Raw genomic sequence first — 55,820 nt, 5'->3', positions numbered from 1 at the left:
GGCGGCGTCCTGCGGCCGGTCTACCCGGCGCAGCGCGTAGCCGAGCAGATCCTGATAACAGCTGCGATAGAGGTCTTCGAACTGGGCGGCGCTGGAGGGTGCTCGTGCCAAAGCGTGGCTCCCGGGATCTCACGGTGGGTGGTTGTCACCAGATACGTGTCCACCCACGGCCGATCATTTCAACGCTCGTTTCGCCGGCGCCGTGCCTGCGCACGCCCCGTCCGTCCCGCCACACCGGAAAGCCTCGAGCGCTGTCCGCCTTCGCCGATCCGTTGGCACGCCAGCCCCCGTGCCGGCGGTGGTGATCAGAGCTTCGAACTGCAGATGACCAAGGCCGAGGTTAGGCGACTCCGCGGGCACCCGTCGGCCGGTGGACGTAGTCGGCCGGCGAGTGGGGCGGCCATGCATCACCGTGCGTCACCGGCGAGGATGAACGCCGCCACGCCCGCAGCGGCATGTGAGGATGGCCGCAGCGCACGCAAACTGCGGATCCGAAAACCCTTCAGGAAGCTTCGGACGGGGCTTGAGACGTCATTGGAGCTCACCGCACCGGCCGATCATGCGGACCCGCGGCGGGGCGGCCGGATTCCTCGGTCTCGCCACCTGGGCCGCCGGCGACCTTTCCACCGCGATCATCCTGTTCACCGACGCCTGGCGCAGCCTGTACGCCGCTGGCAATCTCGCCGACGAGCTCGGCACCACCGTCGTGCTGGCCGGCATGTGGCTTGCCCGCGGCCGGCCCGATGCGGCCAGGCGACTGTACGAGCGGGCGTTGCGCGATGCTCAGCACGGGCCCGGCGTCCTGCCCATCACCGGCGACCTGCACGTGGGACTTGCCGACGATGTGTTCCACTCCCCCGCACCGCTTATCGCCCACATCGCCGGCGCTACCGTCTATGCGCTGGGCGGCGCCTTCCAGTTCGTCCCGCGCCTGCAGCGCAACTACCCGAGCTGGCACCGCCGCACCGGTCGCGTCCTAGCGGCCGCGGGCCTGCTCGTCGCCGGCTCGGCGCTGTGGATGACCCTGGCGTACAGCCCGAAGCCGGGCACTGGCGACCTGTTGTAGGTCACCCGGTCGTGCCGCCCCGGCTCGCGCGCAGCGCGGTAGTGGGCCGGCGGTGTGACCTCCTGCGGCTGGCCTTCGCCGGCGCGATGGCCGCCAGCCTGATCCTCGGCCTCGCCGCCGTCCGCCGCCACGACACCGCCGACCACCGCGCCTGGATGATCCGCGCCTACGCCATCGGCCTCGCCGCCGGCACCCAGGCGCTCACCGAAGGCATCACCACGGCCCTCCTCGGGCCCGGCGAACTCACCGGCGACCTCGCTAAAGGCGCCGGCTGGCTCATCAACCTCGCCGTGGCCGAGTACGTCATCCGCCGCCGGCGCACGCCGTGACCACGAGCTACGACATCCGCGTCGCCGGGCACTTCGACGCCAAGTGGTCCAGCCGGCTCGGCGGCCCGCGCATCGTCCACCAACACGACGGCACCAGCCTCCTCACCGGCCCCATCGCCGACCAGACCCAGCTGTACGGCATCCTCGCCGGACTGCGCGACATCGGCGCCACGCTCCTCAGCGTTGATACCACCGAACCCCCATCCGACCCGATATGTCATCACCGTGCTGCTCGATGCTGCCGCCGTTCGACGGATGAGTCGTCCAGTAACCGCTGCGCTTGCCCTTCTGCTTGTATCTCACCCTGCCATCGCGATCCCGCGCAGCGGCGGCCGCAGCGAGGCCGAAGCTCAGCACGGCAACCGACTTTGAGACGCTCGCTGACAGCGGTCTCCCGAGCGTTCGTCCGGGTGGCACACGCCGGCTGCGTTGCCCGCCGCGCGGATCGGGCGGCCCGGTCCGCTGCCGCGCATGGCGCGTGGTCGGCTGTTATCACCCGACGCGGGTGATGGTTCGCATGTCGCGGCGGGCGAACCGTCGGCATGTGGGAGTAGGCCACGCGTACCAGTGCAGGCCGCGAGCGGATGTTGTTCAGCGTTCGCCGGGTCGCCAAGGCCTGGGAGGACCCACAATCGCTCACCGGGTGGCCTCTTGGCTGTTGCCGGAGACGCCGCCCCCCGACGGTGGTCGGGGCGATCGTCGCCGTCGTGATCGTCGTGGTGGAAACGGCCGTGGTGCTTCTGCTGCAGGCCATGTCGCTACGGAACCCTCCCGGGGCGTCGGTGTACATGCTCGGGGTGCTGGCGATCACGATCGTGTGGGGCGGCCGGCTCGGCATCGTTACCGCGCTGGTCAGTACCGCCGTCTTCAACTATTTCTTCGTCCCGCCGGCCGGTCTCCATCTGACTTCTCCCCACGATGCCGTCCGCCTTCTGCTCTTCGCCGTGACGGTGCTGGTGGGCGGCGGGCTGGCCAGCGTGGCCCGGACCTACGCCAGGGATGCGCGGCGACGCGCGCTCGAGGCCGAGACGGTGGCGAGACTGACGCGCGTCTTTCTCGGCAACGACCTGGAGGACGGGCTGCGGGCCGCATCGCAGTGCGTCGCGGACCGATTCGGGCTGCGCTCGGCAGCGCTCGACCTCAGCGAGACCGGCCACGCCGACCGCACGCCCGGCGACATCGTGATCAGCACTGGTGATGAGGCCCAGCCGAAGGCGCGGCTCATCGTGCCCGATGGGACCCCGGCACCCGTGCGCCAGCGCATCCGCGACGGCGTCGGCGACCCGCTGGCGTCGATGCTGTGTGCCGCGCTGGAACGCGATCGGCTTCTCAGCTCCCTGCGCAGCAGCCGTGCGCGGACCGAGGCGCTGCTCGCCGAGCAGACGGCACTGCGGCGGGTCGCGACACTGGTCGCCCGGGGCGGGTCGCAGGATCGGGTGTTCGCAGCCGTGACTGGAGAGTTGCACCAGCTGTTCACGGGGTGTCGCACGGCTCTGGTGCGCTACGAGCCCGCCGGCGACGTGTTCGTCGCCTCGGAACGCGACGAGCAGGGTGACCTGCTGCCGAGACGCCCGAACCAGCCGATCAGCGACGACGGCATCATGGGCACCATGGTGCGCACCGAGTGCGCCGTCCAGGTGGACTACGACGCTGTACAGGGACCGGTTGCCGAGCAGATGCGGCAGCTCGGGGTGCACCGTGGTATCGGCGTGCCGATCGTCGTCGACGGCGACCTGTGGGGTGCGGCGTTGGTGGTCTCCTACCAGCGGGATCCGGTGCCGCCGGATGCCGAGGCGCGCTTGCGGGCCTTCACCGAGCTGGTGGGCACGGCCATCGCCACCGCCGAGAGCCGGGCCTCGCTGGCTGCGTCCCGCTCGCGGTTGGTCACCGCTGCTGATGACGCCCGGCGCCGCATCGAGCGTGATCTGCACGATGGGGCGCAGCAGCGCATCATCGCATTGGCTCTGCAGCTGCGGCTCGCCACGGATACGGTGCAGGACCTGGCCGCCGCACGACGCCTGCTCTCCGGCGCTGTCCAGGCGCTCACGGAGATCCACCAGAGCCTCTCCGACCTCGCTAGGGGCATCCATCCGGTGCTGCTGGCTCAAGGCGGAGTCGCGCCGACGCTGCGGACGCTGGCCCGGCGCAGCGTCGTGCCGTGCGACCTCGACCTGTGCGTACCACGGCGGCTGCCGGAGCCCGTCGAGGTTGCCGTGTACTACGTGGTTGCCGAGGCGCTGACGAACATCGCCAAGCATGCCCGGGCGACGCTCGCCTGCGTCGCGGTGAAGGCTGACGAGCGCCGCGTGCGGGTGACGGTCTCCGATGACGGTGTCGGCGGAGCCGACCCGGCCGCCGGCACCGGCCTCGTCGGCCTGCGCGACCGCCTCGAGGCGCTGGGCGGACAGCTCAGCGTGATGAGCGCCCCGGGACGGGGCACAACGCTGCAGGTCGAGCTGCCACTCGACAAGCCCGGGGGGATACCGGCGCGGGAGGCTGCGGATGACGAGGCTGCGGTGGCCAGCGGGGACTCAGTTGGGTATCGCGCTTGAGGATGCATCGAGCCACGACATGTCGAGGACCCACGACGCATGCTGCTAGCCCGATCGCCGATACCTTTCGATGATCTCGATGTGCGCCGGGTCGGCCACGGCGACGAGCCTGAAGCCCGCCCGTCGGCGGGCAAATTCCGCGAGCTGGTCTCGCGTGCACTGCCACCACCGCCTGCGGGGCTCGTCGATCGCCAGGACGTGTCGGTAATCGTCGAACACGAGGTCGACAAACTCGCCCGGCGGGAAGCCGGCGTTACGCAGGTGCACCGGCACGAACTCCACCAGCAGAAGGCGGCGGGACCCTATCCGATGGTCGGCCCACTGCTGCGCTCCGAACCCGTCCGGGGCGGACCCGACCGGCAGCCGGTTGTCCGAACCGGGGAACCGATGACACGGTTGTCGTTGGATTCGCTGACGGTTCATGCGTCGGCGTGGTTCGCCGTAAGTCGGCTCGACCTCATCTTCGAGCGCGCCTGAGCCGGACTGGTGATCTATGCCCTGCCGACTTCGCCGGTGTGCCCGGGGTGGTGGCGGGCGGACTCGGCGATCGGCTCGGTCCGGGTTTCCGGCTCGGGCAGTCGGGCGGCCGGCAGGACGGGGTCGCGGTGCCTAGCTTTGCCGACGTGGGCGTTGCCGGGCTCGGCGACGCGGTGGTGGTGCGGTCCTCGGCGAACGTGGGCTGCGTGAACCGGTACGCGTTCTTGTCCAGTTTCAGTGCGGCGGTGGCGTCGAGCATGAACTGCCGCCAGATCGCCCCAGGGTAGGTGGCGCCGTAGACGTCATACTTTCCGTCCTTGGTGACGAGGGCTTTGCCGTCGGTGGTGCCGAGCCAGACGGCCGCGGCCAGCGCCCGGGTGTAGCCGACCATCCACGTGTGCGCGTTCTCCTCGAGGCTGTTGCCGCGTTGCCAGGTGCCGGTCTTGCCGGCCGAGTCCCAGCCGTTGGGCAGCTTCGCCGCCTCCACCTGACGCAGCGTCCAGTTCAGCTCGTTGATCCGCTCCTGGTCCAGCCCGACGTCGCGTTGCGCGAGCTTCTCGGTGTACACCGGATCGCCACGCTTGGACACCGACCGCACGAAATGCGCATCGGCCCGCTTGCCTGACGCTGCGAAGGTTGCCATGCCGTTGGCGTGGTCGAGCACCGTGACCGGGTACTGGCCGATGCCGACCTCGTTGGAGAACCGCGGGCCGGCGTCACGACCGGACGCGCCGCGCAGATCCACGCGGACCGCATCGGCCTGGCCCGGCTGGCTGGCCCACATCGAGTCGATGCCGGCCCTGCTCGCCATGTCGATGACGTTCGCCGCCCCCAGCTTCTCCGTCAGCCCGAAGAACGTGACGTTCAGCGATGCGATCGTGGCCTCCCAGAGGGTGCAGTCCGGTTGGCACCTGGCGCTGGCGGCGTTGCGGATCGGTCCGGCGGGGCTGCCGTCGACGCGGCCGCTGGCGGGGAACTCCTTGCTCGCCGGAGAGTCCCAATGCGACTTCATCGACACGTTCTGGTGCAGAGCCTCGGCGAGGTCGTACACCTTGAACGAGGAGCCCGGCGGGTGGGCGCCGAAGCCGTGCGGCTTGCCCGCTTCGTCGACGTACCAGCCCGCGTAGTCGGCGCCTGTCCCGCTGGTGCCGCCGTAGTACCCCAGCACCCGTCCAGTGCCCGGTTCCACGGCGACGAGCGCGGCCTGCCAGTTCGGCGGCTGTCCCCGCACGATCTGCGGTGCGCTCGGCCGCCTGATGTCGGCGGCCGCCTCGGCGACGTCCTGTACCCGCTTGTCGATCGTGGTGACGATCCGGAAGCCGCCGTTGCCCAGGTAGTCCTCGGGCTTGTCGCGGAATTCGTCGGTGCGGCGCAGTTCGGCCATGGCCTGGCTCACCACCAGGCCTGTCGGCCGGTCCAGGCCGGTCTGCCGGGCACCCGGGTCGGGCCGCCTGACGGTGTCCGGGTAGCTGAGCGCGTCCGCCTGCGCGCGGCTGAGGTATCCGAGGGCGACCATGTTGTCGCGGACGTAGGCCCACCGGCTCTTGGAGTTCTCCAGCGCCTGGGCGCCCCGGCTCGGGTCGTAGCCCGGACTGCCCTGCGGATCGTCGGGGTCGGCCTCGGGCTGCTTGACCATCGCCACCAGCACCATGGCCTCGGCGACCGTGACCTGGTTGTCCGGCGGCGCGTTGCGGTTGGCCGTCTTGCCGAAGTAGGTCTGCGCGGCGGCCTCGATGCCGTAGGCGCCCCGGCCGAAGGGAACCGTGTTGAGATAGAACTCCAGGATCTGCTGCTTGGAGTAGCGGTCGTCGAGCTTCCACGCCATGACCGCCTCGCGCAGCTTCCTGGAGTACGTCACGCCCTTGAGATCGGCCGCGATCCGCGCGTACTGCTGGGTGATGGTGGACGCGCCCTGCGTTGGACCGCCGGTCACGTTGTTCCACGCCGCGCGCAGGATGCCGCCGAAGTCCACCCCCCTGTTGGTCCAGAACGTCTGGTCCTCCGCGGCGACTACGCTATGCCGCACCGCGTCGTTCATCTCGCCGTACCGCAGGATCGTCCGGTTCTCCGTGCCGAGCTTGGCCATCGGCGTCGTACCGTCGGCGTAGTACACGGTCGTCGACTCCGGCAGCGCAAGCTCCTCGGGCGTCGGCACGCTCTCGAAGTACAACGCGCCGACGACCGCGCCGACGCCGGATAGCATCAGCACGACCACCACAGCGACGACCAGCCACGGCCGCCGGTACCATCTCCGCGCCCGCGGCGGCCTCCGCCCGACGCCCCGGCGGAACCTCCGGGCGGGCTGCGGCAGGTCAGCCGGGGGTGTCAACGGCACCCGCGCGACGGGCTCGACCATCGGCTCGGTCTCCTCCACACCCTAGGCAGTTCCCGAGGTCGATGAGGCGGAAACACCGATGGTGTGCAGCGCGCGGTGGCCGACGAAGCCGGCTTTGCACAGAGCCCAGGCGTCGTGGCGCGGCCGGGTCAGGCGGAGGTGAACAGATCGCGGTGGCGGTCCGCTGTTTCCAGCGTCCGGAGCTGCCGAACCGAGTGAGGTTATGCGGGCCGCTGACACGGGCCAGCGGCGCTGTCGCCGTGCAGGTGCCTCGCGCAGCCGGAGCTGCTGCAGCACCGTAGCCACCACCGGTCTACCGCGAGCGGGCGGGCTCTGCTCGACGGACTCTGCCTCGCCGCCGCCGCCGCCACCGCGAGCGCCAGCACACCATCCGGCGCGAAGGCCAGCGCGGACCGCGATTCCGCGGACCTGCGCGGCGCACCCCGCGGCCCGGTGACGCGGGGTCGCCGTCACTGGCCGGGCAGCGCGTAGTAGTCCTCGGTGATCACCGGCTGGAAGCCGAGGGACGTGTAGAGGTTCAGGGCTCGGTCGTTGCCGGTGGCCACCTCGAGGTGGACGGCGGTGGCGCCGTCGGCGCGGGCCGTTCGGCACAAGCGGTGCAGCACGTCCCGCCCGATGCCGCGTCCTTGGTGGCCGGGGTGGATGACGAAGCCGTAGACGCCGGCCCGATCCCCTTCCCGGATCAACCGGACGGTACCGATCGGCTGGCCGTCCCGTTCGACCACGAGGGTGTTGGGGTCGCGGAGGGCGTCCTCGGGCGGCTCCCAACCGAATCCCAGGCGCAGGAGTTCTCGTACTGCCTGCTGATCAGCGTGGACGGCGGTGCGGACGGTGACACGGGGATCGGCGGGGACCTCGGCGGGTTCGCCGAGCAACTGGAGGGCATGCTCGCTGTGGTCGAGGCTACCGCCCCGCCGCTGCGCGAGTGATCCTCCCGCAACCGAGGTGCGCTCTCCACGAACGGTCGTTTCGGTGCGCCTACGGGCGCCGTGGCCGTGGGACATGCCCGTCGGATGTGATCGTTTCCAGCGCGTCGCGGAGGGCCGCGCGTGTGGTGATGCCCAGCTTGGGGAACAGCCTGTGCAGGTGGGCGCTCACGGTGCGGTGGGACAGGAACAGTCGCTGGCCGATCTGTTTGTTGGTCAGCCCGGTGGCGGCCAGCGTGGCGATCTGCCGTTCCTGCGTGGTCAGTGCGGCGCCGCGGGCGTCGGGTCGGGCGGTGGTCGGGATCCCGGTGGCACGCAGTTCGTTGCGGGCGCGCTGTGCCCATGGCCGGGCGCCCAGCCGGTCCAGGGTTTCCAGGGCGGCGCGCAGGTGGAGGCGTGCCTGAGTGGTGTCGCGGGTGCGGCGCAGCCATTCGCCGTAGGCGAGGTGGATCCGCGCCTGTTCGAACGGCTGCCGGTCGGTCTCGGGCAGCGACAGGGCGGCCTCGAACAGTCCGCCGGCGTCGTCGTCGTGGGCGGCCAGGGCTGCCGCGCCGGCGGTGATGAGGGCCGTCCTGGCAGAGATGCGGTCTTCGCCCGCCTGCTGGGCGGCGGCGACCCAAGCGCGGGCCTCGTCGCTGTGCCCGGTCCGGACGGCTGCCTCGACGAGGTCCAGCACCATCCAGGAGCTGCCGAGGCCGGGGCTGGTCCTGCCACGCGAGCTGAGATGTGACGACTGGACGTAGGCCGCCTCGTAGTCGCCCTCGCCCATGGCCGCGAAGGCTCGAGCGTATCGGGCGAACGTCTGCGTCGTCCCGACACCGCGCGGTGCCGCCCACGTCGTGATCTCGTCGCTGAGGGTGCGGGCGAGTTCCGCGTCTCCGCGGAGGGCCGCGATGATGGCAAGGTGGCCGCGCAGCTGACCGGCAAGAAGGTGGTAGCCGTGGGTGGTGGCCAGGTCCAGTCCCTGCCGTGCCAGGTCCTCGACCTCGTCCCAATGCCCGTGGTTGTAGGAGTCGCCACTGAGCAGCAGCAATCCGGAAATGACCAGGCCGGTCCCGCCGCTGTCGCGCTCCCGTTCGATCATGCGCCGCAGCAGCTGCCGGAGTGGCGCCAGCATGTCCAGCATCAGCGCCGCATAGGCCATGGGGATCAGCTGCCAGGGCGGCGGGTCGGCGGGCAGGGCGACCAGGGCGTCGGCGAGCCTCTTGCGCACCGAGTACGTGACGCGGCCAGGGTCGGTGAGCGCGTCGTAGCACAGTCGCAGGTGCGTGGTCCCCTCCGAACTGAACCGGGCCAACGCGCGCCCGAGGTGCTGCCACGGCTCCGGCTGATCGGCATAGACGCACACGAACAGCAGCGCGTCCAGCATGGCGTTGACCCAGTCGCTGCCGGTCTCGGCCGTGTCCGCGTCGTCGAGCGCCCGGGCCAGGAGACGGTGTGCGGCATCGACATCGCCCTCGCCATGCATGAGGTAGGTCGCCGTCGCGGCGGCGAACGCCGATCCGGTCCGCGGGTCCGGCGCCTGCCCGGCGTCGCCGCCTGCCTGTTTGGCGTCGGTCAACAGGCGGGTCACCTGGTCGAGCTGTTCGGTCGAGTTGGCGAGGTAGGCGGCCTCGATGAGTCTGCGGGACCGGTCGGCCGGTTGCGGGCTGAGTTCGGCGGCGCGCACCAGCCGGGTCACCGTCGCGGACCCGTTGCAGCCCAGCTGGGGGCAAAGCGCCGCGTCCTCGAGCGCCCGGGCCACCGATTCGTCCGGTCCTGTCGCGGCTTCGGCCAGATGCCACGCCCGGCGCCCCGGGTCGTCGGTCAGCGCTGCGGCTAATGCCAGGTGCGCCGATCGGCGCTCATCCGGCGGTGTCGCCTGCACGATCGCCGAGCGGATCAACGGATGCCGAAACGACATCCGGCCGGGGCATGCGTCGGCGTGGACGAGGTCGGCCCGTCGCGCCGGGGCGAGGTCACCGACATCCGCGGGATCTGGTGCGATGGACTGGAGGGCCGCCCGGATCGTGCCTGGGCCGGCATCGGCGTCCAGTGCGGCCAGCAGGAGCAGCTGCCGGGTCGGTGCGGGCAGGGCCGGTGCCCCGGCGGCGAAGACCGCCTCCAGCCGGCGGGAGAGCGGCAGGAACGTCGGCAGCGGTTCCTTCCCGGATCGTTGAGCGTCGGTCAGCGATGCGGGCAGCTCCCGCAGTGCGAGCGGGTTGCCGGCGGCCTCGGCCACCAGGCGGCGCCGGGACGCCGGCGCGAGGCCTGGGTGCCACGCGTCCAGCAGAGCGGCCGCGGGTTGGTCGGCCAGCGGCCCGATCTCCCGCTCGGGCAGTCCGACCTGGTGCAGGAGGCTGGAGGCGCCGCTGCGGGCGGCGGCCAGCAGCATGATCGGGTCGGAGCCGATCCGCCGGGCGGCGAACCCGAGCACGGTCGCGCTGCCCCGGTCGATCCACTGCACGTCGTCGACCACCAGCAGCAGCGGGCGCCCGGCGGCGACCTCGCCCAGCAGGGCAAGCACCGCTGTGGAGACGAGCACAGGATCAAGGGCAGTGCGCTGCGGCAGATCGAGGACCTGTCGCAGGACGTCGCCATGGCCGGCTGCGAGCCGATCGATCCACGCCCGGATCGGGTAGATCAGTTGATGCACCACCGACAAGCCGATCCCGGCCTCGAACTCCACCCCGGACGCGCGCAGTACCCGCATGCCGGCCGTCTCCGCCCGCGCCGCCGCGACGTCCAGCAACGCGGACTTTCCGATCCCCGGGTCGCCATACAGCAACAGACCGGCTCCGACCCGGCTGCAGCCAATGAGCGACGCGTCGATCAGTTCCAGCTCCTCCGCGCGCCCCAGCAGCTCAACTACTGGCAGTGACAATCGTGGCTGTCTGCTTTGATGTCGTTCGCCGGAAACATTCGGACGGATTGACGAGGAGGATTTCGCATCGACCACCGGGAGAATCTCCATACTGCTGCCAGCCATAGCATCCATGAGCAGCGGACTATGCGTTCCGCCGACGCCCAGTCCAGCGTAGCCCGCGCCCCCGGCCGGACCGCGATGCATTCTGCGCCCAATCACGCTGAGTAGCCGGGCGGGCTGTGCTTGCCGCACGCCGGTTCGATGCAGTCATCTGACACGTGCCGGCGACTGACCACCGTCACACCATCGACCGAGGAACCGAGTCGATACGAGGAGACGAAGCATGCGTGTCGTCATGATCGCCCCGCCGGGCGCGGGCAAGGGAACGCAAGGTGGCCTGATCGCGGCCCATTTCGGGATCCCGCACGTTGCGACGGGTGAGCTGCTGCGCGACCACGTGACCCAGCGCACCGACCTCGGCCGCTCCATTGAGGGACACCTCGACCGCGGCGAGCTGGTGCCGGACGACGTCATGATGGACATCGTCCGCATGGCGTTCCTCGATGCCAAGGCGGGCAGCGGCGGCTACGTGCTCGACGGGGCGCCGCGCACCATGGACCAGGCACGGGCGGGATACGCGATCGCTCGCGAGCTCGGGATGCTCGCGGACGTCGCGTTGCACCTGCGGGCCGACGATCACGAACTGACGCGGCGCCTGCTGGCCCGCGCGGACCTCGAGCACCGCTCCGACGACACCGAGAGGGTCATCCGGAAGCGGCTGAAGGTGTACCACCGGACGACCCACCCGATCGTGGCCTGGTATGCGCAGCGCGGCATCCTCGTCTCGGTGGACGCGATGCGTCCGGCCGAGCAGGTGAGCCGGGACATTCTCGCAGCGCTCGACGCGAGGCGCCCACTCGTCGGCGATGTCCGCGAATAGTGCGCCGCCTCGATGCACGTTGTCCGATGCGGTCGACTGACCACGTACCCCGGGCCGCCCGCCGGCACAGGACTACTTGCGGGGCCGCCACGACAGATTGAACGCCATGACATCCTCGCCGGAGCGCAACGCCAACGACCTCACCCGATTCGTTGAGGGGCAGGCGGCGTTGCGGCGCGTCGCCATGCTCGTCGGACGGGGTGCTCCCCAGGCCGAGGTCTTCGACGCCGTCGCCACAGAACTGGGACGGCTCGCCGGCGCCGACAGGGCGAGCATCGTCCGCTACGAGTCCGACGGCACCGCGACCGTGGTAGCGGGCTGGGGCCGGTCCGGCACGGTGATCCCGGTCGGCGCGAACGTGTCACTGGAGGGCCGCAGCGTGACGGCTCTGGTGTCGCGCACCGGCCGCTCCGCTCGGATGGACAGCTACGCGGACGCTCCAGGCCCGCTCGCCGCGCTCCTGCGCGAGCAGGGCATCCGTTCGACGGTTGGCGCCCCGATCGTTGTCGAGGGACGCGTCTGGGGAGTCGTGACCGCCTCCATGTCACGGGACGAGCCGCTGGCCCCGGACGCCGAGGTGCGTCTTGCGTACTCCACCGACCTGATCGCCGCCGTCATCGCCAACGCTCAGGCCCGCGCTGATCTGGCTGCCTCCGGGTGCGGGTGGCGGCTGTCGCCGACCAGGCCCGGCGGCGCATCGAACGCAACCTGCACGACGGCGTCCAGCAGCAGCTCGTCGCGCTCATCCTCGAAGTAGGAGATGCCGAGGCGAACATCCCGTCCGAGATGCCGGAGCTGGCGCAGTCGCTGTCCACGGTGAAGCAGGGGCTGACCGGCGTGCTGGACGACCTGCGGGACATCTCGCGCGGCTTGCACCCGGCGATCCTGTCCGAGATCGGGCTGCAGCCCGCGCTCAACGGGCTCGTCCGGCGTTCCCCCGTCCCGGTCGAGCTCAACGCGCACCTCGACGGCCGGCTTCCCGAACCGGCCGAGGTGGCGGCCTACTACATCGTCTCCGAATCGTTGACCAACGCAGCCAAGCATGCACACGCCTCGCGCGTCCACATCGACGTGGCGGTCCGGGACGGCTGGCTGCACCTGTCCGTCGCGGACGACGGCGCCGGCGGCGCCGACCCGGCACGTGGCTCCGGCCTCGTCGGACTGACCGACCGGGTCGACGCCATGGGCTGATCGATCACGATCAATAGTCCTGCCGGTCAGGGCACCCATCTGCAGGTACACCTGCCGCTCTGAGCACTTTGAACATGTGACATGCGCCAGGTGACGGGAGGGCGGTATGCCTGTACTGTGCCAAAACTCATCGCACCCGGTGTGAGCTGCTGTTTCGCGACCCTGGTGCAGGATGGCGAGCGTGTTCGTTCGGTTGCTGTACTTGAGTGCGGTACGCGTGTTCGGCTGGCTGCCGCAGGCTACATGAAGCGAGTCCGCGATGGCCGCGGAGCTGCTGGTGCTGCGCCACGAGGTTGCTGTACTGAGACGCCAGATCGGGCGGCCGCAGCTGTCGTGGCCGGAACGGGCGGTGTTGTCCGCGCTGGTCCGAGCATTGCCGCGAGAACTGTGGAAACACCGGATCGTCACCCCGCCGACCCTGCTGGCCTGGCACCGCCGGCTGGTTCGCCGACGCTGGACCTATCCGAACCAGCAGGGACGGCCACCGATCAGCGACGAGATCCGTGACCTGGTTCTGCGCCTGGCCAGGCAGAACCCTGGGGGCATCGGCGCATCCAGGGTGAGCTCGTCGGGCTCGGCCACCGGGTCGGCGCCGGCACCATCCGCCGCATCCTCGCCCGATCGAGGGTCGGGCCTGCCCCGCGTGAGATCGACACCAGTTGGCGCGGACATTCCTGCGCGCGCAGGCGTCCGGGCTGCTGGCGACCGACTTCTTCCACATCGACACCATCGCGCTGCGGCGGTTGTATGTGCTGTTCACCATGGAGACCACGACCCGGCGGGTGCACATTCTCGGTGTCACCGCCCACCCGACCGCGGCGTGGACCACCCAGCAGGCCCGCAACCTGGTGATGGACCTCGGCGATCGGATCACGGCGTTTCGGTTCCTGATCCGCGACCGCGACGCCAAGTTCACCGCGTCCTTCGACGCCGTGTTCGCCGCCGAAGGCATCGACGTCGTGAAGATCCCTCCGCGCACACCTCGGGCAAACGCGTTCGCGGAGCGCTTCGTGCGCAGTATCAGGGCCGAGTGCACCGACCGGGTCCTGATCTACAGCGAGCAGCACGCCCGGACGGTGCTACACGACTACGAGGAACACTTCAACCGGCGCCAGCCGCACCAGAGCCTGGACCAGCATCCACCCGACCACGACCCCGGCACGGTCGTCGCGATCGACAAACCGATCCAGCGACGTCGCATCCTGAGCGGTGTCATCAACGAGTATCACCGAGCTGCCTGATCCACCTGCAAATCCCCAGCTCACAGCCCGAAATACACTTTTGGCACCGTACAGGCTTCGTTCGTGGAGAACGGGCCAGATGTTCGTCACTTCCGATCCCTACCTTGCCGACCGGCCTAGCGCCCGTGTTCGTGAGAGCGGGCGCCCGTTGTTGACCAAGGCGCGAGGCACCCGACGGGCCAGAACTAGGGGGTCAGGCCACACTGTCCGTAGCCGTTGACCATCATCACGAGTGGTTGCGACTCGCGCACATCTGGCCGATGAGCGCGTGCCGGTCCGAGCCCACGGAAATCAGCAGTTTTCTCTCCACGATCTGGGGTCGGCGGTGCCTACCGTGTCGATCGACTCCTTTGCGAGGCGCCCGAGGTGCAGCCGGCGCCGACGGCGAGGTGCAACGCGGCGAGATATTGACTCATAAAGATGCTTGTGCGCGGGAACCACGAGTGCTTCTATCTGTTAATCAGTCTGACTAACAGATGGATGGAGGCCGCCGACCCATGTCACCGACCCGTACGCGCCTCGCCGTGGCAGCCGCCGCGGTTCTCGCGCTCGCCATCCCGCTTGCCATCAGGAACGCCGACGCTGCCACGACGCCCACCACTGTGAAGGCAGGCCCCGCTGCCGCCACCTCGTTCACGCCCGCCCAGGTGCTGGCCGGCGTCCAGGCGAACATGACGACCGCGAAGAAGGTCAACTCCAAGCCCCACATCAACACCATGACGCGGGCCCAGAACGTGAACGTGTACCAGGTCGCGCCGGGCGTCTACGCCTACACCTCCGGCCTGGCCATCGACACCGACGGCAGCGACCCCGACCCCGACCCCGACCACCAGGGCGAGACGACGTGGGAAGACAGCAACGGCAAGGCCTTGGGCGCACACCACGTGCCGTTCTACGTGCTGGGCGACGACTGCTGGGACCGCACGTCCCCGTGCCCGCACTTCTTCTACCAGGACCACAACATGACGGGCCGGCAGTTCGCGCTGATGTTCTACAACGGCAAGGTCATCGGCGCGATCTTCGGCGACACGCAGACCGCGAACAACCAGACCACCTCGGACAACGACTCCCGCGAACTGGGCGAGGGGTCCGTGAAGGCGGCCCAACTGCTCGGCATCCCCAGCAGCGGCACCACCGGTGGTGTTGACAACGGCGTGACCCTGGTGATGTTCTCCGGCCCGTCCTGGGTCGTGAACGGCACCAACGCCACCCTGAACGACAACATCCAGGCCAAGGTCCAGACGGCCCTGGACAGCCTCGGCGCAAGCATGGGGGGCACACCGCCCACGACTCCGCCGCCGACCGGTGGCACGTTCGAGGCGGAGACCGGCACGCTGTCAGCCGGTGGCACATTCGACTCCAACCACCTCGGCTTCACCGGTACCGGCTTCGCCAACACGGCCAACGCAGTTGGCGCGTACGTCGACATCCCGGTCACCGCGGCCACCGCCGGCACCAAGACCCTGACCTTCCGGTACTCCGACGGCACCAGCGCTGCGCGGCCCGCGACCATCTCGGTCAACGGCACCTCACGCGGCACGCTGAACTTCCCGATCACCGCCAACTGGGACACCTGGGCCACCGCGTCCATCTCGGTGCCCCTGACCGCAGGTACCAACACCATCCGGGTCACCGGCACCACCGCAGGCGGCGCCGCCAACATCGACTCGGTGACCATCTCCTAGTCAGTCCACCGCTCACATACGTCCGGTGCCGGCCGGCGGGCCACCTCCCGTCGTCCGGCGCCGGTGCCGTCTCGCCGGCCGGCTTGACCAGCAGGACCCGCGCCGATCATCTGTCGCGGTCCGGACAGCCCGGCCGGCACCGTGGCGCTGGACGCCCTGATGCTCTCGGTAGCCGTCCACGACGAGACCGCGGCCCGTCGGCACCTACGCTATGCCGCCGACCGGGCGCGCTAGCCGCCCGCGGCCGTCACAGTCCGTGCCGCCGCCCGAGGCTCACTTCCGGACGCGGCCGCCCGCCGTCACCAGATGGTGCCCCGTTCCGAGCAGCCCGGCGGATGGCTGTGACCGCCGGATCTGGCTATCGACCGTCATGCGGTCGGGGGCCTTCCAGGCGCCGGGCGATCTGTTCGATGGCGGCGAGGTCGTCCGGCGTGAGCCGGTCGATGAAGTGGCGTCGTACCGACTCGACGTGGGCCGGTGCGGCGGTGGTGAGGGCGTCCAGGCCCTGTTCGGTGAGCACGAGGAAGCAGCCCCGGCCATCGGCCGGGTCGGGAGTGCGCCGGAGGAGGCCGCGCGCCTCCATCCGAGTGGCATGCCGGGACAGCCGGCTGCGTGACCAGCCCATCTTGTCGGCCTGCGCGTGCAGGGTGCTGGTTTGGCCGGGCCGTTCCGACAGCGTGCTCAGCACCTCGTAGTCGGGCTCAGAGAGTCCGACCGCCACCAGGTCACGCGCGATGCCGGCCTGGACGGCGAACATCACCCGGAGAAACGCGCGCCACGCCCGCTCCTCGTCCGGGTTCAACCAGCGCACCGGCGGCGGCGACGGTTTCGTTGACATGTAAACAACCTACCATCTACACTTCGTTTCCATGTTAATGAAATCGCTCCGAGTCCTCGCGCTGGTCTGCAGCACCCGCCCGGGCGCCCTCGGCCCCGTGGTGGGGCAGTGGCTCATCGACACAATCACGCCCCGCGCCGCCGAACTCGGCGTCGAACTCGTGCCGGTGGTCCTCGCCGACCTGGACCTGCCGTTCCTCGACGAGGAGGAACACCCGTCATCGGGCATCTACCGGCACGAACACACCCGTCGGTGGAGCGAAATCGTGGACACGGCGGACGGGTTCATCGCGGTGACGCCGGAGTACAACTACGGGATGCCAGCGACCCTGAAGAACGCGCTGGACTACCTCGGCCGCGAGTGGGCGTGGAAGCCGATCGGCTTCGTCAGCTACGGCAACACCTCGGCCGGCACGCGGTCGGTCCAGCACGCCAAACAGGTGGTGACCACGCTGCGACTGGTCCCGTTGGGCGCCACGGTTGCGATCCGCATCGGTGACGCGGTGGACGACGGGCGGCTACGCCCCGACGCCGCCCGCGACGCGGCGGGCCTCGGCCTCCTCGACGAACTGGTCCGGGTCTCCCACGCCCTCCGACCGATGCGCGAGCGGGCCCGGGCCGGGACGGTCCCCGGCCCGGTGCCGGGGTCGTACGTGCGGCGGCTGACCCCCGACGACGCACCCGAGGTCACCGTGCTGCAGCGGTGCTGCTGGGTGGACGAAGCCGTCGTCAACGACACCCTGTCCATACCCGCCCTGCACGAATCGCTGGAGCAGGTCCGCGAGTGGCTAGCGGACCAGCACACCACGGGCGTCTGGCTGGACGGTCGACTCCTGGGCATGGTTCGCACCCGCCGCACCGACACCGACTGGCACGTGGGCCGCCTTGCTGTCGTGCCGGATCTGCAGGGTCACGGGCTGGGCAGGTGGCTCCTGCGTACCGCCGAAGCCGCCGCCGCCCCAGACATCCGTCGCGTCATCCTGTCCACGGGCGCCAACAGCCAGCGGAACATCAACCTCTACCAGAGCGAGGGATACGACCTGGTGCCATCCACCAGCGCGGACGGAACCGCACGCCTCACCAAGAACGTTCCCGTCGATCGGATTGACGCTGCCACGGTCGGGGCGGCGCACTGATCTGCTTGCTATGCAGGCCTCGTTCAACTTCAGCGTGTCGACGCTGGTAGGTCGGGCAGAAATGTGCCTGTATGGCCTGCAGTGATCTGCGCGCTCGCTCGGCGTGGTCCGCGGCCAGCGATCCGGTCGTGCCGACCACAAGCGCGAACTGGCGATCTTGGTTTCCGGACATGCCGCGATCCGGTCGCTACGGAACGTCACGGCGAGTTGGGTCGTCCAGCTTCCGCACATGCCGATGAGCGCGCGTCGGGCGCCTGGGCTTCACTGATCGGGAATGACGTGTGATCGGTCGGCTCGGCCGTGGCGCGCAACTCGCGGCTCGACCTGCGTGTGACTGTCCCGGCGCGCGCCGGCGCGGATGCTGATGCGCCCGGGTGAGCATGGAATCCCCGCTCACGTCCCAGGTGATCAGCCCGAGCGCGTCGGCCCGGCCCTGTAACCCGACCAGCACCCGCGCGCGCCGTCGGTTACCGCTACGACCTCTGGAAGCTGAAGCGCCTTGCCGACGCATGTTGAAAAGATCTCCTTGCACATCCGGCAGGAAGATCGTTTGATGTCCCGATGACCATCCGGGGGCACGGCGTCGCGCTCGCACTCGCCGCATTGTTGTCGACCGCCGGCTGCGCGCAGTCTGGCTCCTCTCCGGCCGCCCCGGCGACGTCCCCCTCGCCGTCGGCGGCGCCCGTGGTGCCCGTCGCCGGGCAGTGCTACGACCGCCCGTTCGGCGGCGAAATCATGACGCCGACGGTGACCGACTGTGCCAAGGACCACCAGATCGAGATCGCCTATGTCGGCGACCTCGACCGGAACCGGGCCGACCCCCCGGCGCTCGGCTCGCCCGACCTCGCGCCGGCCGACGCCACGTGCCGCACGAAGGTCGCCGCCTATCTCGGCACCCCGCTGGGTCGGCGTGGCATGACGTACGAGGTCGCGGTGCCCGCTGCGCCCGAGTGGAGCGCGCAGGCGCGCTGGTTCGCCTGCCAGGTCGTCGCGATCGACTCCTCGCCCGGCGACCCGAAGCTGGCGTCCGTGCAGGGCAGCTACGCGGCCGGGAAGACCACCGCCGCGCCACGCTGCTTCACGGTGCTCAAGGCCTCCGACGACCTGCTCCCGGCCGACTGCGCCCAGCCACACGGCGCCGAGTACATCGGAGTGGCGAGCGCGCCCTACGGCAGCGTCATGCCGAGGAACAACGACGACGCGGCGATGACGCCGTTCCAGGTCGCCTGCCGCGATGAGATCGCCGCCGAGATGGGCGTCACCGCGAAGAAGCTCGACGACACCTGGGGCTACAATTTCTGGGCTGCCAGGAACCTGTCGAAGGACGGCATCGCCGTGGCGCAGTGCTACTTCGTGATGTGGAGCGGCAAGACCGTCACCGGCTCGGTCTTTGGCACCAGGGGACAGAACATCCCGAAGGGCTGATGAGGCGCTCCTGCAGCGCCCGGCCGAGCTCGGCGCCGGCCGTCGGCGTGAGGCCCTGGCGCTCGTCCCAGGCGGCCCGGCCAGCCGGGCACTCCACCCGCAGAAGCGCCAGGTCGCGCCGTACGGCCAGGGCACGGGCGTGATCGAGGAGCGCCTGCCGCGACATGCCGCGCGCGGGCAGCTCGAGATGCGACCAGCAAGCCGATCTTGGCATCCGCACATGCCGCTGTCACGGCGCGGACGCCGGCCTGCCGCTCGTCACTGACCGTAACAACGCGCCGAGGGCGTGAGTGGTCGGACATGCCGATGAGCGGATAATCCGTGCCGTCACCGCGCCGGCTGTGGTGCTGGCCCTTCGCCTCTGCACGGACACAGCGACCAAAGACCGCTGGACGTCGACAATGAGGGACAGTGTCCGGTGTGACGCCCCCAAGGAACAGCGAGTCGCCATGCCCGGGCCGGAACGAGCGGGAGTGTTAACGACGGACTCAGTCGTGTGGCATCAACATGCCGTACTTCTCGGCGTGGCCGGAGAACCCGCCGTACACGCGGTTGGGGCCAGTGACAAGCGGACCCACGCTGGCCTTGGTCAATTTGCGGACGGTCGTACCGTCGTCGAAGCCGTTCTGCACGCAGCCGGCGTAGCGCATCGCGACTTCCGCGGTACCGGTCGCGGACCGCACCAGAAGCACGATGATCTGGTCGCCGTGCGCTACCTCCGGTGCGCAGTCCGCCGGGTTGTCCGGGCCGCCACCAACCGGTGCCGCCGCGATTTGCCGGATCTCGTCCGCGGCCGCCGCGCCGTCCAGGCGCAGGCTGGACAGCAGACGCGGGGAGGACGCCTGGGCGGAACTCCCATCCGGCAGGGGGTACTTGCACACCGTTACCGAGGTCACGTGAGGCAGGGTCGTGACGTCTACCGGCGGTGTGGGGCGCAGGTCCGGACCGGTACTGATCCGGTGGCTGGTCGGGCAGCCGGCGTCGTCGACCCGCACCCGATGGATGGTGGCGGCGATCCGGTCCCGCCACTCCTTCGGCGCCTGGATGATCACCTCGACACCGTCCCGCCGCACCGTCGTACGGTCACCCTCGTGGTCGGTGCCATCGCCATTGTCCGTGCGGTCGAAGCCGACCGTCCAACCGGTGTTTGCGATCAGGAACCCGGCCGGCGGACCGCTCCCGTCAGTGCCGCAACCGATGGCTGGGACCGGAGCACCGGGCCGGGCGACCGCGGGCGGATGATCGCCCGGCTTTATGCACCACGCGTCCAGCCGGAGCGCCTGACTGTCCCACCCCCAGTCGCCAGGCACGCCGACCTGGACACCGCCGAACGACTCCCAACGCCAGCCGTCCGGCAGGTCCGGCTGGTTGCCGATCGGTTCCGCCAGCGATGCCACGTGCACCGCCTCAGACCCCGTCGGATCAGGTCCCGCCGGGCGGCCACACGCACCCACCAGACCCACTGCCGTCACGACCGTCAGTAGCCTGATCACGGCCCGCATTGCACTCCCCGAGGTCGAGCTGACGATTCAAGCGATCAGACGCACGCGAGCCATCCCGGGTTCCCGCTCGGAAGCCCCGATGGTTCGAAACGAGGGCGAAGTAACGCCGTCTGTCCGTAGCGGACGGCCGCATCACGGGCTGGATGATGATATCTGCGGCCCGACATACCCTGGCGCGCTCTCATGCAGCTGCCGGCGCGCTCTGGGTCAGGAGGCGGTGTTGTAAGACCACAGATGATGGTGAGGTCCGGCGTCATCCGCAACCAGAGCGTCGAGGCTGGCGAGTCTTCCGGGAAATCCACACGCAGCAGCTCGCGGTCGTCCATGCGCTCGACCGCGACCGTACGCACGCCCTGAAGGTCCAGATCGCGCAGCTTGACGCCGGAAGCTGTACGCAACCGCAGGCGGACGAGCCGATACCCCGGTTGGATCTCCATCTCGATGTCATAGCCGACTCGCGTAGCCCGGAACGTTGCCGACGTGTAAGGCCACGACTCATCGAGGGGTCACTGTACCCGCCAGAGGGTCGGTCTCAGGCCGCCGTCGACATGGCACGCCGGGTGCGGGAAGCGGCCCGAAGAAACGGACCGGTCGAAAGACCAGAACCCGCGCTTCGGGCCGACTTTCACACCCACATCAGCGTGCGGATGCGGACGCTGACCGCCGCCCGGCACTGGCTGACCGTGATACGTCTGCCGGCCCTCCGCCCCGACCTCAACCCGACCGAGGACGTCTGGTCCTGGACCAAACGGGGCATCACCAATATCGTCGTTCACGGCGTCGACCACCTCGCCGACGTCGTCAAACAGCGGCTACGCGCCTGCCAGCAGCAGACCGACCTCATCGCCGGCTTCCTCGCCCAGACCGGCATGACCCTCGAACCGGAACTGTCATAACGACGCAGACGTCAGCCTTTTGACCTCTGTAGCGCCACTAGCCGCAGCGGCGACGCGGTTCCCGTCCCCCTCAATCGCCGATCAGCGGAGATGGCCTGTTCTGCGCGGCCCATCGCCGCTCGTCCGCCGATCCAGGAGCCGGAGGGAAGTATCCGTCGATAGTCCAGAACTCGAACGGCGTCTCGTCGATGTGGATCTCCCAGTGGAGCCTTCGGTCCTTGAGGAAGGGCGCTAGCGTTTGGTTGATGGTTTCCATCCACCACCTGCGCCTGCCTGGATCAGGTGTGCGGCGAGCGATGTGATCGATCCAAATCCTCACGTAGCTGTCATTAGGCTCGCCGCCCACGAAGAACTCCTCGGCCGAGAATTCATGGAACGCCACGCTCACATAGAACCTCGGTAGTTCGACACAGTCAGCGTAGAGCGCAGTGACCTGTGCGGCAAATTCCTGTCTTTCCTCGGCGGTGTACGTTCCCTTCGGATGATAAACGTGCCACATCGGCATGATGACTCCTTCCCCTGACAATTTCACGCGTCAGCAGCGACTCATTTGCTCAAGGCAACGCTGGGTAAAGCGCATTGACGCCATGGCTGAGTCTCCGCTGTCGCGGCGGTGTCCTCCTCAGTCGCTGGCCCCGCCAGACTGCTGTGAGCTGGTTGACCTCGTATACGCCCGCTAGCGACCTCACCGCCACTACCCCGAAGGTTGACGGTTCAACGCTCCGCGAACCAGATAACCGAGGGCGTCTGGCCTTGAACCAAACGCGGCATCACCAACATCGCCGTCCACGGCGTCGACCTCCTCGCCGACATCGTCAAACAGCGGCTACGCGCCTGCCAGCAGCAGACCGACCTCATCGCCGGCTTCCCCGCCCAGACCGGCATGACCCTCGAACCCGAACTGCCATGACGACGCAGACGTCAGCCTTTCGACCTCCATAGCGCCCGGCTTTCGGGCTGTCAGACCTTTATCCGCGCTCCGAACACGACTTCGATCAGGTGCGCGCTCATGGCAAGGTGCGCGCGCCGCAGTATCTCTGTCGCGTGAGCGGTCGACGCCACAGTACGGTCGCGGCGTGGACAGCCCGCCGTTGCGCATCGATCGGGCTGACGTCCGGCAGACCGATGACGAGCTCACGCTGATCCTTGGCACCGCGGGCGTCCACGTCATGCTGATCAGGCTGCGCTACGCCGGCTGGGTCGACGAGGTGATGAACAGCGCCGGGTCGGTCGCCGCAGGCCCAGGAGCCTGGACCCTCATCGGCCACCACCTCTCCCTCGAGTTCGGCACACGAGCCGTCACCACGCTCGGCTTCCCGGTCGACTGCCGCCTGTACCTCGACGTCGACGACGACGCGATCCGGCGGATCCGTGCCGCGCTCTTGGAGATCCTGCAATGCGCATGCTTCGTGGTCGACACCCCCGACGCCGTATCACCAGCTGAACTCCACAGTTGACGAGGGCGGACCCGCTGCAGGGCTGCCCGGTAACACCCGCTCATGGCACCGAGCGAGTTTGAACGTGGTTCTCTCGTGCCGCCGGACGCGCTTGATCACGTTTCCGCTCATGGCCGCTATGAGAGCGCGGTGACCAGCCGGCGCTGGTCACCGACGGTGAGCGAACTGACGAGGCTGGAGCTTCCGATCGTGCCGATGTGCGAGCACCGATGACGGCAACGGTGAAGGGGACCAGATCATCTTGTGAATGCAGCGGCCGCCGCCACCGGCTCGTCGATGCTGTGTCATCATGCTGCCGTGGCTGAGGAGCGGGCCGACCTATGCAACATGGTCGACGACATGATGCGGGCCTGCGAGGCGGACGCGTGCTGGTGGCCGGACCCCGACATGCGGCCTGCGCTGCACGGCCTGGCCACTGACGATCCGCAGTCCATCACGATGGGACTGTCGTATCTGTGGGCCTCGCTTGCCGAGTATCCGAACGTATTCGAGTCGGCGGTGCCGGCCGTCCGGTACGTGCTGGCGCTGCTGGACCGCAAGGCAGGTGGCGATACGGTGGTCCGGAGCCCTGACGGCAGACTCCGGCCGTTGCGAGGCCATCTGCTGACCTGGTTGTCCACCGTTGCGAACGCAGTCGGTGACGTCCGCGTCCGTGAGTTCGTCGAGCTGGCTGGATATTCGCCGCTGGAGTACCCGTACCCGGCGTGGCACGCTGTCCGGCAGCTCCGTTCCCAGATGTATGAGGCCGCCGCCGCGTTTCTGGACGATCCGGACTCCCGTGTTCGACAGGAGGCGATCACTGCGGCTGTGGTGCTCGTACGAGTTCCGGAGCTGGCCGTCCACCGTGAGCACATCGCCGCCGCGGCGCGAGCGTTTCTGGACGCCTGCACGGACCCGGTGCGCAGGCGATGGGCGGATGAAGCATTCTGTGAGTTGAGCCCGACGTACGTCGCCGACGAGCCGGTACGGACGCAGCCGGAATTCGACCGGATGCACTAATCTGCCGCTGACGGAGCGGCTGCCGGGCCCGAAGCCACTCGAGTGCGCGCTCTGTGTCAGCCGATGCGGCCAGATCGGGTAGGCCTCCACGGCGTCCTTGTCGTTGTGGACGAACTCGCTGCCCTTGTACAGCTGGAACGTGTTCGGCTCCGGCCACAGGCTGCGAATGTCGCTCGCGCCGCCGCCGGCGAGGTCGATCAGGTGGTCCAGCTCATAGCTGGAGATCTGCGCGGCCGGGATGCCGCAGGCGGCGAGGAGCTTGCGTTTCGCGGGCTCGGTCAGGGACTCCGGCGGGCGCACCGAGGACGTGTAGCCGCCCTTGCAGCAGATCGTGGTCGCTGTGGCGGCGTCGGTGACCGCGCTGTCCACGGCGCCGGGCGTGCAGGCTGGATCGGGAGCGGCTCCCGTTGGCGGCGGTGCGGATGTGGCACCAGCCATGAGCGCGCCGGCCCGTCTGAGTCCCATCGGCGGGAAGGCTACTGCGTTGGGTCGTTGGACGCAGCGGACGGCGAGCTGATACGGGTGGCGACGACGCTGGAGTCGTCGGCGCGCCCGGTGATGACGACCATGGCACCGATCGGGAACTTGGCCGCCGACGACGGGTCCTTCTTCGTGCCGAACTGGGTCTTTGACGTGATCGTGACGGTGAACGTGGCGCCGGCGCGGGTCCGGATCGTCCAGGTGTCACCGGACTCGGACTGCACGGTGCCGCGGATCGTGTCGCTGGTCGCCACCTTGTGCTTGGACGGCGTGGAGGCGACCGGCGGGGCGGCGGCCGCAGGGGCCGGCGGCGGCGAGGAGCTGGAGGCCGCGACGGCCCAGCCGACGCCGCCGAGCGCCAGCACCCCGGCCGCCGCCGCCCCGGCGATCACCGCAATGCGGCGGCGCTGCAGGAACGAGCGCTGCGGCGGCGTTTCCTCTATCACGAGACCGGCGGTCGGCGGCCAGTCCGGGGACGCCGGAAGCTGGCTGGTCGGTCCGTCAGCGTATGGGTCTGCCATGAGGCAATCGTGCGCGCCGGATCGTTCGCCGGTGTTCAGGGAACATCAGCGTTTTGTGAACGCCGTCATTGCCGTTGAGCCGTGTCAACACCGAGGTCTTGGCGCAAGAGCCTCCATAGGTGGGCACCCGGAACCCGAGGCCAGGGCTTCAGCGCCGTACACATCCGCCGTCGTACGTGCTTGATCACGTTTACGCTCATGGCCGCGATAAGGTCCGCACCGAATCATGGCTTGTCGAGGTGCCACGACGCTTTGACGGCGTCGTAGACCGCGATGCGGTCGACCTGCTGTGGGACTGGATGAGACAGCATCCAACGCTCCGACACGGCGGACAGGTTCACGGTGACGGCGGTGGGGGAACCGGCGCCCAGGACGCCGGTCCAGTGCCCATGCTCGCCGATCACGGATTCGACGAAGCTGTCATCGGGCTCCGTCACCTCCACATGCTCGGCCGTGACCAGAGCCGAGCCGGCCATCAGGGCTAGTAGGCGCCTGAAGACGGCCCGAGGAACATGTGGACTGGTTGATTCCAGCCAGACGTAGCAGTCGTCGTGTCCGGAGTACCACACGCAACAGCCTGGAAGGGTCGGCAGGATCGGCCGACTGAAATCGGCTGTTCCGATGGCGAGCGCCATCTCGTCCAACTGCTCCGCGTCCGGTGTAGCCCGCATGGCGACCACCGTCAACTCGTACGGTGACCAGCCTGCGAGAAAGCCCGGCAGATCTTCGCGGTGCATGATCAGCGCTTCGTCGCCGAGACCGGGGACGCCTCTCGCCAGCGCACTCAGGTCGTGCGGCGAGCAGACGATGCCCTGATGCGCCGCGATGCGCGACGGCGTCCACTGCACGTACTGGTCGTCAAGGAAGCTGTTGGTCGCCACGTCCATCACGGCCACGGTGTCCATCGCGTTGCCGGCCAGGATGTCTGCGAGTTCGCCGGCCTGTGCCGCCGTCGCGTGGACCACCCAGCAGCCGGGGAACTCGCGCACGCTGAAGCTCAGCGGAAACGGCGCACGCTCGATGCCGACACTGTTGACCGAGAAGGCGCCATAACGCTCGACGTCGACCACCGCCACCCCCTCCGATGCGATGTGATGCGGCGGCGGCTTGGCGCCGTCGTACCGAGGGCGGTGTCCGCCGTTCGATTGTGCCAGGAGCAGCCACGCCGACGCGCGGGACCGGCTGCGCAGCCGCACACACCTTCCGTGACGCCCCGGACTGCATTGGTGCACGCACATGCCGCTGTCCACGCGCGTCGGCGTTCATCGTTCTCGATGCGGCAATGAAGGCGGACGTTGGACGCGGTTGAGCATTGCTGTCAAGTGGCGGCTGCCGGTTCGTGCGGCCTGGAGGGATCATCGCCCCTCGACGTGCCCGACCTGGACCTGCCCAACAAGCGGACCCGAGGGGTTCGGCCAGGAGGGCGACGAGTGGGAGCGGGAGTACGCCGAGGCCCACGGCCGCTGGGAGGTCCTCGCCAGCCGTGCCGTGGGCCTGTGACCCGAGCGTCAGTAGGTGTTGTTCGCCGTGGTCAGCCGGGTCTCGCCAGCCGGCAGCGCCGGGCAGCCCGCGGCGCCGGCCCAGGTCGCGCCCGCCGGGTAGAGGTACCAGGTCGGCAGGTTGGCGCTGCTGCCGATCAGGTACGTGCCGAGGTCGTTGTTGGTGAACCGGTTGTGGTACGACGAGCATTCGCCCGCGTCCACGTTGACCTCCTCCAGGTAGTGCGCGGACGGCGGCGTCGACGAGCGCGGGAAGCCGTTCGCCCCGAACACGTTGGCGTCGAAGGTGTTGAAGTCGCTGCCGTCCCGTAGCTTGACCGGATCGCTGCTGACCCCGGTCACGTTGTTGCCGGTGAACGTGTTGCGCGAGCTCTTGTGCGTGATGTAGGTGGCGTGGATGTAGCTGTTCTCGCTGTTGCGCAGGTTCACGAAGTGGTTGTTGGCGATCCGGTTACCCGACGACTCGGTGAGCACGATCCCGCCGTACCCGCACCGCGGCCAGTCCGCGTCACCGCAGATGCCACCGGTGTACGCATTGCCCAGCGAGGTGAGGACCATGCCGAAAACGGTGTTGCCGTCCAGGCCGCGCGCCGACGGCAGGCCCGGCCCGGAGGACGGGTGGTATCCGCCGCCACAGGACCCGGCCGATCCGTCCAGCGAGATGCCGCCGCTCGAGTAGTACTGCGCCTGCAGGTAGTAGAACCGCAGGCCGGAGGTGCCACCGGCGTTGAGCGCCCCGCCAGCGCAGGCGTAGAACCAGTACCCGGCGATGTACCGGTTGGAGCCGCTGGCCCGCGCGTTCTGGAACACCGGCCGCGCGGCGATCGAGTCGGCGCCCCCGCCGATCTCGTAGTCGTCCGGCATGAACGAGATCGTGTGCCCCGGCCGGTACGTCTGCCAGATCGTCTGCTGGGCCACGTAGGTGCCGGCGTGGATGCGCACCTCGACGTCCTGGTCGGACGGGCCGGCCGCGACGAGCTGCTCGACGCGCTCGAGCGTTCTCACCGCAGCGGCCGGGGTGTCACCCGCGGCCGAATCCGATCCGGACGCGTTCATGTAGATGGTCTGGGTGCCCGCGGCGGCGGCCGGCGTGGCGGGCACGAGGGCGGTCAGGCTGAGAACGGCGGCGGCCGCGGCGAACCGCACCGCCTTCCGCACGTTGTCTCGAGACATGGACTGAAGACTATGACCCGGCCGCGCCGGCGCAGCCCCGCCACGAGAGGCGCCGCTCCTCTTCTGCCGCCGATACTGTTCAGCCGGTTGTGGCTATCGGGGTGTGCAGGACACGCGATCTGGCGTTGTCCAGTGTGCGGTGGGACGGACGCCGGTCGCCGGTCGCATCCGGGCATGCGACCGTGTCGGCACCGGATGCGTCAGCGGCAACGCCGAGGCTCGGCACGGGTGTGGGTCCGTTCCGGGGCGGTGGTCACGGTGGAGCACTACGCCAGGCGGTACGGCGTCGACAGGTACACGGCCTATGAGGACCTGACCGCGCTCGGGTTCGCGTTGCCTGACTCGGCGCAGCGGTGGGCGCCGCGCCCACCAACGACCCCCTGTCGTACCGTCGAGCGCGCCGCCCCCCGGTCCGCGACGAGTGGTGGATCATGCTGGACGGCAGGCCGCTCTTCGTCGCGGGCTACACCTCCGGCGGCGCTGCCTACGGCACGTTCGCCAACGAGATGCCGCCATACGATGATCCGCTTTGAGGGCGCTTCGAGACCCAAGACATGGGATGTCTGCCGTGATCGGCGCGTCTTGATCTGCCACGGACGAGTCGATCCACAGTGGACGGACGATCTACGCGATTGTGCATCGCAGTAGGTCAGAAACTCGACGTACGACTGGGCAGGTCGACGCGCCGCCTGAGCGCAGCCAGGTCCGAGGGGCTCGCGCCCGGGTTTGGACCGCCGTGCCGGAAGATCCCGTGCACGTCGGCGAGTTCCACGTCGCGGCCGACCGCTGCCGCTCGTTCCATCACATTCCGCAATGTGAACTCCACGCTGCCCCACCGCCGGCCGTCGTCAGCCGCGCCACGGCGGCATGTCGGATCGATGATCCACCGAGACCCCCTATCAGGCGATCGCCGTCACGGCGTGACCGGGCTGAGCGGCATCCGCACATGCCGCGGACAGCGCGCTCGCGATGGTTGCGCTCAGTGCTATCGCCGCTGTCGGCGGCCCTGGGTGTTGGCGTTCTGGGTGAGGTCGGCGCGCAGCTGGGTGCGGGCGCACATCAAGATCCGTCCGAGCATGTTCTTGCCGGTGCCACTCCGGCCGCGTCCCCAGTAGTGGTCCGTGCTGGTGTCCTCGACGATCTCCTCGTCGCCGGTGTTCAACAGGATGGCGCGGATGTAGGCGTGGGCGGTGAACTTGGCCGTCACGGCCCGGCGCATCACGTCGTCTTTGACCCGTTCCCAGTCGCGGCGCAGCGGCCGGGACCGGTCGAAGAACGGCGATGGCCACATCACCGCACATACTGATGCCCGCGTCCACGAATCGCACGCGATTTTGCTGCGCACCTCGTCGCAGAGAGCGCTTGATCACGCTTCCGCTCATGCGACATAGTACGCGTGCGATGGTGAGCTCGGTGCGCTGTTCCGCCAGCCGCAATGTCCGACGAGCTTCTACGTACGGAGCACCATCGGATCTCGCTGTCGACGGCTGGCCCGCCGAAATACTTGAGGTCCGTCGATCCCGACGCGACCTGGACACGATAGCCCCAGTGCCGCAAGACCTGGACGAGCTTCGCGGCGCCGACCGGGTTTGCAGAGTGGACGTTGATGACGCCGATGTCGAACGGGCGCTCCTCAAAGGCGGCCCGCTCCAGGACCTCCACCACCGGCCAGATCGTGTCGTCCTCGCCGAGATCGTCATCCAGCCACAGATCGAGGAGTTCTACGCCGGCCGCACTCGTCCGAGCCACCTCCGCACTACGCCCATCCACAAACGAACGGAGGTCATCGACCAGCGCGACCGTGCTGCGAGCACCCATCCGGTGATGATGCTCGCGTCGCCTTGATCCAGCATCCGGATTTGCCGCTGGTCGAGCACTGCGGCTCGCCCTAGGCTCGTGCTCCCGCAGGCCGACGACCCGCATCGCGTTGGCTCGCCTATCTGGTTCCTTGCCGGCCTCGTCAGTGGGCCCCGAACTCACGAACACAAGAACCGGCCGCCGGCTGCTGGAACTAAGCTCACCGACAACCGGGTCCCCGAAGCCAAACGGGACCCCACGGCGTTGCGGTGGGGTGGGAGTATCGGGCTGTGTGGTGGAATCGGCCGTTCACGGTCCGTGACGCGCTCGCGGCGGTGGCGATCTTCTGGACCGTCGGGGCGTGTCTGCTGCTGGCGGCGTGGCGCAGCGGTGTCGCGGAGGACCGAGCCCGTCACGCGCCGACCTGCCCCGAAGGGCAGGCGTTCACGCCGGCGGAGTGTCAGATCACGTTCGACGGCACGATGACCGGGCTGACCCACGATCGGGCGGAGATGGACGTCGGCGGGCGCCGCGCCACGGCGAAGGTCACGCTCTCCGGTGAGATTTCCGACGTGCGGGGCGTCCCGGTGCGGGTGACCCTGTACCAGGGCAAGGTCATCCACATCGAGGGGCAGCGGCTGAAGATCGACACCGGCGACGCGCCAGCCACCAACCACACGAACCTCCGCAACTTCGGCATGTTCTGCATCGTCGGCGGTGCGGCCCTGGCGGGGGCAAACCTGCTGTTGGGATCGGGCCGCAGGCGACGGGCCGCGGCGCGTTGACCGCAGTCGGCGGCTGTGCCGGGCGCATGTAGGCCGTGCGAGGCGCCCGGGTGTCCCGCTGACTTAACAGAGGACTCCCTGCCAACGCCCGGCAGTTTCTACGCCCGTCCTCATTTGCCGCGAGTCGCTCGCCACCGTCCACGAGTGGCGTGACGGGGCAGGTGGCGTTGCGGATAGCGAATCCGATGCCCGAGCGCCGGATCATGGGTGTGCCCGTGCTTACTGGCGCTGGTGTACTGCCTCTGATCAGGGACGGTCATGTTGGTTGCGCGAGTGCCTTGTACCCACTTTGTGCTTTGTGGGGCTACCGGAACGGCGGAACGTGGGCGTGCCGGGGCTGCGGCGAATCTGGGCCTACAGGCCGTCCTCGTCGTCCGGCATGGGGTAGCGGGCGGCCAGCGCGGCCACCTCGTCGGTGCGGCCGGCGACGTGGTAAGAGAGCATCAGCACGGCCCGGACGACGCGTAGGTCCTGGTGCTCCGGTCCAAGCACCCGGCAGGCCTCCTCAATGATCCGCTCACCCAGTTCGACGGCGGCGGCGCCGTCGTAGTTGCCCTCGAAATAGCGGCTCGCGAGTTGCACTTGGGCATGCAGCGTACGCGGATCCGCCGAACCCAGGAGGTCCAGGAGTTCCGCGGCGATCTCCTCCACGAGACGTACCTCGTCGTCGTACCGGCCGAGCGCGCGGTGGCTGTAGGCGTGCCAGCCGCGGGCATCGATCGTGTCGGGATGCGCCGGGCCGAGCGTCGTGCTCCGCTTGGCCGCGAGCCGGCCCCACGACGTCATGACTTGGTGCCATAACGCCCGGGAGTCGTCCGAACTGCTGATTTCGGCGAGGCGCACGCGCGCGAACTGGGTGTCCGGGGCATCCGGGCCGAGGTCACGCTCCCGGCCGGCCAGCGCTTGCGTCCAGCCTGCGAGCAGCCGCTTGTCCAGGGCGTGCGACTCGGCGAAGCGCTCCGCCGTGGCGTAGGCGGCGGCCAGGTTGGTCCACACGGCAAGCGTGTCGGGATGGGCGGGACCCATCAACCGTTCCCGGGTGACGGCGACCTCCTCCAGCCGCCGGACAGCCTCCGGAAGCCGCCCAGGTTCGGGCTCCACCTGCAACAGGTGCAGGTGGTAGCAGGACAAGGCGACCTCATGGTGAACGGTGAGCGTGAACGGATGCTCAGGCCCGAGGGCCCGGGCGCACGCGTCCGCCAATGCTGCCAACTCGGCGTACGCCTCGTGGTCACGGCAGCGCTGCCGGAACCCGCGACCGAGGTCCAGGCGAGCGGCCAGCGTGCGGTGATCGTCCGGTCCGAAGGCCTGATCGGCCGCCTGGACCGCGGCGCGCAAGCGGTCGAGCATGCCGCAAGGTACCGTGCCGCAGCGGGTCGGTCGCCTCGACCCCATCGATTCCAGGCACAGCGAAACGCCGCAAATCTCCGATCCGGCGACCCGCCGCCGACCAGAGATCCACATGATCACGTGCGCACATCTGCCGCGACTGCTGCGCGTTGGCGGGACCGTGCTGATCACCATCAGTGACGACAACGGTTAAGCCGAGGCTTCCTGTCCTGCCGATGAGCGGATGCTGGTGCTGGCCCGCTGATGGGATCATGGTGGCGTGGACCAACAGCCGGTGCCAGCGGATGCCGAACGCTGGCAGTGCTACCTTCGCGTGCTCGAAGCGCGATCCGCGGACACCTCGCCAGGACGGCTGTCTGTCCTGGCCGCCGACGAAATCCGGCCGATCAGACTGTGGACCGCCCGCAACCCCAATACGCCGCCAGAGGCGCTCCGCAGGCTTGCCCACGACGAGGACAGCACAGTCCGCTGGCAAACGCTGTTCAATCCGGCAACCCCGCCCCACGCCCTCGAAGCGATGGCGCAGCATGAAGCCGCCGAAGCGCATCCTGACACGTTCGCTGTCCGCCACCTCGTGCTCCACCACCCGAACACCGACCCGGCACTACGCGAGCAGCTCGCCAGGGTCGGAGCGTGCAGTAACCGCACGTGGTACAGCAGCCTGCCGTGCCCCGGCTTCCGGCCCTATCGTCGGCAGATGCCTACGTGAGATGTCCGCACATCTGCCGCTGCGAAGGTACGGCGCCGCCCAGCGCCCGCCGGCCTTGCCGGAAGATGTTGTCTGGGCAGTCCTCCGGCAGTGCGAGCAGGAGCTCGCGCAGGACCAGCGTAGCCACCACCGCGGCTGGTCATCCGGAGATCGTGAATCCGGCGAGTTTGCCTGGGTCGACGATGAGGTCGATCTCTGAGATGCGGCCATTGGTGACGGTAAGGCCGACCACGGCCACCACGCTGGATCGGGTCCGGGCGACGACGCCCGCCGCCCCGTTGACGAGCGCCGGCTCGCACAGGGTCGCGAACCTCGGTCCGTGGGCGGCGGTGTGCCGTGCGACGACGGCGGCGCCGGTGAGCCGGGCCGGGGCGAAGGGCGTCTGAGGACCCGTGTCGGACTGGAACACCACGTCGGGGTCGAGCAGCGTCAGGAGTGCCGCGAAGTCGCCGGCGCGGGCGGCGGCGAGGAACGCGTCGACGACCCGTCGCTGCGTCGTCAGGTCGGTGTCCCGCCCGGTCGCGGCACCCCGGACCCGGCGCCGGGCACGGCTCGCGAGCTGGCGCGTGGCGGCTGGCGTACGGTCCACGATGGCTGCGATCTCGTCGAACGGTACGCCAAACATGTCGTGCAGCACGAAGGCCAGCCGCTCGGCCGGGTCGAGGCTATCCAGCACGACCATCAGCGCCAGGCCGACGGCGTCGGCGAGCAGGCTCGACTGCTCCGGATCGAGGGTCGCCCCCAGGCTCACGACCGGTTCGGGCAGCCGGGTGCCGACCAGGTTCTCCCGCCGTGACCGGCGGGCCCGGAGCAGGTCGATGCAGGCCCGGCCGACCAGGGTGGTGAGCCAGGCGCCGATGTTGTCGATCGACCGGCTATCGGCCCGCGTGGTGCGGATCCAGGCGTCCTGCAACGCGTCGTCCGCCTCGGCCAACGATCCGAGCATCCGGTAGGCGACCGCGCGCAGGTGGGGGCGGTGCGCCTCGAACTGCTCGGCGAACCACTGCATGTCATTCAACGGTCTGCTCCCGTTTCCGGTCAACGACTGCCGAACGCTTCGCGGCGCATCATCTGCATGAGGGTCGGCGCGCCCTCGTAGGTGGTGACTGCGACGAACTTGCCGATCCACGCGCGGTCGTCGAGTTGGGCGAGCATACTCGCGGCGAGGTCGGTGCGGCTGGTGAAGATGCCGTCCGCGTGGTCCTCGTGCAGCTGGTATGCGCTGACGGTCGGCGCGTCGAACAGCCCGGACGGGCGCATGACCGTCCAGTCCAGGTCGGCCTCGCGCAGGTACTGCTCCATGCGGCGCATGTCCGCGTAGGTGGTCCGGCCGATCGTGGCGGTGACCAGCGGTTGCACGATCCGGTTGAGCAGGAACCCCCCGTCGGCGTGGTAGCTCGGTTCGGTGGCGCTCGAGCTGACCGCGACCAGCCGCTTCACGCCGTGGCGGGACATCGCGCTGATGATGCTGGCGATGCCCGCGCTGTAGACGGTGATCGGCTTGCGGCTGAACGGGACGCCGAGGCTCGACAGCACCGCGTCGGCCCCCGCCACGATGCGCGCGACCAGGTCGCTGTCGCCGATGTCGGCACCCGCCACGGTGAGCCTGTCGTGGGTAACCGGAAACGCGGCTGGCTGCCGCGTCACGGCCACCACCTCGTGACCGGCCGTCAGCGCCTGCCGAACCAGCACCCGGCCGGTTCCCCCGTTGGCTCCGAAGACGACGATCCGCATGATCGGGCCCCTTCACGGTCCTTGGGTGCCCTTGATCGCACCCCTCAGTACACCGTCGAACCGCGCGGCGAAGATGTGACAGGTCGCCGGCGTTGCGCGGGCCGTTTGTACGCTGACCCGGTGGACGTCCACCGGGGCGGTGCGATCTTGGCTCGCGCTCATGCCGCCGTTGATGCACGCCGGCCAGCAGGTCTTTGTCACCGCGGGTGACTGTCCTCGGCAAGGCCGCGCCATCCCTGCCGACGACCGGCGAGCACGGCACAGCTCACCAGGAAAGCGTGACGTCGAACCCGTCCATCTCGTCCCACAGCACTGCGCCGAGATCAACCACGAATGTCGTGGCGCACGCCATCAGCAGCGCGGGGTCGGCGGCGCCCGACGCGACAACCCTTGCGATCGACGTTGTGGCCGACAACCCGGCCGGAGCATCGGGCATGTCGGCCCTGGCCGTGCCCACCCGTGCGGCGTCGACGTCAATGAGCACGTACAGCGTCGCCCCGGTAGACGCATCAATGTCGAACTCACGAATGCCTGCCTGGGGCGGGTACCGCCGGAAGCTCGCGCCCGGATAGCGAGCCAGGACGCCACCTTGCACCATCGCCGCGACCGCGGACGCGGCGCCGGGCCGCTGGCAGTAGAACCTCATCTCATAGGCCACTTCATCGCCCTCCCTTGGCAACCGCGAGCTTCAGCCCGCATTCTGCCGCAGCTCGACCCCTGGCAGCTCAACGCCGCTTTCATGGCCGGTGATGCGAGCGTATGGCCAGCCAACGGCACGGTGCGGTCGTAGCAGCAACACGATCGCAACCGATCTTGGCTTCCGCATCTGCCGCGGCTGCTGCGCGTTGGCGGGACCGTGCTGATCACCATCAGTGACGACAACGGTTAAGCCGAGGCTTCCTGGCCTGCCGATGTGCGTGCGTCTCTGTCTGCGTGACGCGGGCGGAAATCGGTGGTGGGCTACCGTTCCGTACTGGTAGCTCTGATCGGTGGACATCCTCGATCGAGTCCTTGCCCGCGCAGCCGCGGATCCCGGCGTCCGCGGCGTGATCCTGAGCGGTTCGCGGGCGCGTGGCACGGAGAACGCCCGGTCCGACTACGACGTGACGATCGTGGTTGCGGAGCAGGCGCAGCCCTGGAGGCACAGCACCCGCACCGACACACTGGACGAGGTGGTCTGCACCGTGGAGGCTCTCGCCGACACATCTGTGCACTGGCAACGGTATGCCTATCGCGGTGCGAAGGTGCTGCTGGACCGCCTCAACGGAGGCATCGTCGAGCTGGTCGATCGGCAGGCGACGCTCTCGGTTGAGGAGGCGGCCCTTCACGCGCGCACCAGCTTGGACGCTTACATCAACCAGCTCTACCGCTGCGTCAAGAGCCGCCGGGACGGCTTTGCCGATGCCGCGCTCCTCGACGAGATGGAGAGCCTGCCCTGGCTGCTGGAGACCGTGTTCGCTTTGCACGGGAGACTTCGCCCCTACAACAAATACCTGCGCTGGGAGCTGGAGACCTTCCCGCTCCCCGACCGCTGGAACACAGCGCTTACGCCGGACCGCGTCGGGACAGCTTCGCTGCGTCTATTTCCTGAGGTTGAGACCCTGGCCTGCCGCCACGGCCACGAGGATGTATTTGAAGCTTGGGGAAGCGATATCGAACTCATCCACGCCTTCGCCGACGCTGCCGCTCCCGACCGCTCCTGACCACTCGGCTAACCGGAGGACGGGCACGGATCTGCCGCGACTGCTGCGCGTTGGCGGGACCGTGCTGATCACCATCAGTGACGACAACGGTTAAGCCGAGGCTTCCTGTCCTGGCCGATGTGCGTGCACGTGATCTTGACCGGATCGGCTCAGTCTGCGAATGAGCTTTGGGGCGCCTGCCGTCTGGGCTTCCCCCTGAGGTGTGGACACCCTGAGACCGGATGTCGGTCCAGAGGAAGGGGTGTCCCCGTTGGGGCGTCCGTCAAAGTACACGGAAGAGTTCCGGCGTGATGCGGTCGAGTTGGTCCGTTCGTCGGGTCGGCCGATCAACGAGGTCGCTCGTGAACTTGGGATGAGTCACCAGACGTTGCGGAACTGGGTGCGTCGGCAGGAGAAGCCGGCGCAGCCGCAGGGTGCGGTGGCGGGTGCGGGGTTGTCGGCGGCGGACAAGGACGCTGAGATCGCTCGGCTGCGTGCTGAGGTTGCTGAGCTGCGGGTGGAGAAGGAGATCCTGCGCAAGGCAGCCGCCTATTTCGCGAAGGAGATGGATCGGTGACCAGCCGCTTCCGGTTCATCTCCACCCACCGCGCCGCGTACCGCGTCAAGCGGCTGTGCCGGCTCCTGGCGGTGTCCCGGTCCGGGTTCTACCGCTGGATCGCCGCCGAACCAGCCCGCCGCGCCCGGGCCGCAGCCGAGGACCAGCTCGCCGAGCAGATCGCCACTGTGCACACTGAGTCCGGCGGCGTCTACGGGTCACCGCGGGTCACCGCCGAACTGCGCGCCCAAGGCGTGCGGGTCAACCGCAAGCGGGTCGAGCGGGTCATGCGCCGGCGCGGCATCGCCGGGCGGCATCTACGTCGCCGCCGACGCACGACGATCCCGGACCCGGCCGCAGCGCCGGTGACGGATCTGCTGCGCCGGGACTTCACCGCCACCGCCCCGGACCAGCGGTGGCGCGGCGACACCACCTACCTGCGCGTCGGCGCCGGCTGGCTGTTCCTGGCCACGGTCATCGACATCGCCACCCGCCGGCTCATCGGCTGGTCGATCAACACGCACATGCGCGCCAGCCTCGTCATCGACGCCCTCGAGGCGGCGGTCGCCGCCCGCGGTGGCCAGGTCGGCGGGGTCGTCTTCCATTCCGACAAGGGATCGCAGTACGGCAGCACCCCCTTCGCCGCGGTCTGCGACCGGCACGGGTGCGCCGCTCGACCGGGCGGACCGGCACGTCGTACGACAACGCCCTGGCCGAGGCGTTCTTCGCCACCCTGAAACGCGAACTCGATGTCGATCACCGCAGATGGGCATGCGAAGCCGGCGCCCGCCGCGACGTGTTCCGCTGGACCGCCTTCTACAACCACCGCCGGCGCCACTCAGCCCTCGGCTACCACAGCCCCGCCGACTACGAACGAACCCTCACATCGACTACCCTGCAACACATCGCGGCGTAACCCGGTGTCCACATCCCGGGAGGAAGCCCAAGGCTACGTCTCGGCCGAACTGGACCGCTGGCTGGCCGCACACAGGAGTGCGGCTGGGCTGCACGGCCTGACGTCCACAGATCGCGCACTCGCCCGGCATGCCCCGCGCACACCGCTCGGGCCATGCCGGAGGCTCTGCTCCGACGCGGGGCTGTGGCTACGACAACTCGCCGTCCGCTACCACGCAACCCTCACCACCGCGCATCGGCCCTCCGAGCTGCGTCGCGCTGTACCGGATCGCAAGCCCTGGGCGCTGGCCGTCGACGCAACCGGGCGTCACACTTGTATCGCCTGATTGAGCAAGGCGCTTGGGAGGCCTGGATGGAAACACCGGTGCCCAGCAACGAGGCGGAGCGGATCTCTGCGCTGCATGCCATGTCGGTCCTCGACACCGCGCCCGAGACCGACTTTGACGACATCGTCCGGATCACCTCGGAGATCTGCGGCGCGCCCATCTCGCTGATCACGCTGGTCGACACGGACCGCCAGTGGTTCAAGGCGACGATCGGCGACGTCCCGTTTGCGGCGACGCGCGAGGCGGCGTTCTGCGCGCACGCAATCATGGGCCGGGACTTGATGGTGATACCGGACGCGACGACGGACGCCAGGTTCGCCGCCAACCCGTACGTTCGCGGGGACCACGGCGTCCGCTTCTACGCCGGCGCCCCGCTGATGACGAGCAAGGGCGCTGCGCTCGGCACCCTCTGCGTCGTCGACCACGCGCCGCACCGCCTCGACCTTGCCCGGATGCGCGCCCTGCGGGCCCTGGCGCACCAGGTCACCGAACTGCTGGAACTGCGGCGGCTAGCCGTCACCGCGCAGCTGGACGTGAACCCGTCGCGGACCATCGACCTCGCCTACCTGACCGACGACCGCATCCAGGACCTCCGCTGCATCGCCGACGCGCGCAACATCTGTATCACGCTGATCTTGGAAAACCACGCTCCGCTACGTGCTGATCCGCCGACACTATCGCGAGCGCTCGACTATGCCACCTTCACCGCGCTCAAGGCCGCCGGGGCCGACGCGCAGGTCGGCGTGCGGGTCCGCGACTCGCCCGCGCCGGCGATCGAACTCGCCCACGCGGGCGGGTCGGTCACAGCGGACTGGTACGCCGAGCTGACCGGCGAGCGACACTCCGATGACCCTGTGCCGCGAGCCGTCGCGGCGATCCTTCGGGCCCATGGCGCGACCGTGGCCTGCACGTCAGCCACTGTCGGCTCGCCGGGCGTCCTCGTCGAGCTGCGGTTCCCGGCTGTGTGAGGCGTTCGCCGCGCGCGCGCCGTCTACCACGAAGCAGGTCAGCCCTTGACGTAGGAGGGCTCCGTTGCGTTGCGGGAGCGACAGACGCGTGAACGCCCGTCTCGGGTCCGAGGTCAGATCGCTCGGGCGAGCTCGGCAAACGCAGCGGTCACCCGCATGGCCGGCGGGGCGTCGATGGCGAGTTCGTAGTGTGCGTGACGCAGGTTCTGCATGAACGCGTGCCCGGCGATGACTACCTGTGCTGTCTTGTCCGTCCGTAACCCGCGCATCGGTCTCAACCGGTGTTTGAGCCGGCTGTGGTCGGCCTCGATCCGGTTGTCGGCATACTGCTCGACGTGGTGCCACGCGGACGGGATGAGCTCGTCGAAGACGCCCGGGCACACTGCGGCGGCATCGGTGACCACCTCGCTGGGCATCACCTTCAACGCCGACAGCGCCCGTCGGAAGAACCGCCGGGCCGCATCAGCATCGCGACGGGCCGCGACGAGCACGTCGATGACCTGCCCGTACTGGTCGACCGCCCGGTACACATACCGCCACACATCGTTGACCTTCACGTACGTCTTGTCGACGAACCATCTATCGCCCGGTGAGTGGCGGCAGAATCGGGCGGCGGCGGCCAGCAGCGGGGTGAACCGCTGCACCCACCGGTAGACGGTGACGTGATCAACCTCAACGCCACGCTCCACCAGCAACTCTTCTACATCCCGGTAGGACAGGTTGGTCCGCAGGTAGCAGGTACCAGCGGACCGCGGGCCCGGGCGGTCAACGCGACCCGCCCATCGATCCCCGCGGTCGCACGGCCCGTGTTGCGCTGAGTGACCTGCCGCACGCTGATCAGCGTGTTCGACCATGTCAACGTGCCCGTCGGTTCGACATCCACGTCCGCTTCGTCGTCAAAGGCTCACCTGCCCACGTCAGTGCCCCCTCCGGGGCTCCGGGCACCAGGCCCGGTATCCGGCCGGTTATCCGACCACCATCCAGGAGAAGGATCTGGTCACGCGGTCGTCGGTTTCCCGTCGTCTTTCGACCACCGGCATTCGCTTCTTGGGCACCCTGTCCCGCCGGGAAGTTCCGCCCCGATCACTCTCGGCCTACCAGCACCGCGCGCGCCTACCTGCGCACCCGGCGTGGACCCAGACGCGGGTTTACCACGTTCCACACGCGTGAGACCCGGACCGGGCCGGGCGCTCTCTTTACCCCGGGGATGACGATGTTCGCTGGCCATCGCGTTGTCCGTGGCCGCCGCCTGCCGTCTCACAACGGCCGATCCCTACCACCCCGGCATTACAGCCCAACCCGGGATGTCGGTGTCACGAGGCATCAGCAAGAGTTCCCTGACAGTCGCCCTATACCGGTCCTTCCCCTCACCTGTGACCGTCATGGTTGGGACGACGGTCCTTGGGCTTTCTTATGGGCTTCGGACCCAACCGATCAGGAATCGGCCACGCACGCCACGGCGGGGACAAGGTCGAACACAGACCCGGAGCTACGCCTTCGACATACGTCGAACCTCCTCCACGAGCTCACCCACAACGTGCGACTTCGTGTTGCAACAACGAACACCGGCCCCATCAGGGCATCGTGAACGCCCGCCCGCTGCACCCCTTGCCCGCGCCGATCGCCGATTCGGAGCAGATCGCCCGCCTCAACGTACGAAGATGCGATCGCCTCGGCGGCATACCACGAGTACGAACATGCCGCCTGACCTGCCCGGATAGCATTCTCGGCAAGCGCAGGGTCGAGTCGCGCCGGCACCGGCTCGCCGAGGCGCCAGCTCCAGAGGGCAAGCTCATTCAAGGAACCCGACAGCGTGGCGCGGGAGTTCTTCTCTCCGCCCGCCTAGCGCCGCCCCCTACCGCGTGGTGACGGGCGTCGGTGCCGGGCTGCCGGGCCGCAGCGGCGCGTAGCTGCTCGCGGCGGTCACGACCATCGGCGTGCCGAAGTCGCCGACCCGGGTCTCCGCGTCGCCGATCAGCGGCGCCGGCCCGACGTCGTCGACCACGTCGTGGGTCGTGACCCGCGTGATCAGGCCGGTCGCGACGTCGACGGCCACGGTTCCCGTGACGGTGGTCGGCACCCGGTCGGCGGCGCCCGCGGTTGTGTAGCCGAACGTCCAGGTGTCCGTGGCCACGCCCAGCGTGCCGGGGAGCGGGCGCGGCCCGCTCCCCGGCTGCCGGTGCTATCCGCCGTGTGCGGCCGTGACCAGGTCCGGCAGCAGGCGGGCGGCGTTCGGCGTGCCCAGGCCCGTGACCGGGTCCCAGCCCGTGGTGGCCGGGTAGCCCGCCACACTCGGGTCCGCCGTGTTGTTGCCGGTCGTGACGTCGTAGAAGTCCGTCGCGTAGCGGCCCGGGTCGGCGCCCAGGCGGTACAGGGCCGGGTTGATGAGCCCGAGTCCGCCGCCGTTGATCTGATCCGCGATCGCCACCAGGCCGGCCCACTGCGGGCAGCTCAGCGACGTGCCGCCGATGTCGTACCACCCCGTGCTGCACGGCGCCGATCCGCAGATCAGGCCGCTCTGCCCGTCCGGCGGCAGCGACAGGTAGACCAGCGCACCGGTGCCGGCGCTGGCCTGCAGGCCGATGTCGGGCACGCCGCGCATGCCGCCGATCGGCGTGCTGCCGGCCGGCAGGACATTCTGGTAGGCCGGCTTGCCGAACACGTGGCTGAAGCCGCCGCCGGAGAAGGTCCAGCCGACCTCGGCGACGCCCGGGAACTGCTGGCACTTCGCCGGCGGGTCGACGCTGTCGGCCACCCGGGAGGTGGTGTTGGCGGGGTCGGTGCACAGATACGTGCCGCCCACCCCGGTCACCAGCGGGTCCGACGCCGGCCACCCGACCGTCGGATACGGGATGAGCGCGCCACCCTTGCCCACCGGCTGCTTGCGATCGTTGGCCGAGCCGCCGTCGCCCGACGAGGCCAGCACGGTGATGCCGTTCTCGGCCGCCGACTTGAACGCGTGCCGCAGCTGCTCCAGCGATCGGGAGCTGCCGAACGCGTCCTCGGCTGAGCCGAACGACTGCGAGATGACGTTGGCCAGGTGATGGTCGACGACGTACTGCTCGGCGTCCATCATGACCGGGAAGCCCTGCACCCCGAGCGTTTCCGCGGTCGGCGTGGCGACCAGCAGGATGTTGGCCATCGGCGCGATCGCGTGCGCGGTCTCGACGTCGAGGGCCACCTCCAGCGCCCAGGCGCTGCGGTCCTCCTGGCCGGTGCCCTTGCTCGCGGGCGGCGGCGCCTTCGTCGCCGGGGATCCCTGAACGTGCAGCACGTCGAACGTCGGCATGCCCGGCGCGCAGACCACGCCCTCCTCGCCGCACATCGGCTGCAGGCCGAAGGCGGTGTCGAAGACGTGGAGGTCGTGACTCATCGTGTCACTGCCATACGAATCGACGACCGCGATGGTCTGGCCCCGCCCGTCGAAGCCCGCGGCGTAGAGGGGCTGCAGGTTGTACGCGGCCCGGATCGCCTGCGGACTGAAGCACCGCCGCCCGGCCGAGGCGCACTGCGCCTGGGTCGGCGGCGTCTGCGACGCCGAAATCTGCACATACTCCGACACTGCCGGATGAAACACGCCGGCCGCGGCGCGCCCGGACACTCCCGTGCCGGACAGCCCCGCGAGCGCCAGCATCGCCGTCGCGGCGCCGCCGATGAATCGGCGCTGATGATCGTTCATGCAACCTCCCTGTTGCGAGCCCCTGTAAAGCGGACACCCGCCGCCGGTAGGCAGGGGGCGCCCGATGCGCCACGGACGCACCGGCTCCGATCGTCGGGCTGGACAACCGGCCCGGCACGCCGCGACCGCGCCGTCCGGCGCAGGGTGGTGCGCGCCGGACGACACGCTGAAGCGGCGATTCCGGATGCCCACGCGTTACACCGCCGGCCGCGCCGCCCGGCGAATGCCGCAAAACCCCCGTCGGGCCCGCCCGGTGCGCAGAAACCAGCGCACGTCGGCGAGGGCGTGCCGGTCGGCCTGCACGACCATGACCGACAGGGTGGGCGAGAGCACGTCGTGCAGCTCCCGCGCGATCCGGGCCTGCTCCGCGGGCGGTAGCTGACCACCGCCCTGCCGCTATCCTGCAGGCGCCTGCAGGGTAGTGATGTTTTCAGGCGACTGCCTTGACCAAGACCGCGACGCCAGCACCGGTTCATGTTCGTGGTGAACCGACGTCACCGGTCGCGGCGTGGACTTCGCCGCCGACATCGAGTTGGCGCCACAGGCCGTCGAGCAGCCACACCGCGCCGATCGACCGGGCATCGACCACCTCGACCGCGATGGCGCGGCCGGCCGTCAGCGGCTTCAGTCGCTGGTGATGCCCACAATCTCAGAGAGCGGAATCTTCGCCACCATGAGCCAAGGCAGCGGTGGCTTCACGGGGAGGTGGCCGGTAACGCGCACGGGTAGTTGCTCGTCTGATGTCACCGAGACCAGCACGGTGAAGATCGCGTGATCGTCCGTCTCCATGGGCAGTCAGCTCCACGACTGCGCCGGACGTCAGGGTGACAATCCAGCGTTGGGTGGCCCGTCGACGAACTCCATGTCGGCACGATACGACGGTGGGCGGGCTGGGCGACTACCGCTTGATCACGTTTCCGCTCATCAGCGTAAGACGTTTTGCGTCAAGCCCTTTGGTCGGTGCCTCGTCCGTCGTCTGTCCCGGCATAGCGGTAATGGGGTTGGTCCCGGCAGCGTGTAATCGGGTTGGTGAGACGACGGGCGGGGCTACCCATGATGAGCGTCGAGGTAACCGTGGTTCCTCAATGCCGCGTGGGGCTCGCCCCGACCGGGCTTGACGGGCCGCGTGCAGATGTCAGGCAGCGGCGGGCATCACCATGCAGCGTCCGGCGCCGTGGGTGGCGATGGCGGGTCCCAGGCCCGGCCGGTGGTGATGACGGCGTGCAGTTGCCGCAGAATCGCAGCGGCGATCACGGCCTGGGCCTGGGTGACCGTGAGCTTGTTCTGCTCCCGGGTGGTCAGGTGGGTGGACCGGGCGGCGTAGACCGGATTTGCCCGTTGCGCGCCCCAGACAGCTCGCCATGCAGCCAGCCGGAGCCCGGGACGTCCTTGCCCGGTCAGTTTCGTGCGTCCCTTGAACGCGCCGGACAGGTTCTCCCGCGGTGCCAGGCCGGCGTGCTTGACCAACGCCCGCGCGGTGGAGAACCGGTTCGGGTCACCGGTCCGGTCTGGGCCAGGATTGCCGCTGCGCCGACCGCCGACAGGCCGCAGATCGAGGTAACGAGGTCGGTCAGCCGCAGCTCATCCAGAACCGTGGTCATCCGCGTCTCAGTGTCCAACAGCCGGCGGTGGGTCTCGAGCCAGTCGCTCAGCAGCAACGCGACCCGCTCCAGGGCACCTACACGGTGGGCGATCACGCCGGCCGGATCACGCAACGCCGCGAACAGCAGCCGCACGATTCGCAGGCAAGGCCTCTGCCGGCCACGTCGCACGACCTCGCGGCGCACCGCTGTCTCAAAGCGCGCCAACCGTAGCCGCCGGGTCCGGGTCAGGTCCCCGCCATCACGGTCCACCACGACGCTCAGCGCGGCGGTCCACGTCAGGGAACGAAACGGCTGCCGTGCGGTCTGCAACGCTGCCGGCCAGACACACTCCAACAGGGCTCGGATCTGCTGGACCTGACTGTGGTTCGGGGAGTCGAACGCCATCGGGACGGTCATTACCACCGGTGCGGCGGTGTTGTCCGCCGAGCCGGCGTGCAGATCGCTGAAGTGGACGCCATCGGTGCCGGTGCCGGTGCCGGTGCCGTCGAACATGGTCGCGTTGACCGGGCTGGCCCGATAGCCGCCGTCCTGGGGCGTCGAGGCCGGATCGACAAGTCCCAGTCCGATGTCGATGAAGGACATCTCGGTCGCGAGCTCGACCCGCTGTTCGAGTTGCCACAGGCGCACCCAGTCGGCATGGAACGCGGCAGGAACGGTGTTCACCCGGTTGAGTGTGCCAGCCGAAACCGCCACCCGAGCGTGATGCGGCAGCCTTGCGCTCTCGTACCGCTGGACGGCTGCGCGGGGCTGAGCATCCTCATGTGCCGCGCTCAGCGCACCCGGTCGTGGCTTGCGACGTGTCGACGTTGTACTGTCCGGCGGATCAGTCGTCGAACTAAAAGCCGCGCTGCGCTGCAAGCGCCAGCAACTGTCGATGCGGTCGGCGTCGCCCGTTACCTCCAGCAGCCGGGTGGCCAGTTCATCCACGGCGGCTCGATCCGGGCTGTACGCAAGGAACGTGTCGGCCTCGGAGTCGAACGCGAACCGTCCGTCCGGATGAGTGCCTCTGTCACAACGAGCGTTGGGCAACGCTTTCCAGAAGACGCCGTTGGGTTCGTGACCGAGGTCGGCGGTCACGCCGTCCACTCTGGTCGTGCCCGCGACCAGGTAGAGTCGGTGTTCACCAGGTGCGACTTCGGCGGCGGTGATCGAATGTATCGCGTGATGTTGGCAGGTCACGGATCACCCCGACCATGCAGCCTCGGTACCAGACCGGCGCGACGAAGTCGCCATCCAGATGCTCGACGGTGGCGCCGCCGCGTCCGGCCAGGGCCTGGAAAATCGGTGTACCGCAACAGCTTCAGTGGCGATCATTGATCCGTGCGTACTCCACGCCAGTTCCCGCTGCAGCTCGGCGCCCCCGGTACCGCGCCGGAGGCGCTGCTGCCCATCGTCGTCACGGTCGACGATGCCGACTCCCCGCGCGACGTCATCGACGCCCTTGCGCTGACCTCGTTCGTTACCGGCACCCAGCCGCACGCGGCCACCAAAGACCTCAACAACGTCCGCGACGATGCGACCCTCCTTCCGCCAGGAGTGCTGGTGCTGCGCACGACCATCAACGAGACCGAGCGCGCCAGCCTGGCCGCCGGCGATGGCTGGACCCTGCGCGCGGTGCACTGGCCACGCAACAAGACCGCCACGGTGTCGGTCACCGCGACCAGCGCGGAGCTCGGCGACGAGATCATTGCGTCGGCGATCGACGGGATGACCGAAGAGCCCCCACCGCTGAAGAAGGCCGTCTCCATGGGCTTCTGGTATGCCTCGGCGAACGGCCCGCAACGCAACCCGCGGCCCATCACCGCCGGTCCGTGGTCCGACATCCGGAACAACTATGCCCGCAGCGCCACGACGCAGTTCGACCGGCTGGTCGGGGTCGACCGTACCTCGGTGCGGGGCCGGCTCCTGCTGCTGCACGGGCCGCCGGGCACGGGCAAGACCACAGTGCTGCGCGCGTTGGCCCACGAGTGGCAGGACTGGTGCCAGTTCGACTGCGTGCTCGACCCGGACTCGCTGTTCAGCAGCCCGGCCTACCTGATGGAGGTCGCGCTCAACCGGGCCGGCGACTGTTCGTGCCCGGACAAGAAGCACGAGAAGTGGCGGCTGCTCCTACTCGAAGACTGCGACGAGCTGATCCGCGGCGAGGCTAAGCAGCACACCGGGCAGGCGCTGTCCCGGCTGCTCAACCTGACCGACGGTCTGCTCGGCCAAGGTCGTAAGGTCTTGGTGGCGATCACCACCAACGAGGATCTCGCCCGGCTGCACCCGGCTGTCGTTCGGCCGGGCCGCTGCCTGGCCCGGATCGAGGTACCTGCGTTGCCGTTCGACGAGGCGGCGGGCTGGTTGGGCACGTCGGCCGGCATCCCAGCCGACGGCGCGACCCTCGCCGAGTTGTACGCACTGCGTGACGGCTTCGACACGACGGTCGAGCGCGAGCCGGTCCTCAGCGGCCAGTACCTGTAAACGCGTTGGACGACGTTCCGGATGAGGACGTGGGAGTGCGGTCCGCGCCCGGTCGCGGCATCTCGACTGACCGCCACGATCAAGCTCTTGCTCGACGGCTGGATCGCCGCCACCCACTGCCACGACGGCACCAATCGGGACATCCTGCTGCCCCGCCTGGGAGGCCCCGCCGCAGCCGCAGCGCAACGGACGCAGCTCTGCGATCCCACTGCAGCAGTCCTCGAGGCCCGTCCGCTGCTACACCCGTTCCGCAACGGCTGTGCCTGGAACCCGGCCGATGAACGATACGACGCGTTCCGGATCGTGCCCCGGCCCAGCCCGCCCTGGACCATCCGCTGCGCTGCGGCCATCGCACGACGGCACTACATAACGACCGCACCCGGCTGGCCGCAACCATGATCGGATACGCGCCGTTGATGGTCGTGCCGGTGATTTACGACAACGAAATCAGTGGTCTACGGCATGGTCGGCGGGCACGCTGTCGGCATGGGTGTACTCGACATGATCGCCGATCGCGTCGCCGGCGGGGCGACGGTCGAGTTCCGCCCGACGGGGGCGTCGATGGTGCCCTTGATCCGCAGTCGCCAGCTGGTCACGGTGGCGCCGGTGGACCCCGCGCGGGTGGAGCCCCGGCGACATCGTGCTGGCCAGAGTTGCCGGGACGACCTACCTGCACCTGGTGTCCGCGATCGACACGGCCGCCTGCCGCGTGCAGATCAGCAACAATCGCGGCAAGGTCAACGGGTGAACCAGCCATCACCGGGTCTACGGCATCTGCACCGCTGTTGACGGCGTCGCCCGCCCCCGCGTGACCGGAAAGGTCCGGCTTCGCTGAAACGCGCCACACCTGTACTGGCGCTTCCGGCCCGAACCGCGGCAAGCCACCACATCACCCCCGCTTTGCCGCGCCGCCGGCCCGCCAAGACCTGCTCCATCGACCGCAAGCCCAACGATCTTGGTTTACGCTCATGCCGCCGTTGGTGCGCGACGGCTGGCGAGGGCTCGTTACCGGCGGTGACCGGCCTCGGCCTCCTGTCCTGCCGATGACTGGGCGTTCGAATCTGTTGCGGGATCGGTGCTCACTCGCCTCGTCTTGTCGTCCTGAGAGACTGGGTGCGTGACGCGCACGGTTGAGGGAGTCCGCATCTTCCGAGGTCCCCAGGGGAATCCGGAGGGTGTGCTCCGGCGCTTCGTCGGCAACACCGATGGTCACTCGCAGGCTTCGCTCGATCGCTGCAAGGAGTTGTTGATCGCGGTCACGCACTGGATTCCGCGGCGAGAAGAACTGCCGGTCAGCGTCGAGGACTGGAAAGCCCACGCACCGGACTGGTTTGTGCGTGCGTGCGCCCCGGAGATGTCTACGGCCGAGGCCGAGGAGGAACTGCGGGCTTGGAGGGCGCTCGACCAAGCGGGAAAACTCCGCTACCGAGCCGAGCAGCCATGGACCTTCGCCAACTGGATCGAATGGTTTGACTTCTCCTCTGACCTGCGGCGCTCATGGCTCTGGTGGAACGGCGGGATCAACGATGATTCCGAGTTCTGGATTGAAGTCGAGGTTTGTGAGGACCCTGCGGCTGTGGGCACCTTGACTTGGATGATGCGTGCAGCGGGGGCACGAAACGTCGTTGAGACTGGTTCCCACGACGGCCCCTGAACCGCGACCCGCCGACGCACCCAGCGGTAGCCGCGGGTGCCGCAGTGGTGGATCTCGGCGATCGCGTCCTGGGCGCGTCGCTTGGGCCGGAACCCGTATGAGACCGGCAGAAAGTCGGCCTCGAAGATCGGTTCCAACACCAGTTTGAGCGCCGCCTGGACGACTCGGTCGGCAATCGTCGGTATCCCGAGCTTGCGGACCTTCCGGAGCCGCCCGGTTTGGGGATCGTGCGTTCCCGCACCGGCAACGGCCGCAACGAACCGGCCTTGACGGCGGTTCGTTGGTCGTCCAGGAACCCGGACGCGCCCACCTGTTGCTCGATGTGCGCGACGGTGAGACCGTCCACACCGGGCGAGCGCGCCCCTTGATTCCCCGCGACCCGGCTATACGCCACGATCAGCGTCGCCGGGTCGTGCACGAAGTTGAACAGGTCATCGAACCGGCGGCCAGGATCGGCCACCGCCCAACGGTGAAGCTTGGCCTGCATCTCCGATACCCTCGACCACGGCCCGACAAGCCTCGGCCGAGGAGCATCGCCGTTCGGCGACGCGTCTTCCGGCATTGCAGCGTCCGTCCCTTCTCGACACCGCTGCCGCCCTTCCCCATGTGCACAGGCTTTCCCTGGCCCGGAGTACTACGGCGGCTCCGCCCCGCCCCGGACCGATCAGCGGTCGATGCACCCAGCCCCTCCACCCGCCGGACGCGGATGGGCAGGGGCGAGATCCGGAACGGTTCCCGTGTTCACTGAGATTCGCTCGACGAAGGAGGAGCCCGACTGTGCCCCTGCGGCATCGCTGCGGGTACGCCGCAGACCTTCCCCGCAGCCTCCCTAGCGGCATATGCCATCCGCCCCAGGAGTTCCCCGCCCGATCCACTCGCACTCGGGGCGGATACGCACCGCTTCCAGCCCACATCCACCAGGTTCGAGCTGGCGCCTGATCAAGGGGGTGTCAAACATCGGTTCTCGCGTACTCCTCTCCGTCCCGCTTGCCGGACCCGGACCATCTGGCAGTACTGGCCGGTCCCGTCGTTGTCGGGGCCGCTTCCGCCCTCCCCAGCATCACCCGGGTCAGGCTGCCCCCAGCTCCACCTCCCTGCTGCGACAGGGCCGGCGGTGAAGGTCTCACACCTCCACTCGAACCTCAGCGCCTCACGGCGCACCCACATGCTTCGGCACACGTTCGTCACCACCATGCTCGACGCCGGGGTCAGCCTCCGCGACGTCCAGATCGCCGCCCGCCACGCCGACCCCCGCACGACGATGCGCTACGACCGGGCCCGCAACAACCTCGACCGCCACCCCAACTACATCCTCGCCGCCTTCATGGCCTCCGGAACCTGACGCCGCGGTTCGCGACCATGCCGATGAGCGAGCACCCAACTGGAGGCGGTCGGGTCTCAGGAGTCTCAGGAGGCCTGCGCGTCGTCCTCCTGAAGCTGCCGGTGCGTCACACGGGTATGTCCGTCGTCGCAGGGCCGCTCGGGTGCCTCCGAGATGTACGTCGTATCGGCACCGCCGAAAACGTGCAAACCGATGTCCCCGAACTCGATCCACAAGCCTTCCATGCTCCAGCCAGCAACCAGATCCATCGGCAACTCGCCGGTAAGGTCCACGTCACCGGAGAAGTACGGGCTCTCGGTCACCGCCCATCCGGTCAGGATGCGACCGGCAACCGCAGCGAGCGGTTGGGGGTGCGCCGATCGCCACTCGTGCGGTCGGCCGACAAGTGTGAACGCGGCCCTCAGGTCGATGGTGTTCCAGCTGATCGACAAGTCGTCGGCCCAGGCGAGCTCCAGCTGCACACCGCCATCGAACACGAGCACCAACGGGATGACCGGTTGCCACCTGTCTCTTGCCAGCTCCCAGCCGACCCAGCCGGCCTGCAGCCGTTGACCCACCAGCGCGAGCAGGTTCGACCGCTGGCGACGCAATTGCTCCGGCGCGGGCACATAGTTCGACCGCCATCCGGATATCGACTCGTCCCAGGGAGTCGTCCCAGGCGTGTTCCCCACAGCGCGGATCATACGGATTTCGCAGCTGCCGTACCGGCCCGTCACACCGACAATGACCGCTGCCCTGTGGACGCTCATGCCGCGAGCGTCGCGCGGCGACCGACCTGATAATCGTTACGCTTCGTATCTCACGCCAGCGACGCATCGCTAGGTCGGCTAACGCTTGTGCCGAGTTGATCTCACTCGATCATGGCCGATCGGGCCGTCGCTGCGACGAGCCGGATCAGCCACCATGCTGCTGCCCGGCATGCCGGCGGCACCGAGTACTGGTTGCCGCGGAAGGCGACGAGGGCTTGCGCCCCGACACCAGCCGCAGCGCGTCCCAGCTGCGCCGGATACGGCGCGGGCGGCGGCGGCCGCAACGGTTCCGCGGCGGCCAGGACGGTGACGGTCAGCTGCTGCCCGTCACGCACCCGCCGGCGGGCGCCCAGCGCCGCGGACTATGGACGGCGCCCCCTGGAAGGCGCAGAACATCAGGGTGGTCCTTGCGTTCTCCTGCAGGTGGGCGATCGTCTCCGCGCCGCTGCCGTGATAGTCGAGATAGGCGACCCGGTGCCCGTCGCGTATCGCGAACGGGCCGGCCACGCCGTTGGGGTGAGATGTTGACGTGTCCGCTCGGCCCGCTCCACGCGGGCGGCACTGTCGGCGTCGACGATCATCAGCCGAGTATGGCTATGAGGAAGCGATTATCTAGGCGGGCGTGCTGCGCAGCGCGCCGACCAGGCCGGCGAACTCGGGCAGTTGCTCGGCGTCGTGCATCGCCTCACGGAGGGCCTGGTCGTGGGTCGGGCGGGCCTCTGCCAGCAGTCGCAGGCCGGCCTCGGTGACCTCGGTGTAGATGCCCCGACGGTCGTTCTCGCACAGGTAACGGCCCAGGAGGCCCTGCTGCTCCAGCCGGGTAACCAGCCGAGTGGTGGCGCTCTGACTGAGCACGACCGCGTCGGCGAGCTGCTGCATCCGCATGTGCCAACGCTCCTGACGCGACAGCAGCTCGAGCACCGAGTACTCAACGACGCTCAACCGGTGCGCGGCCTGCAGGGTTCGCTCGAGCCGTTGCTCGATCCGAGCGTGCAACCCGGCCAAGGCTCGCCAGCTCTGCGCGCACACGACGGCGTCATCGACGCCCTGTTCCCGCACCGCCATGCAACTAGGGTACACGGCCTTTGCCCATTACCAGCGTTTGCAATATCCGGCGCATGCAACTATCTTCGGAGGGCCCCCATCACCGCAAGGAGAGTCGCCTGATGCACGAATTCCCCCCGCTTCCTCCGGTCACAGACGCGGGTACTCCGCTCATGTACTCGGCCCTGCCGTGCAGCCCGACGGTGCCAGACCGCCCTCCCGGTCGGCTCCGGCTGCTCATCGCCGGTTTACTGCGCCAGCTCGCCGCGCGTCTCGCCCGAGAACTCCTGACACAGACGAGCGCCGCCCGCACGCCGCCACGGACGTGTGCCAACATGTGATCATCCTTGAGTTCCCGCCTCGTGATCGGCCGTGCACGCTCATAGCCGCGATCCCTCGCCACGAAGCGTGATGGCCAGTACGGCGGCGCCGCTTGTGGACATGCCTCGTGTCGCACGCTGTACGGCGTGACGGCGGCGATCGGCTGTCTGCTGACGAGGTCGCGTTCGGCGGTCCCGCACGTATTCGGCCAGATCGGTCAAGCGAGATCGGCCGCCGTCATGCCGGCCGGATGGTCCGATGGCCACTGCACGAGTTCGATCCTGTAGCTGTCAGGATCGGTAAACCATGTGACCATCAGCAGATGGTCCACGCACCGAAGGTGTCCCAACGGCATCCGCACATGCCGCAGAGAACGCGCGTCGTGCTACCAAAACTCATCACGGTGCGTGAGCAGACGCTGGTTCACTGGCCAGTGAGGCCTTTCGGCGGACGGTGGGACCCGAGCTCGATCACGCCGCGGTGGAAGCCGCGCAGCATCCGCCAGCCGACGTCCCCATAGGCGATCGCGAGCATGGGGTGGCCGTCGTCCGGGGGCAGCGGGTGGTAGGCGAAGTCGTGCTAGCTCAGCGGCCCGCCGCGGCCGCCGCCCCACCGCGGCGGCACCGCCGCGAAGCAGGTGTCGAGGCCCAGCAGCATGAACGGCTCTTCGGCCAGCTCCTGCAGCGCTGTGCCGATGCTGGTCTTGCCGGCCGAGGAGGCGCCGTTGAGGAACACGATCTGCGGCATGCCGGCCATCCTGCCAGCCTCGGGTCAGGCTCCCGGTTCGCGTTGCCAGGCCAGCGCGGCGGCCTGGACGGCGTCCCAGGGGCTGCCCAGCGGCGGGGTGTAGGACAGGGCGAGGTCGGTGATGTCGGCGACGGACGCGGCGTAGCTGATGGCAATGGCATAGATGTCGACGCGTTTGGCGATTTCCGCGCCGCGGTGGCCGAGGAGCTGCGCGCCGAGGAGCCGTCCGGTGCTGCGGTCGCCGGTGATGCGCGCCTGGATGGGTGTGGCGCCGGGGTAGTACGCCTTGTGGTCGTCGACGGTGACGGCGACGGTGATCGGGTCGTAGCCGGCGGCGCGGGCGGTGTCGTCGCGCAGTCCGGTGCCGGCCACGACGCGGTCGAAGACCTTGACGGCCTGGGTGCCCAGCGACCCGGCGAAGACGGCGTCGCCGCCGACGGCGTTGGCACCGGCGACCCGGCCCTGTGTGCAGGACGTGGACACCGTCGGCGGGCCCGAGCCGGTCGAGGCCGCCGATCGGCGGGACGGCGGGGACGGCACCGGTGCCGATGACGAGCCGGTCGTAGCCGAGCACCGTGGTGCCGCCGTCCGGGGTGGTGGCGGTGACGGTGTGCGCGTCGGGGTCGATGGCGACGGCCCGGTGTTCGAGGCGCAGGTGCAGGCCGGCGGCGTGCAGGTGGCGGTGGTGCGGTGGGCGAGGTTGCGCCAGTCGGGGACGTCGCCGGAGACGTGGTACGGGATGCCGCAGATGGAGAAGTTCGGGTGGCGGTCGGCGACGAGGAGGGTGACGTCGGCGGTCGGGTCGAGTTCGCGGGCGCGCAGGCCGGCGCTGATGCCGGCGTCGCTGCCGCCGATGACGAGCAGACGCATGTGTCCAGCCTTCTCGTGGGCAGGGTGGTGCCCGCCACCGGTGAGGACCTGGACCGGCGGCGGAGCAGCGGGCGCGGCGGAGCCGGGTCAGCCGGTGGTGACGGGCAGTTCGGTGATGAGCTGCTCGACGCGACGGCGGATCTCGTCGCGGATCGGGCGGACGGCGTCGATGCCCTGCCCGGCGGGGTCGTCGAGTTTCCAGTCGAGGTAGCGCTTGCCGGGGAAGACGGGGCAGACGTCGCCGCAGCCCATGGTGATGAGCACGTCGGAAGACTCCGCAGTATCCCAGTCGAGCTTGCGGGGGGTGTTGGCGGTGATGTCGATGCCGACCTCGCGCATCGCCTCGACCGCGACGGGGTTGATCTGGTTGGCGGGTTCGCTGCCGGCGGAGCGGACCTCGACGGCGTCGCCGCCGAGGTGGCGCAGCCAGCCCGCGGCCATCTGGGAGCGGCCGGCGTTGTGCACGCACACGAACAGGACGGTGGGCTTGGTGCTCATCAGGGTGGTTCCTCCGGGATGGCAGTGCGGTCGGTTCAGGAACGGACGGACTCGTCGCCGGGGTGGGCGACGACGACGTCACCGGCGGCGCTGCCGACGGACGGATAGAGCGCCAGGAGCAGCCCGACCCCGACGGCCAGGCCGACGAGCTGCGCAACGATGAACCCGGGCACCGAGACGGGGGCGATGCCGGCGAAGGTGTCGGTGAACGCGCGGCCGACCGTCACGGCCGGGTTCGCGAACGACGTCGACGAGGTGAACCAGTACGCGGCGCCGATGTACGCACCGACCGCCGCCGGGGCCACCGAGGCCCGGCCGGACCGGGCCAGGGCGAAGATCAGCAATAGCAGGCCCGCGGTCGCGACGACCTCGCCGAGCCACAGGTCGCCGCCGGTGCGGTGCTTGTCCGAGAAGTCGACCGCGGGCAGCTTGAACATCAGGTCCGCCAGGACCGCCCCGGCGATCGCCCCGACCGTCTGCGCGACGACATACCCGCCAAGGTCCCGCCCGGACAGGCCGGCGCCGGCGCGGCGTCCCAGGAACCAGTCCGCGGCCGACACGACGGGATTGAGACGGGATTGAAGTGCGCGCCGGAGACCGGGCCGAAGGTGAGGATGAGCGCGCCGAGGGCAAACGCGGTGGCGACGGAATTTTCGAGGAGTTGCAGGCCGATGTCGTCGCTGAGCCGGGTGGCCATGATGCCGGAGCCGACGACGGCGGTCACGAGCAGCGCGGTGCCGACGAACTCGGCGAGCAGCCGCCGCCACAGGGTGGGGTTCACGTGCGTGGAAGTCCTGTCCTCGGGTTGGGGCGCGGGTTAGTTGGCGGGGATGGCGAGCTGGTCGAGCAGGGTGCGGACGCGGCGTTCGAGCTCGTCGCGGATCGGGCGGACGGTGGTGACGTCGGCGTCGGCGGGGTCCTCGACGTCCCAGTTCTCGTACCGGGTGCCGGGGAAGACGGGGCAGGCGTCGCCGCAACCCATGGTGACCACGACGGTGGCCGCGCGGACGATCTCGTCGGTCCACGGCTTCGGGTACTCGTCGGTGATGTCGATCCCACGTTCGGCCATCGCCGCGACCGCGGCCGGGTTGATCTCCCGGCCGGGTTCGGACCCGCCGGACCAGTGCGCGATCGCGTCGGTCATGACGAGACTCCAGGCTGCTCGGGTCGGCGCGGGCCGGGGACGACGACGGCGGGTGCGAGGCGGGTGATCCGGTCGGCGAGGTCGGTGTAGGCGGCCTCGAACGCGGCGTCGGTGTCGATGCGGACCGGGTCCGGGACCGACCAGTGCAGCCGCGGGTGGACTGGCGCGTCGGGGCCGGCGAGGTCTTCGTGGGCGTTGTCGCAGACCGCGATGACGAGGTCGCCGTCGTGCACGACGTCGGCGACGAAGGCGGTGCCCGCCGGGTCGAGGGCGAGGCCGTGGCGGTGCGCGACCTTCACTGCCCGCGGGTGCACCCGCTGCGCCGGGTGGGTCCCGGCTGAGGCGACGGCACCGCCGACCCGGTCCCGCCACAGCGCGGCGGCCAGCTGCGAACGCGCGGAGTTGTGCGTGCACACGAACACCACCCGCTCCGCAGCGCCGAGGGCGGGCGACGCGAGGGACGCCAGGACCTCGGGGACCAGGCGCAAGTAGGTACGGCGCCGGTCGCCCTCCGACCGGGTCCGAGTAACCAGGCCGGCGTCGTTGAGGACCTTGACGTGATGGGCGACGAGGTTGGTCGGCATCCCGAGGTGCCGGCCGATCTCACCCGGGGAGGCGTCGCCCAGCACCAGGATGTCGACGATGGCGAGACGGGCGGGGTCGCCGAGCGCGGCGTGCACTCGGGCCCGCCCATACAACGAAGAAGACTCGGCGTTCATTGACTCAATGCTGGCTGAGCAATCTCGGGACGTCAAGGCGTCGGGCTACGGTACGCCGGGCGGCGGTGACAGAAAATCGCTGGTCAGCGACGGTACGGTGATCATGTGATGGAGTCGGCGTGCTCGAAGTTGGCTCGGGCGGTCGAGCATCAGCGGTTGCCGGCGCGGCGGACGCGGGAGTACCTGGCCGCCGACCCGTTCGGATTCGAGCGGTGGGACAACCTCGGCGACCCGACGGCCGACCTGGTCCGGATGCACTGGCGCCTCGATGTGCGGCAGCCGCCGCCGCGGCAGTGGAGCGTGCTGCTCGGCGACGCGGCCGCGAACCTGCGCGATGCCCTCGCCCACGCGATGTGGGCCGCGGTCCACGCGCACTCCGGCCCTCCGGCCAACCCGGCGCAGATCGAGTTCCCGATCACCCCGGACCCGGCAACCTTCCAGAAGGTTGCGAAGAAGCTGCAACCCCTCGTGGCCGCGGACGTGTGGGACATGGTCGAGCAGGTCCAGCCGTTCCGCGCCGGCCAACCGGCACATGCCGCGCCCCTGGAAGTGCTGCGGTGGCTGTCCAACGTCGACAAGCACCGGTTCATGCACGCGGTCGACTGCACCGCGATCGACTTCGGCCCCACCC

58 protein-coding genes and 4 pseudogenes (2 of these 62 running past the window's edge) are annotated in these 55,820 nt (G+C 69.2%); 26 read left to right on the top strand and 36 right to left on the bottom strand.

The annotated features are described in order from the left end of the window. On the bottom strand, positions 1-111 hold the start of the coding sequence (locus tag ACPPVO_RS24285; RefSeq protein WP_426513450.1) for an RNA polymerase sigma factor. It extends 414 nt beyond the left edge of the window; 111 of the gene's 525 nt are visible here — the first part of the coding sequence; it begins with the start codon at positions 109-111; its stop codon lies off the left edge, out of view. A 448-nt stretch (positions 112-559) separates the two neighbouring features. On the opposite strand from ACPPVO_RS24285, the gene ACPPVO_RS24280 reads away from it, so the two are divergent. From ACPPVO_RS24280 to ACPPVO_RS24265, 4 genes are all read left to right on the top strand, one after another. Continuing rightward, positions 560-1,066 carry a DUF2306 domain-containing protein gene (locus ACPPVO_RS24280; protein ID WP_426513449.1) on the top strand — a complete coding sequence of 169 codons (507 nt, stop codon included), beginning with the start codon at positions 560-562 and terminating at the stop codon, positions 1,064-1,066. 11 nt (positions 1,067-1,077) lie between these two features. Next, positions 1,078-1,395, top strand: a complete 318-nt coding sequence (locus ACPPVO_RS24275; protein ID WP_426513448.1) for a DUF2306 domain-containing protein — start codon at positions 1,078-1,080, stop codon at positions 1,393-1,395. A gap of 707 nt (positions 1,396-2,102) precedes the next feature. Next, entirely contained in the window at positions 2,103-3,947 is a 1,845-nt protein-coding gene (locus ACPPVO_RS24270; RefSeq protein WP_426513447.1) for a DUF4118 domain-containing protein, read from the top strand. 39 nt (positions 3,948-3,986) lie between these two features. Then, positions 3,987-4,424 (top strand): hypothetical protein, encoded by a 438-nt coding sequence (locus tag ACPPVO_RS24265; RefSeq protein WP_426513446.1) that lies wholly within the window; start codon positions 3,987-3,989, stop codon positions 4,422-4,424. Here the strand turns inward: ACPPVO_RS24265 and ACPPVO_RS24260 are convergent. From ACPPVO_RS24260 to ACPPVO_RS24250, 3 genes are all read right to left on the bottom strand, one after another. Further along, a complete protein-coding gene (locus tag ACPPVO_RS24260) occupies positions 4,405-6,627 on the bottom strand; it encodes a transglycosylase domain-containing protein (RefSeq protein WP_426514685.1) in 2,223 nt (740 codons plus the stop codon). The two genes, ACPPVO_RS24265 and ACPPVO_RS24260, sit on opposite strands and share 20 nt — an antisense overlap. A gap of 602 nt (positions 6,628-7,229) precedes the next feature. Then, a complete protein-coding gene (locus ACPPVO_RS24255; protein WP_426513445.1) occupies positions 7,230-7,784 on the bottom strand; it encodes a GNAT family N-acetyltransferase in 555 nt (184 codons plus the stop codon). Continuing rightward, entirely contained in the window at positions 7,759-10,659 is a 2,901-nt protein-coding gene (locus ACPPVO_RS24250; RefSeq protein WP_426513444.1) for an AAA family ATPase, read from the bottom strand. Before ACPPVO_RS24250 ends, ACPPVO_RS24255 begins: the two co-directional genes overlap by 26 nt. A gap of 235 nt (positions 10,660-10,894) precedes the next feature. Between ACPPVO_RS24250 and ACPPVO_RS24245 the strand changes: the two genes are divergently transcribed. The 5 genes from ACPPVO_RS24245 (at position 10,895) to ACPPVO_RS24225 (ending at position 15,608) form a co-directional block, all read left to right on the top strand. Next, positions 10,895-11,491, top strand: coding sequence for an adenylate kinase (locus ACPPVO_RS24245; RefSeq protein ID WP_426513443.1), 597 nt, complete (start codon positions 10,895-10,897; stop codon positions 11,489-11,491). Between the two features lie 106 nt (positions 11,492-11,597). Then, positions 11,598-12,248 carry a GAF domain-containing protein gene (locus tag ACPPVO_RS24240; protein WP_426513442.1) on the top strand — a complete coding sequence of 217 codons (651 nt, stop codon included), beginning with the start codon at positions 11,598-11,600 and terminating at the stop codon, positions 12,246-12,248. Next, positions 12,155-12,682 carry a sensor histidine kinase gene (locus ACPPVO_RS24235; RefSeq protein ID WP_426513441.1) on the top strand — a complete coding sequence of 176 codons (528 nt, stop codon included), beginning with the start codon at positions 12,155-12,157 and terminating at the stop codon, positions 12,680-12,682. Before ACPPVO_RS24240 ends, ACPPVO_RS24235 begins: the two co-directional genes overlap by 94 nt. Positions 12,683-13,341: 659 nt before the next feature. Continuing rightward, complete coding sequence (locus ACPPVO_RS24230) at positions 13,342-13,923, top strand: integrase core domain-containing protein (protein ID WP_426513440.1); 582 nt, start codon at positions 13,342-13,344, stop codon at positions 13,921-13,923. 497 nt (positions 13,924-14,420) lie between these two features. Beyond that, positions 14,421-15,608 carry a glycoside hydrolase family 75 protein gene (locus ACPPVO_RS24225; RefSeq protein ID WP_426513439.1) on the top strand — a complete coding sequence of 396 codons (1,188 nt, stop codon included), beginning with the start codon at positions 14,421-14,423 and terminating at the stop codon, positions 15,606-15,608. Positions 15,609-15,966: 358 nt separating this feature from the next. Here the strand turns inward: ACPPVO_RS24225 and ACPPVO_RS24220 are convergent, their stop codons facing one another. After that, positions 15,967-16,446 carry a MarR family winged helix-turn-helix transcriptional regulator gene (locus ACPPVO_RS24220; RefSeq protein WP_426513438.1) on the bottom strand — a complete coding sequence of 160 codons (480 nt, stop codon included), beginning with the start codon at positions 16,444-16,446 and terminating at the stop codon, positions 15,967-15,969. Positions 16,447-16,546: 100 nt separating this feature from the next. On the opposite strand from ACPPVO_RS24220, the gene ACPPVO_RS24215 reads away from it, so the two are divergent. Then, positions 16,547-17,581, top strand: a complete 1,035-nt coding sequence (locus ACPPVO_RS24215; protein WP_426514684.1) for a GNAT family N-acetyltransferase — start codon at positions 16,547-16,549, stop codon at positions 17,579-17,581. Positions 17,582-18,142: 561 nt separating this feature from the next. After that, positions 18,143-19,006 (top strand): septum formation family protein, encoded by an 864-nt coding sequence (locus tag ACPPVO_RS24210; RefSeq protein ID WP_426513437.1) that lies wholly within the window; start codon positions 18,143-18,145, stop codon positions 19,004-19,006. Positions 19,007-19,494: 488 nt separating this feature from the next. On the opposite strand, the gene ACPPVO_RS24205 is transcribed toward ACPPVO_RS24210, so the two are convergent. Together ACPPVO_RS24205 and ACPPVO_RS24200 are read right to left on the bottom strand one after the other, a co-directional pair. Then, entirely contained in the window at positions 19,495-20,403 is a 909-nt protein-coding gene (locus ACPPVO_RS24205; RefSeq protein WP_426513436.1) for a hypothetical protein, read from the bottom strand. A gap of 140 nt (positions 20,404-20,543) precedes the next feature. Further along, positions 20,544-20,945, bottom strand: a complete 402-nt coding sequence (locus ACPPVO_RS24200; RefSeq protein WP_426513435.1) for a hypothetical protein — start codon at positions 20,943-20,945, stop codon at positions 20,544-20,546. Between the two features lie 210 nt (positions 20,946-21,155). Here ACPPVO_RS24200 and ACPPVO_RS24195 point away from each other — a divergent pair, with 210 nt between their 5' ends. After that, positions 21,156-21,404 (top strand): hypothetical protein, encoded by a 249-nt coding sequence (locus ACPPVO_RS24195; protein WP_426513434.1) that lies wholly within the window; start codon positions 21,156-21,158, stop codon positions 21,402-21,404. Positions 21,405-21,474: 70 nt separating this feature from the next. Here ACPPVO_RS24195 and ACPPVO_RS24190 read toward each other — a convergent pair whose 3' ends face one another. Beyond that, a complete protein-coding gene (locus ACPPVO_RS24190) occupies positions 21,475-21,909 on the bottom strand; it encodes a tautomerase family protein (RefSeq protein WP_426513433.1) in 435 nt (144 codons plus the stop codon). A 571-nt stretch (positions 21,910-22,480) separates the two neighbouring features. Between ACPPVO_RS24190 and ACPPVO_RS24185 the strand changes: the two genes are divergently transcribed. Together ACPPVO_RS24185 and ACPPVO_RS24180 are read left to right on the top strand one after the other, a co-directional pair. Then, positions 22,481-22,861, top strand: coding sequence for a hypothetical protein (locus ACPPVO_RS24185; RefSeq protein ID WP_426513432.1), 381 nt, complete (start codon positions 22,481-22,483; stop codon positions 22,859-22,861). Between the two features lie 42 nt (positions 22,862-22,903). Next, positions 22,904-23,074: a hypothetical protein gene (locus ACPPVO_RS24180; protein ID WP_426513431.1), complete on the top strand. Its 171-nt coding sequence runs from the start codon at positions 22,904-22,906 to the stop codon at positions 23,072-23,074. Between the two features lie 105 nt (positions 23,075-23,179). On the opposite strand, the gene ACPPVO_RS24175 is transcribed toward ACPPVO_RS24180, so the two are convergent. The 7 genes and pseudogenes from ACPPVO_RS24175 to ACPPVO_RS24145 form a co-directional block, all read right to left on the bottom strand. Further along, positions 23,180-24,229, bottom strand: coding sequence for a hypothetical protein (locus tag ACPPVO_RS24175; RefSeq protein WP_426513430.1), 1,050 nt, complete (start codon positions 24,227-24,229; stop codon positions 23,180-23,182). 107 nt (positions 24,230-24,336) lie between these two features. After that, positions 24,337-24,861, bottom strand: a complete 525-nt coding sequence (locus ACPPVO_RS24170; RefSeq protein ID WP_426513429.1) for a DUF5666 domain-containing protein — start codon at positions 24,859-24,861, stop codon at positions 24,337-24,339. Positions 24,862-25,085: 224 nt separating this feature from the next. Then, on the bottom strand, positions 25,086-26,057 hold the full coding sequence (locus ACPPVO_RS24165; RefSeq protein WP_426513428.1) for a hypothetical protein: 972 nt from the start codon (positions 26,055-26,057) through the stop codon (positions 25,086-25,088). Between the two features lie 312 nt (positions 26,058-26,369). Then, positions 26,370-27,533 (bottom strand): hypothetical protein, encoded by a 1,164-nt coding sequence (locus tag ACPPVO_RS24160; protein ID WP_426513427.1) that lies wholly within the window; start codon positions 27,531-27,533, stop codon positions 26,370-26,372. A gap of 649 nt (positions 27,534-28,182) precedes the next feature. Continuing rightward, positions 28,183-28,359: a hypothetical protein gene (locus ACPPVO_RS24155; protein WP_426513426.1), complete on the bottom strand. Its 177-nt coding sequence runs from the start codon at positions 28,357-28,359 to the stop codon at positions 28,183-28,185. Between the two features lie 159 nt (positions 28,360-28,518). Then, positions 28,519-28,824, bottom strand: a complete 306-nt coding sequence (locus ACPPVO_RS24150) for an NADAR family protein (RefSeq protein WP_426513425.1) — start codon at positions 28,822-28,824, stop codon at positions 28,519-28,521. A gap of 194 nt (positions 28,825-29,018) precedes the next feature. Continuing rightward, positions 29,019-29,351: pseudogene (locus tag ACPPVO_RS24145) on the bottom strand (cyclic-phosphate processing receiver domain-containing protein); the annotation flags it as partial. 314 nt (positions 29,352-29,665) lie between these two features. Here ACPPVO_RS24145 and ACPPVO_RS24140 point away from each other — a divergent pair. After that, the gene (locus ACPPVO_RS24140; protein ID WP_426513424.1) at positions 29,666-30,115 is read left to right on the top strand and encodes a hypothetical protein; all 450 of its coding nucleotides are present in this window, start codon (positions 29,666-29,668) and stop codon (positions 30,113-30,115) included. A gap of 354 nt (positions 30,116-30,469) precedes the next feature. Here the strand turns inward: ACPPVO_RS24140 and ACPPVO_RS24135 are convergent, their stop codons facing one another. Beyond that, positions 30,470-31,465 (bottom strand): tetratricopeptide repeat protein, encoded by a 996-nt coding sequence (locus ACPPVO_RS24135; RefSeq protein WP_426513423.1) that lies wholly within the window; start codon positions 31,463-31,465, stop codon positions 30,470-30,472. Here ACPPVO_RS24135 and ACPPVO_RS24130 point away from each other — a divergent pair. Beyond that, positions 31,464-31,658: a hypothetical protein gene (locus ACPPVO_RS24130; protein ID WP_426513422.1), complete on the top strand. Its 195-nt coding sequence runs from the start codon at positions 31,464-31,466 to the stop codon at positions 31,656-31,658. The genes ACPPVO_RS24135 and ACPPVO_RS24130 overlap by 2 nt on opposite strands. Before the next feature lie 66 nt (positions 31,659-31,724). Then, positions 31,725-32,174, top strand: coding sequence for a hypothetical protein (locus ACPPVO_RS24125; protein WP_426513421.1), 450 nt, complete (start codon positions 31,725-31,727; stop codon positions 32,172-32,174). 139 nt (positions 32,175-32,313) lie between these two features. Here the strand turns inward: ACPPVO_RS24125 and sigJ are convergent, their stop codons facing one another. From sigJ to ACPPVO_RS24110, 3 genes are all read right to left on the bottom strand, one after another. Beyond that, positions 32,314-33,183 (bottom strand): RNA polymerase sigma factor SigJ, encoded by an 870-nt coding sequence (gene sigJ, locus ACPPVO_RS24120; protein ID WP_426513420.1) that lies wholly within the window; start codon positions 33,181-33,183, stop codon positions 32,314-32,316. A gap of 29 nt (positions 33,184-33,212) precedes the next feature. Then, positions 33,213-33,908 carry an NAD(P)-dependent oxidoreductase gene (locus tag ACPPVO_RS24115; RefSeq protein WP_426513419.1) on the bottom strand — a complete coding sequence of 232 codons (696 nt, stop codon included), beginning with the start codon at positions 33,906-33,908 and terminating at the stop codon, positions 33,213-33,215. A gap of 265 nt (positions 33,909-34,173) precedes the next feature. Further along, positions 34,174-34,566, bottom strand: a complete 393-nt coding sequence (locus ACPPVO_RS24110) for a hypothetical protein (protein WP_426513418.1) — start codon at positions 34,564-34,566, stop codon at positions 34,174-34,176. 331 nt (positions 34,567-34,897) lie between these two features. Between ACPPVO_RS24110 and ACPPVO_RS24105 the strand changes: the two genes are divergently transcribed. The 3 genes and pseudogenes from ACPPVO_RS24105 to ACPPVO_RS24095 all read left to right on the top strand — a co-directional run bounded on the left by ACPPVO_RS24105 (position 34,898) and on the right by ACPPVO_RS24095 (position 38,355). Continuing rightward, positions 34,898-35,611, top strand: a complete 714-nt coding sequence (locus tag ACPPVO_RS24105; protein ID WP_426513417.1) for a nucleotidyltransferase domain-containing protein — start codon at positions 34,898-34,900, stop codon at positions 35,609-35,611. Between the two features lie 250 nt (positions 35,612-35,861). Beyond that, a pseudogene (locus tag ACPPVO_RS24100) lies at positions 35,862-37,062 on the top strand (IS3 family transposase). Positions 37,063-37,413: 351 nt separating this feature from the next. Further along, a complete protein-coding gene (locus ACPPVO_RS24095) occupies positions 37,414-38,355 on the top strand; it encodes a GAF domain-containing protein (protein ID WP_426513416.1) in 942 nt (313 codons plus the stop codon). A 113-nt stretch (positions 38,356-38,468) separates the two neighbouring features. Here ACPPVO_RS24095 and ACPPVO_RS24090 read toward each other — a convergent pair. The 5 genes and pseudogenes from ACPPVO_RS24090 to ACPPVO_RS24070 form a co-directional block, all read right to left on the bottom strand. Beyond that, positions 38,469-39,089, bottom strand: a pseudogene (locus tag ACPPVO_RS24090) (IS6 family transposase); the annotation flags it as partial. Beyond that, positions 39,056-39,187 (bottom strand): reverse transcriptase N-terminal domain-containing protein, encoded by a 132-nt coding sequence (locus ACPPVO_RS24085; protein ID WP_426514683.1) that lies wholly within the window; start codon positions 39,185-39,187, stop codon positions 39,056-39,058. The pseudogene ACPPVO_RS24090 and the gene ACPPVO_RS24085, both read right to left, overlap by 34 nt. Before the next feature lie 1,023 nt (positions 39,188-40,210). Beyond that, entirely contained in the window at positions 40,211-40,489 is a 279-nt protein-coding gene (locus ACPPVO_RS24080) for a hypothetical protein (protein ID WP_426513415.1), read from the bottom strand. A gap of 48 nt (positions 40,490-40,537) precedes the next feature. Beyond that, on the bottom strand, positions 40,538-42,034 hold the full coding sequence (locus ACPPVO_RS24075; protein WP_426513414.1) for a S53 family peptidase: 1,497 nt from the start codon (positions 42,032-42,034) through the stop codon (positions 40,538-40,540). 195 nt (positions 42,035-42,229) lie between these two features. Next, on the bottom strand, positions 42,230-42,367 hold the full coding sequence (locus tag ACPPVO_RS24070) for a hypothetical protein (protein ID WP_426513413.1): 138 nt from the start codon (positions 42,365-42,367) through the stop codon (positions 42,230-42,232). Positions 42,368-42,542: 175 nt separating this feature from the next. Between ACPPVO_RS24070 and ACPPVO_RS24065 the strand changes: the two genes are divergently transcribed. After that, the gene (locus ACPPVO_RS24065) at positions 42,543-42,809 is read left to right on the top strand and encodes a hypothetical protein (protein ID WP_426513412.1); all 267 of its coding nucleotides are present in this window, start codon (positions 42,543-42,545) and stop codon (positions 42,807-42,809) included. A 377-nt stretch (positions 42,810-43,186) separates the two neighbouring features. On the opposite strand, the gene ACPPVO_RS24060 is transcribed toward ACPPVO_RS24065, so the two are convergent. Further along, a complete protein-coding gene (locus tag ACPPVO_RS24060; protein ID WP_426513411.1) occupies positions 43,187-43,501 on the bottom strand; it encodes a transposase in 315 nt (104 codons plus the stop codon). Further along, positions 43,432-44,817 (bottom strand): Imm51 family immunity protein, encoded by a 1,386-nt coding sequence (locus ACPPVO_RS24055; RefSeq protein ID WP_426513410.1) that lies wholly within the window; start codon positions 44,815-44,817, stop codon positions 43,432-43,434. Before ACPPVO_RS24055 ends, ACPPVO_RS24060 begins: the two co-directional genes overlap by 70 nt. 141 nt (positions 44,818-44,958) lie before the next feature. Here ACPPVO_RS24055 and ACPPVO_RS24050 point away from each other — a divergent pair, with 141 nt between their 5' ends. The 4 genes from ACPPVO_RS24050 (at position 44,959) to ACPPVO_RS24035 (ending at position 49,097) form a co-directional block, all read left to right on the top strand. Then, positions 44,959-46,101 (top strand): DUF5925 domain-containing protein, encoded by a 1,143-nt coding sequence (locus ACPPVO_RS24050; RefSeq protein ID WP_426513409.1) that lies wholly within the window; start codon positions 44,959-44,961, stop codon positions 46,099-46,101. Between the two features lie 87 nt (positions 46,102-46,188). Further along, positions 46,189-46,500, top strand: a complete 312-nt coding sequence (locus ACPPVO_RS24045) for a hypothetical protein (protein WP_426513408.1) — start codon at positions 46,189-46,191, stop codon at positions 46,498-46,500. Positions 46,501-47,218: 718 nt separating this feature from the next. Further along, on the top strand, positions 47,219-47,755 hold the full coding sequence (locus ACPPVO_RS24040; RefSeq protein WP_426513407.1) for a hypothetical protein: 537 nt from the start codon (positions 47,219-47,221) through the stop codon (positions 47,753-47,755). Positions 47,756-48,920: 1,165 nt separating this feature from the next. After that, positions 48,921-49,097: a tyrosine-type recombinase/integrase gene (locus tag ACPPVO_RS24035; protein ID WP_426513406.1), complete on the top strand. Its 177-nt coding sequence runs from the start codon at positions 48,921-48,923 to the stop codon at positions 49,095-49,097. Positions 49,098-49,162: 65 nt separating this feature from the next. Here the strand turns inward: ACPPVO_RS24035 and ACPPVO_RS24030 are convergent, their stop codons facing one another. From ACPPVO_RS24030 to ACPPVO_RS23985, 10 genes and pseudogenes are all read right to left on the bottom strand, one after another. Continuing rightward, positions 49,163-49,846: a hypothetical protein gene (locus ACPPVO_RS24030; protein WP_426513405.1), complete on the bottom strand. Its 684-nt coding sequence runs from the start codon at positions 49,844-49,846 to the stop codon at positions 49,163-49,165. Positions 49,847-49,947: 101 nt separating this feature from the next. Further along, positions 49,948-50,181 carry a hypothetical protein gene (locus ACPPVO_RS24025; RefSeq protein ID WP_426513404.1) on the bottom strand — a complete coding sequence of 78 codons (234 nt, stop codon included), beginning with the start codon at positions 50,179-50,181 and terminating at the stop codon, positions 49,948-49,950. Positions 50,182-50,458: 277 nt separating this feature from the next. Continuing rightward, positions 50,459-50,911 carry a MarR family winged helix-turn-helix transcriptional regulator gene (locus ACPPVO_RS24020; RefSeq protein WP_360386376.1) on the bottom strand — a complete coding sequence of 151 codons (453 nt, stop codon included), beginning with the start codon at positions 50,909-50,911 and terminating at the stop codon, positions 50,459-50,461. An 879-nt stretch (positions 50,912-51,790) separates the two neighbouring features. Then, positions 51,791-51,958, bottom strand: a complete 168-nt coding sequence (locus tag ACPPVO_RS24015) for a phosphotransferase-like protein (RefSeq protein ID WP_426513403.1) — start codon at positions 51,956-51,958, stop codon at positions 51,791-51,793. Between the two features lie 24 nt (positions 51,959-51,982). Continuing rightward, entirely contained in the window at positions 51,983-52,828 is an 846-nt protein-coding gene (locus tag ACPPVO_RS24010) for a hypothetical protein (protein WP_426513402.1), read from the bottom strand. Positions 52,829-52,915: 87 nt separating this feature from the next. Beyond that, positions 52,916-53,326 (bottom strand): arsenate reductase ArsC, encoded by a 411-nt coding sequence (locus ACPPVO_RS24005; RefSeq protein ID WP_426513401.1) that lies wholly within the window; start codon positions 53,324-53,326, stop codon positions 52,916-52,918. Between the two features lie 35 nt (positions 53,327-53,361). Continuing rightward, positions 53,362-53,886: a hypothetical protein gene (locus ACPPVO_RS24000; protein WP_426514969.1), complete on the bottom strand. Its 525-nt coding sequence runs from the start codon at positions 53,884-53,886 to the stop codon at positions 53,362-53,364. Positions 53,887-53,960: 74 nt separating this feature from the next. Beyond that, positions 53,961-54,050, bottom strand: a pseudogene (locus tag ACPPVO_RS23995) (aquaporin family protein); the annotation flags it as partial. 93 nt (positions 54,051-54,143) lie between these two features. Then, positions 54,144-54,470 (bottom strand): heat-shock protein HtpX, encoded by a 327-nt coding sequence (locus ACPPVO_RS23990; protein WP_426513400.1) that lies wholly within the window; start codon positions 54,468-54,470, stop codon positions 54,144-54,146. Further along, on the bottom strand, positions 54,467-55,189 hold the full coding sequence (locus ACPPVO_RS23985) for a MarR family transcriptional regulator (RefSeq protein WP_426513399.1): 723 nt from the start codon (positions 55,187-55,189) through the stop codon (positions 54,467-54,469). The genes ACPPVO_RS23990 and ACPPVO_RS23985 overlap by 4 nt, the downstream gene beginning before the upstream one ends. A gap of 105 nt (positions 55,190-55,294) precedes the next feature. Here ACPPVO_RS23985 and ACPPVO_RS23980 point away from each other — a divergent pair, with 105 nt between their 5' ends. Further along, a protein-coding gene (locus ACPPVO_RS23980) for a hypothetical protein (RefSeq protein ID WP_426513398.1) crosses the window boundary here: on the top strand, positions 55,295-55,820 show its 5' portion. Its footprint extends 500 nt past the window's final position; only the first 526 of its 1,026 coding nucleotides appear in the window; it begins with the start codon at positions 55,295-55,297; the stop codon falls past the right edge of the window.

Origin of the sequence: Dactylosporangium sp. McL0621 (assembly GCF_049995355.1) — a bacterium.
Classification (GTDB): domain Bacteria; phylum Actinomycetota; class Actinomycetes; order Mycobacteriales; family Micromonosporaceae; genus Dactylosporangium.
Note: the sequence above shows the minus strand (reverse complement) of the source record. Positions and strands in the feature narration are given on the sequence as shown.

Excerpts from the sequence above, each read along its gene's own strand:
- ACPPVO_RS24220 (WP_426513438.1), bottom strand. The coding sequence starts at position 16,446 with ATGTCAACGAAACCGTCGCCGCCGCCGGTGCGCTGGTTGAACCCGGAC.
- ACPPVO_RS24200 (WP_426513435.1), bottom strand. The coding sequence starts at position 20,945 with ATGGAGATCCAACCGGGGTATCGGCTCGTCCGCCTGCGGTTGCGTACA.
- ACPPVO_RS24010 (WP_426513402.1), bottom strand. The coding sequence starts at position 52,828 with ATGCGTCTGCTCGTCATCGGCGGCAGCGACGCCGGCATCAGCGCCGGC.
- ACPPVO_RS24195 (WP_426513434.1), top strand. The coding sequence starts at position 21,156 with ATGCGGACGCTGACCGCCGCCCGGCACTGGCTGACCGTGATACGTCTG.
- ACPPVO_RS23985 (WP_426513399.1), bottom strand. The coding sequence starts at position 55,189 with ATGAACGCCGAGTCTTCTTCGTTGTATGGGCGGGCCCGAGTGCACGCC.
- ACPPVO_RS24210 (WP_426513437.1), top strand. The coding sequence starts at position 18,143 with ATGACCATCCGGGGGCACGGCGTCGCGCTCGCACTCGCCGCATTGTTG.
- ACPPVO_RS24115 (WP_426513419.1), bottom strand. The coding sequence starts at position 33,908 with ATGCGGATCGTCGTCTTCGGAGCCAACGGGGGAACCGGCCGGGTGCTG.
- ACPPVO_RS24095 (WP_426513416.1), top strand. The coding sequence starts at position 37,414 with ATGGAAACACCGGTGCCCAGCAACGAGGCGGAGCGGATCTCTGCGCTG.
- ACPPVO_RS24130 (WP_426513422.1), top strand. The coding sequence starts at position 31,464 with ATGCCGCAAGGTACCGTGCCGCAGCGGGTCGGTCGCCTCGACCCCATC.
- ACPPVO_RS24180 (WP_426513431.1), top strand. The coding sequence starts at position 22,904 with ATGGCACCGAGCGAGTTTGAACGTGGTTCTCTCGTGCCGCCGGACGCG.
- ACPPVO_RS24240 (WP_426513442.1), top strand. The coding sequence starts at position 11,598 with ATGACATCCTCGCCGGAGCGCAACGCCAACGACCTCACCCGATTCGTT.
- ACPPVO_RS24255 (WP_426513445.1), bottom strand. The coding sequence starts at position 7,784 with ATGTCCCACGGCCACGGCGCCCGTAGGCGCACCGAAACGACCGTTCGT.
- ACPPVO_RS24020 (WP_360386376.1), bottom strand. The coding sequence starts at position 50,911 with ATGGCGGTGCGGGAACAGGGCGTCGATGACGCCGTCGTGTGCGCGCAG.
- ACPPVO_RS24075 (WP_426513414.1), bottom strand. The coding sequence starts at position 42,034 with ATGAACGATCATCAGCGCCGATTCATCGGCGGCGCCGCGACGGCGATG.
- ACPPVO_RS24265 (WP_426513446.1), top strand. The coding sequence starts at position 3,987 with ATGCTGCTAGCCCGATCGCCGATACCTTTCGATGATCTCGATGTGCGC.
- sigJ (WP_426513420.1), bottom strand. The coding sequence starts at position 33,183 with ATGCAGTGGTTCGCCGAGCAGTTCGAGGCGCACCGCCCCCACCTGCGC.
- ACPPVO_RS24160 (WP_426513427.1), bottom strand. The coding sequence starts at position 27,533 with ATGTCTCGAGACAACGTGCGGAAGGCGGTGCGGTTCGCCGCGGCCGCC.
- ACPPVO_RS24135 (WP_426513423.1), bottom strand. The coding sequence starts at position 31,465 with ATGCTCGACCGCTTGCGCGCCGCGGTCCAGGCGGCCGATCAGGCCTTC.
- ACPPVO_RS24015 (WP_426513403.1), bottom strand. The coding sequence starts at position 51,958 with ATGCCGCAGATCGTGTTCCTCAACGGCGCCTCCTCGGCCGGCAAGACC.
- ACPPVO_RS24030 (WP_426513405.1), bottom strand. The coding sequence starts at position 49,846 with ATGAGCGTCCACAGGGCAGCGGTCATTGTCGGTGTGACGGGCCGGTAC.
- ACPPVO_RS24150 (WP_426513425.1), bottom strand. The coding sequence starts at position 28,824 with ATGTGGCCATCGCCGTTCTTCGACCGGTCCCGGCCGCTGCGCCGCGAC.
- ACPPVO_RS23990 (WP_426513400.1), bottom strand. The coding sequence starts at position 54,470 with ATGACCGACGCGATCGCGCACTGGTCCGGCGGGTCCGAACCCGGCCGG.
- ACPPVO_RS24035 (WP_426513406.1), top strand. The coding sequence starts at position 48,921 with ATGCTTCGGCACACGTTCGTCACCACCATGCTCGACGCCGGGGTCAGC.
- ACPPVO_RS24190 (WP_426513433.1), bottom strand. The coding sequence starts at position 21,909 with ATGCCGATGTGGCACGTTTATCATCCGAAGGGAACGTACACCGCCGAG.
- ACPPVO_RS24005 (WP_426513401.1), bottom strand. The coding sequence starts at position 53,326 with ATGAGCACCAAGCCCACCGTCCTGTTCGTGTGCGTGCACAACGCCGGC.
- ACPPVO_RS24250 (WP_426513444.1), bottom strand. The coding sequence starts at position 10,659 with ATGGAGATTCTCCCGGTGGTCGATGCGAAATCCTCCTCGTCAATCCGT.
- ACPPVO_RS24280 (WP_426513449.1), top strand. The coding sequence starts at position 560 with ATGCGGACCCGCGGCGGGGCGGCCGGATTCCTCGGTCTCGCCACCTGG.
- ACPPVO_RS24245 (WP_426513443.1), top strand. The coding sequence starts at position 10,895 with ATGCGTGTCGTCATGATCGCCCCGCCGGGCGCGGGCAAGGGAACGCAA.
- ACPPVO_RS24170 (WP_426513429.1), bottom strand. The coding sequence starts at position 24,861 with ATGGCAGACCCATACGCTGACGGACCGACCAGCCAGCTTCCGGCGTCC.
- ACPPVO_RS24225 (WP_426513439.1), top strand. The coding sequence starts at position 14,421 with ATGTCACCGACCCGTACGCGCCTCGCCGTGGCAGCCGCCGCGGTTCTC.
- ACPPVO_RS24260 (WP_426514685.1), bottom strand. The coding sequence starts at position 6,627 with ATGCTATCCGGCGTCGGCGCGGTCGTCGGCGCGTTGTACTTCGAGAGC.